Genomic DNA, 57671 nt, shown 5'->3' on the forward strand with positions numbered 1-57671 from the left:
AATTTGGATTCTTTTCAAAGTCCTCAGTATTTTCTTTGTTGGATGCGTACGTTAATGCATCGATATTCGTAATACTGACATTCTTATTTTTTAGCAATAACCGAATAAAATGCGAACCGATAAATCCGCACCCTCCGGTAATTAATAGGTTTTCAGTCATTCTTTGCCCTCTCTTTCTTTATATCCTGATAAACGAGAGAATTGGCTTTGAATAACGCTTCATGTGTCCCGGCATCAATCCACCAATGTTGAAGAAAATCATAAGTTAATTTGTTTTTCTCTATATATATGTTATTAACATCCGTTATTTCTAATTCCCCCCGTTTGGAGGGAACAATTTTCTCAATATAGTCAAATACCTTTTCATCATACATATACACACCAATTATACAATAATCAGTTACTGGTGATGATGGTTTTTCGACAATGGAAGTGATAATTTTCTCTCCCTTATTTAAGGTTGCTATTCCGTATCGGTGTGGATCCGGAACTTCTTTAAGCAATACTTTTGCTCCGTCTTTTTGATATTTAAATGATTGAATATAAGGTTTTAACGAATCTTTATAAATATTATCACCTAGTAATACAATAAATCTTTCTTTTTCAACAAAATCTTTTGCCAAATAGACTCCATCTGCAATGCCGTTAGCACTTTGTTGAACTTTATACGTAAGTTTAACACCGTATTCTTCACCAAAACCTAAAATATTGATAAAACTGTCTAGTTCTTTTGGATTTGTAACGATCAAAATATTGGTAATTCCAGCTTCTTTTAACTTTTGAATCGGCCAATATATCATCGGATATGGGCCGACTGGAAGTAAATGTTTATTAATGATTTTTGTAAGTGGCGCAAGCCTTGTACCGTGCCCTCCTGCTAAAATTACTCCTTTCAAATCTTTACACCTCTTTAATGTTATCCAATTTTCGTAACAGTGACAGTCGTTGAATATTTTTGCTGTAAACTATCACTTAGATTCTCTGTACTTGCAAAAAAGATCGGTCGGAACCTTGGATCGTATAGGTCTTAATAAAATGGCCAACGAGTGTGATGAACTCGCTGACCGAATATTACTGATATAGTTAAATCCTCGAACAATTGCGTTATTTAAGTACTTTTTTTGAAAAGAAAACCTTTATTCTGTGATTGCACATCCTCTAGCCGCCATGATTCAAATGAATCAAATGCATTGATGATATCGTATTTGTGCCTGAAAAAACGAAGAAATTTATCTAAATTAAAAAACCATGCCGGATAGCTGGCTTCATATATTTGGGGGGGAACAACCTGAAGGGTAATACGGTCTTCAACATCAAAAAATGGAGTTCTATCAAATAGAACGAATTCAAAATTGTATTTCATCACTTGTTCTAAAAATTTGTATGGCTCCTCAAGATATTGAATAACACCTGAAAATAGGATTACATGGGGATTTTCCGTTTGCACGCATTCGTCTATACTATGATAAAATTTCAAGGAATTTTCTTCGAACAACTGTTTTCCACAATCTACAAAATGTTTTTGCTCAACGATACTCCAGCTTAGCTCATCTAAATGCATGAGAGAATTTCGGCACGCATAATATGAAGAACCTAAAGAACCACCGAAATCAAGGATGCGAAGTTTATTATTGTTATAAGAAGCGATATTCAATAAACAGCGAATTAAGGGTCGCGCATATTCGCATTCATTAAACAGTATGGAGTCTCTCTCACATAGTGCTTCTCCCGACTTCACTTTTAATGCTGCTTCTTTTACTTTATTCAAAATTTCCGGTGTATCATAACTTGTTGATATTTTCCGTACTTCCTGCCACGAACTGTAATTTCCAGAAAAACCGTATATTTTATCTGCCATGCCGCTAACCTCCATTAAACAAGGTATGATTTTTTGATACGGACCCCCTCTCATATACTGCTTCTCCTGACTTAACCTTTAATGATACCTCCTTTTAGATTACCCAATACATTAAATCCCCTGATTTCCCATAGTCTTTGCTGACTTATCATTCCTTAAGTATTTTATGTTGAAAATGTTTTGCTGTTCCAATATTCTTGGGACTACTGAAAAAAGGGATATAATCTTAATCTGGCGTGATAAGGTTGTATATTTTAAAATCACAGCAAAATACCATTCTACTTTCATACCATATACATATATAAATATGTGGGGTGATAATATGGCGGAGTTTTCCGATAAAAATATTCTCATCACAGGCGGAATTGGTTTTATTGGCAGCAATCTTGCAATAAGACTTATTGATGAAGGTTCACGGGTTACTTTAATGGATTCTCTAATACCAGGATTGGGGGGGAATTTATTTAATATTGAATCTATACGCGATAAAGTAAAAATTGAGACTTCTGACATGTGTGATGGGTCCAGTTTATCCAAGATAGTACGTAATAAGGATTATATTTTTAATCTTGCCGGGCAGGTTGGCCATAGATACAGCATGACAAATCCGCTGCTGGATATGGAGATCAATGTAAGGGGACATCTGATGCTCATGGAAGCATGCAGGCAATACAATCCGGATGCAGTAATTTTATATACCAGCACACGCCAATTTTATGGACCACCACAATATCTTCCCGTGGATGAAAGACACCCTCTTAATCCTACGGATATTAATGGAATCAATAAATTGGCGGCAGAACAATACCATTCTCTTTATGCAAAGGCATATGGTTTAAAAACAGTTTCTCTTCGATTGACAAATACCTTTGGTCCCCGGCAGTTTATAAAAAGTGGGCAGCAAGGCGTTATTGGTTGGTTTATCAATCGCGCAATAAACCGTGAGATCATTCAATTATTCGGCAGCGGAGAACAACTTCGCGATTTTAACTACGTAGATGATGTTGTTGAAGCGTTAATTTTAGCGTCACAAACGAAAGCGTGTTATGGAAATGTTTATAATCTTAGCGGTGAAAAGGCCAGTTTAAAAAAGGTAGCACAGATTTTGGCTGGACTTTGCAATGATTTAAAAATGGAGACTGTACCTTTTCCTAAAGAGTACAAGGAAATTGATATTGGCAATTTTTACGCTGAATCTGCCCGATTTCATCAGGATAGCGGGTGGGTTCCCCAAGTGAGTTTGTATGATGGATTAGTACGGACTATAGAGTATTTTAAAAAATATAAAGATTACTATTTGTAGGAGAAGTCAAGGCTTACGAGAAAGCGTGGATGATGTCCTTAAGTGCTGCAAGCGAGGTGAAATCATGAAAATCCAATTTTTTAATTTACAGAAAATAAATTTAGAAATTGAAGATGAGATTAATCGGGCTGTGCAAACCGTTATTCATCGTGGAGAATTTATTTTAGGTCAGGCAGTAAAGAAATTCGAAGAAGAATTAGCATGCTATCTGGTTGGCTATGATCAAGGCTATGTTACAGGATGTAATTCAGGCACAGATGCGTTGATATTATCTTTGCTTGCAGCCGGTATTAGTGCGGGAGATGAGGTCATAACCGTTTCTCATACTGCAATCCCAACTGTTGCCGCAATTTGTGCGATAGGAGCAAAGCCTGTTTTTGTTGATATTGATTCCGAAACTTGGGTAATGGATATTTCTAAAGTAGCATACTCGATTACGACTCAAACCAAGGCAATTGTTCCTGTTCATCTCTATGGAAATATGGTAAATATATACGAACTAAAGAGCTTGTTACGGGATATTAAAAGGGAAGAAATTATAATCGTTGAAGATGTTGCGCAAGCTCACGGATCAAGGTTAAATGGCATTCATGCAGGAACAATCGGCGATTACGGTGCATTCAGTTTTTATCCAACGAAAAACATCGGTGCTCTAGGCGATTCAGGCGCTGTCTTTTGCAGAAGCGAGGACAATGCCAGCCGTTTAAAAATCCTTCGAAATTACGGCCAGAAGGACAGGTATCACCTGCAATTAAATCATGGCATTAATAGTCGTCTTGATGAAATCCAAGCTGAGATATTAAATATCAAATTAACTTATTTAGACAAATGGAATGAGAGAAAATCAAGAATCATGGATATTTATCGTACTGAGTTCGCTGATTTACCGCTATTTTTCCAAAAACGTTGCGTAGGATGCAAGGCTGCCTGGCATTTATGTGTAATAGCACTTCAAGATCGTTTGACCCGTGATAGATTAGTCGAATACTTACGTTCAAATGGAATTGGCACCCTGATTCATTATCCGGTACCTGTTCATAAACAAACGACGTTTTCTTCAAATCCAGTTAAACAATTATCCGTAACTGAAGATGTGGCCGATCGAATATTGTCATTACCAATGAATCCGGCATTGACTTATAAAGAACAAGAATATGTGATTAAAACGGTTCGCTTGTTTTTTTCACTAGCTTAAAAATAAATAAACTTTGAAGGGAAAGAAACTTGGTGCATTATTTTTGTACGCTCTTTAATTCGAACTATTTGACTCGCGGCCTAACCATGTATGATTCGTTACGTCAGACGGAAGAATGTTTCACACTTTTTATATTTTGCTTTGATGATTTGGCTTACGAAATGCTTAGAAGCTTAAATCTTAGTAATATAGTGTTAATTACACTGAATGAATTTGAAACCGATGAATTGAAAAAAGTAAAGAAACTTCGCTTGGAAACAGAATATTACTGGACTTGTACCCCTCACGTGATTCGTCATGTACTGGACAATTACGATGTGAAAGAGGTTACTTATCTTGATGCAGATTTGTATTTTTTTACTAAGCCATCAATTCTGTTAGACGAATTTCATCAAAGCAATTGCTCGGTAATGATCACCGAACATAGATATACTCCCGAATATGATCAAAGGCATAAATTCGGTATATATTGTGTTCAATTTATGACATTCAAATCGGATGATCGTGGCCTAAAAGTTCTGCAATGGTGGGGAGATCGTTGTCTGGAATGGTGTTATAACAGAGTCGAAAACGGAAAATTTGGCGATCAAAAATATCTTGACAAATGGCCGGAGTTATTTACAGGGATCCATGTTTTACAGCATTTAGGCGGCGGTGTTGCTTGCTGGAATGTACAACAGTACGAGGTTACAGATGGTCCTCAAGTCTGTGGAGTGCCGATTGTGTTTTATCATTTTCATCAATTGAGTTGGAACACCGCATATCAGTTTGATTATGGCGTCTATCGGCTTTCGGAAGAGGTCATATCGCTTATCTACGGTCCGTATATACGAGCTTTACGTGAGCAAATAGACACCATTGTTCAGTTGTACGATTAATTCAAAAGCAACTATCCTAAGGATAATTCGAAGTATGACATTACCGGAGCTCTTAAGTAGTCAACACTGATTCTTTCGAATCGTGTGAATTGGCCATTTCGCACGAGTGAGTCAAAAATGGTGAAAATCAACATTGTTCTTTAACAGAGCTTATTCAAAAGAAAATCATAGACAAAGGCTGGGGTGAGAAAATGTCAGGGAGAAAATATGGTTTCTTTGGAGACTATGGATCATGGCGGGAAGCAGTGGAGGATTCCACAGGGTATGACAATCCGGTTATTCTAGAAAAAGTAAAAAATGCAATCCTAAAGGTGAAATCAGGGGAGGCCGTCTACGAGAGGGATTCCGTATTATTTGATAAAATTGAATATTCTTATCCTTTGTTGACTTACTTGCTATACATTGCATCGGCAAATGGAAATAAACTGAACGTGATGGATTTCGGTGGATCATTGGGATCTTCTTATTTTCAATGTCGAAATTTTATGAATCACTTTAGTCAATTGAAATGGAACATCGTCGAACAAGAACATTTTGTTGACTGTGGCCGGGAACTGTTTCAAGATGATGTTCTGAAGTTTTATGATCGGATCGAGGAGTGCTGCAACATAGAAAGTCCGGATGTGATTCTATTGTCCGGAGTTCTTCAATGCTTGGAAAGCCCATATGAGGTTTTGTCTGAAATGATGGATTATGGATTTAAGTATATGGTTTTTGACCGCATGTTTTTTATTGATCAGCCGGATCGGATTACCGTACAGATTGTCCCCCCCGAAATCTTCGAAGCCAGCTATCCTATCTGGTTTTTTAACTACAATCGGTTCCACAGCTTTATTAATGGCCGATACGAGCTGATAGACGAAACGGATTCATTCGAAAAGATTCAATTGGAGGATGGTGTGCAATCCAAAAGTAAAGCAATGCTACTTCGCAAACTTTCATAGTTTTACCTGGCCTAAACAAATTGAAGCACAAGAATGGTTATAGGAAGAACTTATAGGAAATAAGGGTATACAGTGGGCAGGAAGGGTTGGAAAGCGGAGTTTCTAGTAAAGATGCTTCGCTTTTTTCGTTATGATTACCCACAAGAATGGGCCACACGGTATTATAATTATATTTTCACATGTTCCTGATAGTGAAGAATTCATGCGAAATGCTACTCAATTCACGAAGAAGATTGGTGGAGCTGAATCAAATGTGGCCATTGGCCTTGCAAGATTAGGTCATCATGCTGGTTGGATTAGTAAACAAGGTGATGATGAGTTCGGAAAAGTAATTTTTGCGTTCTTAAAAGGTGAAAATGTTGATGTGAGTAAAGTAGCTTTTGATCAGGAAGCACCTACGGGTATTTATTTTAAAGAACCACGTAGACAAAATAATATGCGAGTGTATTAATATCGAAAAGGTTTAGCGCCTAGTAAGTTAGCACCTAGTGACCTTGATAACGAATATCTTTCAGAAGCGAAATACTTACATATTACAGGTATCACGCCAGCGTTAAGTGAAAGCTGTAAAGAAACAATCTTTGAAGCTATTAAACTTGCAAAAACAATGGAAGAACAATTGTGTTTGATCCAAACCTTCGTACAAAGCTTTGGGACGTGGAAACAGCAAGTGCTGCTGAGTCTGATATCATTTTACCTGGAGTTGCTGAGGGTGAATTTTTATTCGGTGAAAGCGATCCTCACAAACTTGGACAATTATTTTTAAATCATGGATCATCAGTCGTTGTGATGAAAATGGGTGCTGAAGGTGCTTATTATTTTACGAAAAAAGAGAGCGCTTTAATCCTTGGATTTCCTGTCAAACAGGTAGTCGATCCAGTTGGTGCAGGTGACGGATTTGCCGCTGGCTTCCTATTAGGTTTACTTGATGGATTGGAATTGAGCAAAGCGGTAGAACGTGCAAATGCACTTGGAGCGCTTGTCACAATGGTGAATGGTGATGTTGATGGATTACCATGGTTGCACCAATTAAACCTGAAGTTGCCCCGATTATGGCTGCACTAATAGCAATTTCCATTTGTCCCTCTCCCTATTATTTATACTCTTTATAATTATAAATTTAATTGCCTAGATACCAATATCTCATCATGAAACTATCCAAAATGTTTGGTGGGGAGTGCTGGTTCATTTTTAAATATTTGATATTTTAGAACATAAACTACCCCTACGTCCTTTCTTCCTTTCTATCCCGGATCAAGCATCACTTTGCCAACCTCAGAATGAATTCATATTGACTTGTACTTCCCTTAATATTGATACCTTTTCAACACTAAGAAGCCCTAGCCAAGGAATGAGCAAAGGTTAAAAGTGGACTATGAACTACACACGCTAATGTAAACAAATAGATCCAGGCTTGGGGGATCACGAAAAAAAGACGCCTAGATACTGCTGCCAAGCGCCATCTTGCGTATTATATAAGTAATTAATATTAACTCTTTTTTATTTATGCGTTCGTTTAAGTACACTTTTACGAACTTTTTTTGATTGTTACTTCTTTAAAATAGACTCTGTTAAACAATGCTTTTGATTCTTCTTCTCACCTATTTAAGGGCTATTCTCCATGCAAGGTTCGGGTAGTATTTTTCAAAAAATCCTGCATGCTCTTAGCGTATAATATCCACGTTTTGTCGGCGAGACCCCTATATAAAGTGGTTTTTTTGAATTTTTTTTGCAAGGTGGTATAAGTTTAACGTCTACACATGACAAACGCTCAGTCATTCAAAGGCTTGTTGAATAACTATAGAAAGAATGTCCTATTAAAGATCTCTGTCCATGCAAATAACAAAATGGGAAACCCATACACTCATGTTTATGGCTTCCTAAACTAAAAAAGAGGTGAATCATTTTGTCTTTTCCAAACATCCCTAATATTACACCAACCATTTCGATTACGACTGCTCAGACTGTACCGCTACTTTTGTCTTCCATTGCTCTTGAAGAATTAGCCCTCGCTCACATCATCAATGCTGAGGCAGAGAAGCTTCAATTTGTTCTAGGAACATTACCAACAGGAACCACACTTTCTCCTGCAGTGGTTTCGTTACCCAATCTTCTTGCTGTTGACTCGAGTGTTCAAAGAACCCTTCGTGACGTCATCAAAAAGGAAATGTTGTTGGAATTCAAGTTTGAAAACGTTCTGGATTTAATCGCAACTCTTCCTCCTCCGCCCACAGTAACGATTACCTTGGAGGCTGATCCAACCACGATATGTATACCTTTTGGAGTGTCGCCATCGCCAGTGCCTATTACCTCGACTCTTACTGGTCAAGTGTTGGTGAATGGAAGTCCCCCTCCAGCAGGTACACAGGTTTTCTTTACAGTAGATAATCCTGCTCTTGGTACCGTAGCTCCTAATCCTGCTCTTACAGATGCATCTGGCAACTTTACTGCGACTTTCACATCTACCGATGGATCTGGGACAGTCATGATTACAGCTTCTGCTTTGGGAGCAAGCAGCAATACCGTTACTATTACTATTGTTAACTGTGTAACTATTACCTTGGAGGCTGATCCAATCACGATATGTACTCCTCCTGCATTGGGTACAGTACCAGTGGCTAATTTCTCGATTCTTACTGGTCAAGTGTTGGTGAATGGAAGTCCCCCTCCAGCAGGTACACCGGTTTCCTTTACAGTAGATGTTCCTGGCCTTGGTAATGTAGCCCCTAATCCTGCTTTTACAGATGCATCTGGCAACTTTACTGCGACTTTCACATCTACCGACGGACCTGGGACAGTCATGATTACAGCTTCTGCTTTGGGAGCAAGCAGCAATACCGTCACAATTACTATTGTTGACTGCGACTCGTAACTATTATTTTATCTACTGCTGAATATGTAGTGAATGATTCCATAAGAGAATTTAATACTACTACTTTTTCTAGATGGGTATTGGTTGATGATAGAAACAAAAAACGAGCTAATATTAGCTCGTTTTTTATACATACATGGGAGAAAATGTTGTTCATTTTTATTTATATACTCAATAGGTTCCTATTTTATCATAAAGGAAAGATGTATATGTTATACATGTGAGGTTTACATAAAAGTGATTTTTTAGGAAGTAGCTAAAAAAGCCAAACCCATGTGTATCAGGGGTTTGGTTCTTAGTCGTTTTTTATCGTTTATTCAGGATTCTATACAACCTTGATGTAGCAAGGGTTTGCTAGATGATCAATAAAAAGCCCTAGATTAACCACTAGAGCTTTTTCTATTTCATCTTTATTTATCTAATTATGAAAGCTGTAGGTTCGTAAAAGTACAATTTTACGAACGCTAGTAAGTAATTAAAGACATAAAAAACTTCTCTTGCTACATTTCTAGAATCTGTAGATCTGTAGTCCATGTATCTAATACTCTACAAAAATCCCTTTAGAACAAACTCTGAAGTGATTTTTATGTTCATATAATCTAGATTATTAGAAGTTGAGGGTATTAAACTAATAGCCTCGTCAACTGATGAATATAATAATCGTGAATTTCATTAAAAAGTGGAAAATAATTTTATTTTTTGAAAGGGGATTTTTTATGAGTTCGGAAAAACGAAAAAGATTATGTCAGGAATTTGCAAGAATCTTAAGTGGAGAGGGAATGATTACTCCAGAAGGAGTATGCTTGGTACAAAAGTTTCGTAATATTAGATTTACTATACTTGACCGTAGAACGCAATCTCCACTAGTCAATCCGCAATTTTTCACGTTTGAAAATGTTGATAGTAGGGGGAATGCGTAAATTTAGGGGAAACAGTTCTTTTACAAGAAGAAGTTAATCCGTTATTAACTGAATTTCGAAAAAGGGACATTTTAGTTACATCTATATAATCACTGGTTATTTGAAGAACCTCGGGCAATGTATATGCACTTTGAATCGGTTGACCACCACTGGATTTTGCTAAAAAAGTAAGAGATGCATTTAAATTATTAAAAGTGTAGTCAGACTTCAGAGAAAAGCTTTACATCAAGGGGATTTTCAATCCCTCTGATGTAAAGCTTTTTGTATATCAAGTATCTTATTTATTCCCTGGAGCAAGTTGATCTTTAATACTATGTCTATGCCCATCATCTTCCGTTGTGTAAAAATCGTAATAATGAACGTGCATTCCATTACCAACAGGAATGGCTGGTCCCGAATATGCCTTATAATAATGGGTATGTCCATCCTCAAATAGCAAATATCCTTCTGTATAATGAATATGTTCTCCCTCTTGTGATGGAATGGGCGGGGATGTTACATCTAGACATTGATGGACATGGCCGTCCTCTACGGATGTATAATCAACGGATCCATGATTATGATGTGGTACAAACCAGATACAAAATCATTTTTTCTACCTTTTTCAATCTATTCACCCCTTGTACATAAATAAACATAATTTCTTTAAACTATATGCTTGGAACAATAAGGAGATTCGTAACAACAAATTTACACAGGATATTATAAATAACAATTAAAAAACTTCATAAAATTATAATTCTACGAAGTTTTTTAATTGTTACTTCTTTAAAGTAGACTCTGTTAAACAATGCTGTTGATTTTTCTTCTTCAACTTGTAGCTCTGAAATAAAGTTTGATTAAAAAAATTACGACCTATATGTATGGAAAAAGTGATAGTTAGGAGTGGTTGGAGGGGATTTAACCTTTAACTTAAAGGCATGGAACATTCCATGCCTTTATTTGTCTGGATCCTTTTTGATTTGTCCAAAATGAATTCGAATTAGGATACTTCTTCAGCTTTTGTAGATTTTCACTTTACAAGCGCCTGGTTGGCAACCTACATAGGATAGAGAAGATCCTATCACCTCATTTTTAATCAAAGAATCTTTGTTTGTTAATATTTAATTCCAGAATCCAAAGCAACATCTTTGTCGATTTCCAAACAGACAATTCCGGTTCCGGCAACATCGACGACGGTTCTGGCTAGTGCACCGGCGGCTAGTGCGACGACGACGGTTCTGGCTAGTGCACCGACGACTAGTGCGACGACGACGGTTCTGGCTAGTGCACCGACGACTAGTGCGACGACGACGGTTCTGGCTAGTGCACCGACGACTAGTGCGACGACGACGGTTCTGGCTAGTGCACCGACGACTAGTACGACGACGACGGTTCTGGCTAGTGCACCGGCGGCTAGTGCGACGACGATTATCACATGTATTGCGCCTATTTGTATTTCTTCTTCTAGAACGGCAGTTTGATCGTGGACCCTGGAACATGAAGTCACTTAAACCCATTGAATTAGCCCTGTTTACCGCTCTTTGTATATCATTTGACATACTCATTACCTCCATTTCATAGTAAATGAAACAAAACATATTAATGCGTTTCTTTTCCCTCTATAAACTATGTGGTTTGTACGAGAGAGGTACTAGACAAACGCCTCACTGACAAAAATATCCTTTACAGCCCTTTTGGCATAGAGTATAGGAAAAAGAAAGGGGAAGGATGCCTGTGGATCATGCTAAGAAACTACCTGAATATAAGTTTTTTATTCATCCTTTGGATTTTTCTGAGCTACGCAGGGATATTTGGTGTGATGATCCAATTACTGCAACGCTAAACGTAAACAAAAAAAGGTATGACATCGATCTAGCTTACCGTGGCTCTCATATTCGTGGTTTTCGCAAAAAGTCGTATCATATAGCTTTTCACAAACCAAATACTTTTCGAAACGCAAAAGAATGGCATTTAAACGCAGAATATAAGGATCCATCATTCATAAGAAATAAATTATCCTTAGATTTTTTTAAGGAAATTGGATGTTTATCCCCGAAATCCCGGTTTGTTTTCTTAATGATAAATGGGAAAAATGAGGGCCTTTATCTAGAATTAGAATCCGTCGATGAGTATTTTTTAGAGAATCAAAAACTGCCAAAAGGAGCTATATTTTATGCTGTGGATGGTGACGCTAACTTCTCGTTAATGAGTGAACTTGATCAAGATATAAAGAAATCGCTTGAGTTTGGATATGAGAGAAAATGTGGGACAGCTCAGGATGAGAATGCCTTACAGGAATTAATCATAAAAATCAATACGATCCCAAGAGTAGACTTTGAAAAGGAGATTGTAAATTATATAAACGTTGAAAAGTATATTTGCTGGCTCGCAGGTGTTATTTTCACGCAAAATTACGATGGATTCGTTCATAACTATGCGTTATATCGGAATGGAGAAACGGGACTTTTTGAAGTCATTCCCTGGGATTATGACGCTACATGGGGAAGGGATATAAATGGAGAAGTCATGGACGAAGACTATGTGAGAATTGAGGGATTTAATACGTTAACGGCACGGATTCTTGATGTGAAAACATTTCGAAACCAATACAAAAAAAGATTAGAAGATATCTTAAGTAACCAGTTTACTTTAGAATTTATGAAACCTAAAATCCAGGAAACTTTTGAGCTCATAAGGCCCTATGTTCTAAAAGACCCCTATGTAAAGGAACAGATCCATCTATTTGATAAAGAACCAGATTTTATATGCCAATATATTGAAGCGAGGGCAAAGTATATTAGCAGCCAATTATATACATTAGATTAATTGTACAATAGGCGATACCCCACCACAGAATGAAATAAGAAAAAACAAGCCGAGATTACAGTGCGGATTATGGAGTCAGAAATTTACCGGGGTGAGGTCTTTCTTCATGATATATCGTACCTGATGGATGAAGAGGATTAATCATTTCAATGAGCTATCGAAAAAGAGCATTTATGTTTGACTAAGTTGAAATAACACAATAAATTTTAGTTTAGATTCAAAAAAAATGAAGTTATGAAAAGATACCTTACTAAAAAGAGGCCATTCATTTGTCATGAACTATGAAAGACACTAAAAGTTTTCAATACGTTATTTGTTTCTTCTTCCGTAATGCCGATATAGCGTAAGGTAACGGAAGGGTGCGAATGATGCAGGATACGTTGCAGCATGGCAATATCCTTCGTGGCTTTGTAAAACCAATAGCCAAACGTTTTCCGTAAGGTATGGTTGCCGACATGTTCTACCTCAGCGAAGCCTGCCGCCTTATTTAACTGCCGGTAGGCCTGAGTAGGGGTACCCTTTCTGACGGGATAAATAGGGGATCGGGACGTTTTTGGCATAGTCATAGACCTCCCGAAAGCAATTCGCGATATACATGTCGCGGATTTTTTGCGTTTTGCCTTTTTTAACTCCACTATGAGAGGAGCCTACTGTAGGACTAAGTGCTTCATAGTTGTAAACGACCCAGAATGGGTTATATAACGGAGTGCATCTAGTGGGTATTGTGCTTTTCTTGGCTAATTCAGTGCTTTCTACCGCTATATTGATAAAAAAGAAAATCCCATATAAAAAGTGTCCGCCCTAAAAGAGGTGCATTTATACCGTTCAGAACGTCCATAAAAGTACATAGAAGTTCGCAAAGTTCATCAATACTTTAACGAAAAACGGTAGTTTTAAGGACAAATTACAACGTTCGTAAAATTGTATTTTTACAAACGGATGACTATTTTCCTATATAAGTGGTTTTTTTGAATTTTTTTTGCAAGGTGGTATAAGTTTAACGTTTACACATGACAAACGCTCAGTCATTCAAAGGTTTGTTGAATACCTATAGATAGAATGTCTAGATAGTTATTTGTCTTTTCCAAACATCCCTAATATTACACCAACCATTTCGATTACGGCTGCTCAGACTGTACCGTTACTTTTGGCTTCCATTGCTCTTGAAGAATTAGCCCTCGCTCACATCATCAATGCTGAGGCAGAGAAGCTTCAATTTGTTTTAGGAACATTACCAACAGGAACCACACTTTCTCTTGCAGTGGTTTCGTTACCCAATCTTCTTGCTGTTGATGCAAGTGTTCAAAGAACGCTTCGTGATGTGATCAAGAAAGAAATGCTGCTGGAGTTCAAGTTTGAAAACGTTCTGGATTTGTTAACAACTATTCCCCCAACTCCTCCTCCACCCACAGCGACTATTACCTTGAATGTTGATCCATCTACAACAATATGTGCTTTTGGAACAGGATCTAATACTGCAACTCTTACTGGTCAAGTGTTGGTGAATGGTAGTCCCTCTCCAGTAGGTACACAAGTGAATTTTTCAGTAAGTAATCCCGCTCTTGGCTCTATAGCTCCTGCTTCTACTACAACTAATGCTTCGGGTAACTTTGTCATCAACCCTATTTTTACAGCTACTGACGGACCTGGGACAGTAACTATTACCGCTACGCTTCCTGCTTTTCCTGGAGTAACTGCAAGTGTCACTATTATTATTGTTAACTGTCAAACAACACTTTGTGATTGTGAAGTAACGCAAGGTGGGGCATCGGGAGTCGATTTTGATATACCAGAGGTTCAGGCTTAGCAACCACAACAGTTATGTTTAACGGAGACCTTCAAGACCCACCAGGATCAGTTAACTATTACGGTCTTATATGTTCGTGTTAAACACCAACTAATAACCCTTTACGGTGGATCATTTATGGTCCCTGCATTTACTTTCACGGCAACTACCTTTACCGTTCCTAGTTGTCTGGGTAGCACTGTGTCAATAACGGGTCAAGGAACTACCGACAACCCTGGTTTGTTTGGTGCTACTCCTGCGTACACCCTCAATGTCGACAATATAATGAATAACAAGAGCATTACTGTAATAATAATCGGAAACGGCAACATATTCATGTCGACAACACCACTTGGAAATGGTCAAATAGCTCTCTCCGATTGTCCTTAAACTGATTCTGGAACGTAAGTGATTTACTAAAACATAAAAGGTGAGTATTATGTCAATTGAAAAGACGATTTTTCCTACTACACAATAGGAAATTCAAGTGATTTCAGAACCATTAAATAGCGAAAAAGGGTGGGAACCTAATGTGTAAAAATGATCATAAAGATAAATACAAGGAAGACAAAAAGAAGAAATATAAGAAGGATCATAAGGATGATAAAAAGCATGATGATTTTAACCATATATTAGAAGATATTCAAGTCCAACTCCAACTCCAAGAACAACAACAGAAGGAACTTCAGGTTCAACTTCAGAATCAGTTAATTAAACAACAAGATGAGACTTTAAATAAAATCTTACACAAAATAACGAAGATTTCACAACCACTAGAAAATATTCAAGTCCAACTTCAACTCCAAGAACAACAACAGAAGGAACTTCAGGTCCAACTCCAACTCCAAGAACAACAACAGAAGGAACTTCAGATTCAACTTCAGAATCAGTTAATTAAACAACAAGATGAGACTTCAAATAAAATCTTACACGAAATAACGAAGATTTCACAACCACTAGTAAATATTCAAGTCCAACTCCAACTCCAAGAACAACAACAGAAGGAACTTCAGGTCCAACTTCAGAATCAGTTAATTAAACAACAAGATGAGACTTCAAATAAAATCTTACACGAACTAACGAAGAGTTCACAACCACTAGAAAATATTCAAGTCCAACTCCAACTCCAAGAACAACAACAGAAGGAACTTCAGGTCCAACTTCAGAATCAGTTAATTAAACAACAAGATGAGGCTTCAAATAAAATCTTACACGAAATAACGAAGAGTTCACAACCACTAGAAAATATTCAAGTCCAACTCCAACTCCAAGAACAACAACAGAAGGAACTTCAGGTTCAACTTCAGAATCAGTTAATTAAACAGCAGGATCAGACTTCAAATAAAATCTTACACGAACTAACGAAGATTTCACAACCACAACCACTTCTATTAAAATCGCCTTTTAGCATAATCGATACACTTGATTTAGATGTAGAAAAAAAGGCGCAGATTGCAATGTTTGTAGCTAATAGCGGTAGTAGTAATAAAAATGAAGATGAAACTAAATAAAGAAGAAGAGGCTGTGAAAGCCCCTTCTTCTTTATTTGAAAACTAGTATATTAGCCGCCCAATACTCTTATCATACATCCAATTAGGGACATTTTTTTGATAAATTGACCTGTCTTGTTGCATCATATATACCTCCCCGTGCGCTATCTCCAAGGATATCTAGATAAAGAAAATCTAGTTCAAAATTATCAACCTGTATTTAACCCATATAAGAAATACGAGGTAAATCTAGTGGTCTTGGGCTACCCTCATTGTTCATCATTTCATCTAATCTCGTCTCCAGATTAGGTTTTGATACAACTTATGCATAGCTAATAAAGAGGGAACAAAAAATTGGCGTATTTTCAGCATGGGGAAGTTTTCTGCTTTAAACACGGTGAACAAGGATATTAATAACAAGAAACGCGATAAGGATATGGACTGCTTTTGCTGTTCTTTTATTTGCTTTTGAATGTACGGTCATGATAATTATCATACAATCGGTAACCGGATTAATGAACTCCCTTCGATACTACAAAGAATTTAGTATGAAGTATTTAAGCAAAGAGGTTGGGAAACACACCCACCAGCAGTTAATGTTCCAAATTTACATCTTTTGCATATAATTGTTTAGATACATTTTACAGGGGAGTGTCTTAAATTAAGAGGAATCATTCTTGCAGGAGGAACAGGGAACAAGGCTAAAACACTTGAATACCGTCGTAGATAATCTATTTCGAGAGTCACTAACACCATTTGAAGGCTCATTAAACTCTGCAGTTAAGCCTAATTATGTAACTGGACGGCGAAAGAGAAGAAAAGGGGATATACGCAATGAAAGTAGTTATTCTAGCGGGAGGATTCGGAACGAGAATAAGTGAAGAATCCCGCTTAATACCAAAGCCATTAATTCAAATCGGAGAATATCCGCTTCTTTGGCATATTATGAAAAGCTATTCCAAGTATGGATATAATGAATTTATTATTTGCTTAGGATATAAGGGATACAAGATTAAAGACTATTTTTTAAATTACTTTCTGTACAAATCCGATATTACCGTAGATTTTTGTAAAAGCAATCAACAAACAATCCATCATCACAACGCCGAACCATGGAAAATCACTCTTGCGGAAACTGGTTTGGAATCGATGACTGGAGGCCGTCTAAAGAGAATTCGAAAGTATATAGGAAATAATCCTTTTATGCTTACTTATGGAGACGGAGTCTCAGACATCAATATAGATCAGTTGGTGAATTTTCACAAAAAACACGGTAAAATAGCTACTGTTACCGCAATCCAGCCAGCCGGCAGGTTCGGCTCCTTAACATTGGGAGAGGAACAAAGAGTTGAGGCTTTTCATGAAAAAATTAGAGGGGATGAAGGTTGGATAAATGCCGGTTTCTTTATCTTGCAGCCCGAAGTTTTTGATTACATTGAGGGAGATTCTACGATTTTTGAACAGGGACCATTAGAGGACCTAGCAAATGCAGGACAATTGATGGCTTACAAGCATACCGGCTTTTGGCAACCGATGGATACATTGCGTGACAAAAAAAGTTTGGAAGAATTATGGAAATCAAAAAAGGCTCCGTGGAAAATTTGGTAATAGTTAATTGTAATTAAAACGAAATTGTCTATGTTTCATTGAATTTACATTTGAGCTAGTACATTACTTAATTCATAAAGGTATTTTATTAAGGTAATGGAAAAGCCTATATTCGGTTTTTTGTCAGTCTTATTTTTATAGAATAAGAAACTCTATCCTCATTACTGAAACTTGTACCGATTAACCACATCCCAATATTTAATTTGAATAATAACCTATCATTTAATTAAAAGGCCAATAAGGTGATTACCCAAAACTATTCCCGTTTTTTTGTTGAAATGGCCAACGGCAGTGTCGGTTACCACTATTATTATTATTATTACCGTTGGCCTCATTATAATTTAGGCAACTTTAATCAGTCGCACAGTATTGTTCAATTTGTTTTAAACATAGGGATCTGAGATTTTTATTTTGTTGATATGCGTGTGTAAACTCGATGATGCGGTCAAGCGCTTGATCAAGATTCCATTTGGGCTCCCAACCTAATTCGCTCTTTGCCTTTGAACAATCTACCTTTAAATAGTGTGTTTCATGTCTTTGGGCATCCAGCTCGATTTCGTACGAGGCATTTCCCCCCCACTTGTCACACAACTTTTGTACTATCCACTCAACCGGTTTCGCATCGGAATCATTTGGCCCAAAGTTCCAGCTTTGTGAAAAATACTTTCCATCTTCACACAGTTTTTGGGCTAGCAGGAGATATCCTCCCAAAGGCTCAAGCACGTGTTGCCATGGACGAATGGCGCCTGGATTTCGAATTTTCAGCTTTGAATCTTCCATTAGCGACCTGATGAAATCAGGAATCAAACGATCAGATGCCCAATCCCCACCACCGATTACATTTCCTGACCGTACCGAAGCGATGGCAACACCATGAACATCATACTCGTCAGGGTTAAAAAAAGAATTTCGGTAACACATAGTGACCAGTTCGGAGCATGCTTTGCTGTTGGCGTAGGGATCGTATCCTCCCAATTCATCCACCTCGCGGTATCCCCATATCCACTCTTTGTTTTCGTAACATTTGTCACTCGTAACATTAATGACGGCTTTGATGGGTATATTATTTTGGACAGCCACACGGACGGCTTCCAGAAGATTTACGGTGCCCATGACATTGATTTCATATGTTTCAGCGGGAATCTGATAGGATGCCCTTACAATGGGCTGGGCGGCCATATGAATGACAATATCCGGTTGTGTAGTCATAATAGCTTCCTGCAAGTCTTCTTTTGACCTTATATCTCCTAGTATTGAGTGCGCCAATTTATCGATTTCGCATAATTCAAATAAGCTGGGATTCGTAGGAGGCTTCCGGGTAAATCCGGTAACCTTTGCGCCAAGTGACTGCAGCCAAAGGCACAGCCAGGATCCTTTAAAGCCAGTAGATCCTGTAATTAAAACTTTTTTATTCTTCCAAAAGGTCTTATCAATCATAACAAATTTCTCCTTTGCCATTCAGAATTGATTGGGTAAGTTACGCCCCCAAAAATTCACCTCTCGAGCGGGTTGTTGGCTGCAGGCCCTACCAATCGGGAATTGGATACAATCACTTTTGAGATAAAACATTATATGAAAGGGCATCTATACTTATCCAACTTATTGAAAATAATCACGAAAGTCGAGATTTTGACACAATGGAAGATTTCTATTAATACCTCTTGGGAGTAAAGCTAATTGGTAGATAGCTGTAGTTAATTTGTCCCAGTGACTCATTTTAGTATTCCCTCAATCTCTCTTCGAATTTCATCAGAGACTCTGCCCCAACTCCAATATTGTTTGATTGGCCAGGGCTTGTAATTAAATTCCTTGGGATGAAAAAAATCATATTCATAATGGTTGATTTCATCAATAAAAGCCCCGAACGGTACAAACTCCGATGTGCGCGGATGTTTCAAATCAAGATAAAACTGTTCGGGAGTTTGAGCAAACCGAAGCTTTATGAAATTCGCAAATAACTGAGTTGCTTGCCTGGTGAAATAAAATCCAGGAGCAACCATATAGCTAAACGGTGTTTCTTTTCCTATAACATAGTCCGAGCCTTGTTTCCAAACAGTTCCATCTCCTACCTCGGACCAGGGCTGGCGCAACCATTTAATTTTGTCGCCCAACATCCATAAGGAAGGGGAAAAGTCTTCAAAAAATACTTGGTCAGAATCGACAACCACCACCGCGTCTGCATCCGTAAATTGATCCCAACTTAATTTGATGCCCATTTGCCACCAATAGCCGACCCCATTGGGATAGAGACCATTATCTGGAGGCTGCTCAAGCTCTATATATTTTACAGGGATATTTCCGGGAGGAGGATTATAGTTGTGGCCTCGAGTCGATACGATTACAATTTGCCGAAATCCTTGAGCGAACTTGTTTACCGATCGAATGGAAAAATTCAGCCATTCCTCGTCCCCTGGATAAGTTTTATAAAACAGGTCAACCTTTGCAGTCACTAAATCACTCCCTCTTCTACGCTTTTGCTGAGTTTTAAGTGAGATCCATGTATTACCATTTGTCGGATCACACGGCCTTTGTTTAATCACAGTGTTTTTTCGTAAATATTATGGCAGCTTTATCGGGTCAACTTGAGATCTAAATTTTGCAAAATAAAATGCATCTTTGAACATAAGCAACACCCCTCAATCTTTTATGGGCTCAAGCCGAATTTTCTGAAAAAAATCAGGCAGCGGAACAAAGGAACTGACCTGTAGTATTAAATGTTTATTTTCACTCACCTTTTCAGAACAGGTAATGATGGACCTTTTTTTTGTAATCACATGTTCATCTTTTTTAAATTATCCCAAAATTATATGCACCATATAATTTAAGTAGACCACCCATTCCTAGACGGACAGCTCAAAATATTCATTTTATTTGATAAGTGAATAATTTGCTTTGTACATCTTTCCAAGGGTGTTTGGGAGGATGCTCAATTTTGTCTACTTTGAATATAATCAATATATTTGCCGATATATTCCTGGAAAGTTAACTTTTGATGGCCAATTGTGAAGCATCTGTCACTTGGTTTTATCGTGGTTAGTCCTAAATGCTTTATTACGCTTGGATAGATGGGATGAATATGGTCATTAAAGATGTCATAGACATAATGGAGCAGTTCTCCGCTGGGTATTCCCAATGTTTCAAGAATTCTCATGGATAAATACTGAATAAGCGGATATTGGGGATGATTTATTGTGCAGAATATATGATAGATTTTATAGGTATGTTCGATGTAATCCACAATTGGAATATCTATGGATGCTTCCCGTCTTCTCAATTCATTGATGGAATCTAGCAACAGCGATTGAATTTCGTTGAAAGAGTAGAAATCGTCATCCGATATTAAGTTAAGTACTTGTTGTTTATTGAGCCCCTGCTGTAATAAACGAATGACATTCTTATCACAATATGGAAATCCATCCGTTGCTGTTTCAAGTTGGGGATAATAAGGAACAAAATAAGCATTGCCTATACTTATGCGTTTACATTTGTCAGGAAGCTTAGATAATATATAGTTTGTGGACAAATACTCGCCAAATGAATTACCTACATTTTGATAAATGAATAAATCACATTGGTTTAAATAATGCTGTTCTATCCCTGTTTCCATATTACATTCATGTACTGGTGGTATTTCAATCATTTGATAAATCTGGTTAAAAGTAGTTGATGATGTTAAATACTTTCGAATGGGCCATACATGACAGTTCCCATATACAATACAATATTTCACTATATTTCCCTCCACTTAAAATGCTTGTACACTTTATTTTATGAAGAAAATAATTCATTTGTGATTAGATTAATAGCATTATCAAAATAATGTGATTTTTCCCTACTCTTCACGCATACCAGGCTAGTCTCTTCGGAATTAAGAAAGCGAATATTATCTATGGTCAGGAATCGAACCCTACAAAGTGGTTGTGCAAAAAGAACCTCCTTGCCAATCACACCGCTTAACATTAGTAATTTGGGTGGGGGAAAACTTCACGAGGAGGTTCGCTGGCAATTTGGTATACCGCCTAATAATAATGCGATAATCATGGATTGAACACATTTTAAATTCACTATTGCCTTGTATCCTGATGAACATACCAATCTATGGTCTTTTTCAATCCTTCTTCTAAACTTACCTTTGCTTCAAATCCAAAACAATCCTTCGCTCTCTGTACATCAATTGATTGATAGGCTTGATTATGATGATAAATCTTTTGTGTTGAATGAAGAGGATGTAATATCAAGGATAAACAATGTAGCTGAAATCTTACTACGATTAAATCATTAACATTCCTTATGGTGCTTACGGGTTTTTTTACAAACAAGATAACCAATAATTAATAATTATAGTAAGCTTAATTTTGTTATATCCATCATTTTTCAAGGGATGCTTAAACGAATAATAACTATGGGATGATAACTCTATTATTAGGTTTAGCATCCTTTATTTTTGGGCCACAGTATATAATTATTCCTATCGTATCTTTGTTATTGGGTTTTATTACTTACCGGACCTTTGATTTTGAAAAAGAGGATAATCCTTGGACTTTTACATTGGACTATTATTTGCTTTTACAGGATTAATATTGAACTTTTTACATTATGTACACGTATTGAACTGATGTTATGGTTCATTTCAGCAAAAAAAGAAGAAAAGGAACAAGAACGCAGAAATAACGAAAGAATTTCTATTGTCGTAAGATGCGTTAAATTAAAATTGAAGTGAGTTACTTCGGTAACTCCTTTTTTCTTGTTGGTGCGTAGCTGAAGATCGGAGCTGTCTTTAAGGTAGCTTTTTCTTTATGCAACTAAAGGGGCAGGTTGGTTGAAGAAGGAATATTAGTGAAAATTACAGAATAATCCATTTATCAATGTTCTTGAAAATGCACCGATGGAAATTTTTTTTGGTCACTTTAAAGATTTAGCAGAATATAAAACATGTACTAAATTAACGGATGTGAAGGAAGGAGTTGATGACAATGAGTGTCGGTATCCATGGGATCTATAGAAAAATGGCCCCTGTAGAATGCCGGGACCATCCATTAAAGCATCCAACCAGGACGCTCTTTTTTTTTGATTTTTTGCACTTTCAAACTTCTTACCAACGTTTGTATATTTGTTTATATATCTATAAGACTGCATAAGGATTTGAATTGTATACATGGTGATGTGAAGGTAATAAGATGATGTATACCGAATAAAATCAGTAAGAGGGTTTAGGAGGGGATTACATGACAACATACTTAGAACAATTCGCACGGAATCGGAGAAGAAAAGACAAGACAGAAGTATTAACCGCACGCCTTCCAGAAAGCTTGTACTATGATTTTAAAGGTTATTGCACCGAACTCGGTCTATCTATCAGTGAAGCTGTTTGTCTACTAGTAGAACGTGAAATGAGTGAGAAAGTGAGTGTATCAGAAGAACTAGCAACTTCAGATGAATACAAAATGAATGATGATGTAGTCGAAATGGATACGGAAGTAGTCAAAGTGGTCGCAAGAAGAAATTCAAATTCAAATACAAATAGATTCATAACGACACAATGGCAGGTAAATGGACAGCTTCCATGTCCATATTGTGGTCGATGGCTGGTGTCTACTAATTTTTCTAGACATGCAAAACTACACTCAACGACTACGCTGGAAATTTTCACGAATGAGAAGTATAGGGAGAAAATCACTTCAATGATTAAGGCGAAACAAGAAGAACTAAATTAGCAACCATTGTCATTAGTTGAACTAACTTGCCCTGTTACAGTGAATTCGTACCATTAAGCAGTTCATTGATCTTAACATTTGCAGAGTGCAATTTGATATTTTTTATTGTCTTAAATAGTTCAAATCGTGACATGCAAATAAAGGTACGGGCATTACCATCACAGATCTTAGAAATGAAGCTGAAATTATCTTTGTTTAGTTAGATAATTTGTTTTTAGAATACCATTAGTAGGAGAATTTATAATGAAGCCATATAAAACATGTCAGAGTTGTGGAATGCCGCTATTAAAAAAATTCAGTCACAACCGAGTACTAATATTTTAAAAGTACTCGGTTAGACTAATGTTTCTTACCGGTAATAGAACCGTTCGAAAAAGTACAAGTGTGGAAGCACTTTACGGACTTATTTATTATCCATAAACTTAGAGGCTATAAACGAGGAAAGGTTAAAACCAATCTGGTTCGTTATTTCACAGGAACCTTAAAAAAATTCATGGATCAAACTTATTCGGCAATCGGTATAATAAGTAAGGTGGTAGTTTTAAAGCTTATTCGACTTCCTAGACCCCTTAAAATACTTGTGTTTCTAGCTTTTGCCTAGAACTGTTTCTTTTTCATACAACAGGGAAGATCTCTAATTCAAGCTGTTGAGCCATGATGTAACGTCTATAGCCATCTGTCAGCATGTTTGTCTCTCGGTTAATAGTAAGGGGTTCATCTAAATGGCCGGTCTGTCTAACATAGTTGACCACTTGCTGCGTTTTTTCAGGATTAGAGTACGAGTTTAAAAACGCTTCTGGAACCACGGATTTCTTTCAGTGCTATAAATCCTCGGTTCTTGTTGGAGCTTTTGGTGTTTCTGCTGCTTAAATCTTTATGGAGTGGGTTGTTTCTCTTTTTTCTGAGAGAATAGATACTTGAAAACAGATCAATCCGAGTGGACAATCCTCCACTGGTACATCCAACTGATCCTGCTTGCAATTGAATAAGTTAGGCAATTAACAACGGCCTTCTTATATTAGTCCGCATGTTACGAACTTGCCGTTGGTGAACAGTTATAGCTAACTTTGTAAATAAAAAGCCCCCTAAAACAGGAGGGTTTTTACCTTGCATTTTAAATTATCCTTTAATTAAAAATCGATTAAATATCTTTCCTATACCGTAAATAACTAACATTCCAATAGGCACTAAAAATGCTATTTCTAATAATGAATAAACCAAGTACTTTGAACCTTTAAAAATAGAAAAATTGGTAGCCCCTAAAGCCAGAACGAAAGCAATAATAAAAGTAATGAAAACATTATAATTTTTCATTTTTTTCAATCCTTTTTTAATTAAATATAACCACGTGTTTTACAAAAGTCTGTGAAGAAATCATATTTACCTTTTAAACATTTAGGAGATAACGGGTATACCTCCTAAACAATACCAATTTTACAAGGAATAAAAATAAAGGCAATAGTAAAGTTTATTTTATAAACAGTAACACTGTCACTTTTTTATTTTGCTTTTCCTTCTGGAATCGCTTGTTTAAAAGCGTTCATGGCTGTATATGTAATGGTGTCTTGTTCGACTATGTGTGAAATAGATTTCGTAATAACGCAAGGTAACGATGGATGAGAATGATGCAGGATCCATTGCAACATGGCAATATCCTTTGTGGCTTTGTAAAATCAATAGCCAACGTTTTTCGTAGGATATATGGGGTGTTCTCTCTTTCTGGACGGGAATAAATAGGGATTCCCGGCGTTTTGGGAAAAATAGTGGACCTCCTGAAATCAATTCGCGATATACATGTCACGGATTTTTTGTGTTTTCCCTTCTATGACTCGGAGTATCTTGTTTTGTTTGTCTTTGAGGTCCAGTATCTGTTGTGTGGTAAGTTTGAGAAGGTCCCTGACACGCAGGGCGGTTTCGCAGCCTAAAAAAAACAGGATGTAATCTCGTTCGAACAATGGGCTTCAACGCCCATTTCATATCTTCTAACTGCTGCTGAACACGAATTGGCTGCAGATCTTTTGGTTAGTCATCTTGATCGACCTTTCTTTCTTCATTCTAAACCTGGCTCCTTACCCCTTTAAAACCTTGTTTGAATGTACGATTTTTTTCAAAGAGGAAATCATAAAAAGCCAATGAAATCATGTTTTGAAATTACGAAAATTATAATTATCATACTTTCAAAATCGAAAAGAAACATCCCCATGGTTAATAATTGGAACTTTATTATTTCGCAAATTAAATTCTATTCATGATAAGATAAAAAAATCAAATACTAGTAAGGAAGGGGGAGTCAGTCAATTCTGGCTCTTTCCTGCCTTTTTTGCACACCCGATATTTTGGAGGTTTTTTTTTGAATGTTATCGTAAATAAAGTTAAAAAAATGGGTTATAAGCATGTTTCTTTGTACGCCATCATAGCACTTTGTTTTGTCGCCTCTGTTTTCTTTGTTAATCACAATTATTCATTCTATGAACTTCCAATAGCCAAAGTCATCAAAACAAATTTGGAAAATACAACTGAATTGAATGATATGTATCAAAATGAAGATCGACTATTTACCCAGAGTATTATAGCCGAATTACAAAATGGAGAAGAAAAAGGACAGCTTATCCATTTAAAGAATGAATATTCCTCATCCGGAGCTTATGATCAAGAATATCGAGTTGGAAATGATTTATTTGTTTCGATTGATACGAAGACAGAAGAAAATTCAGAGTTAACTGGAACAATAAAAGACGTAAAGCGTGATAAATTTGTGTTGATTGTAGCATGGGTTTTTATCTTTACATTACTTATCGTTGGAAAAAAGCAAGGCCTGTTTTCAATTATAAGTTTGGCAGTCAATGCCATATTATTGTCATATGCATTAGATTTTTATTTGAATTCATCAGACATTGGTTTGGTATTGATATGCAGTATAAGTATCATTCTATTTACGGTCCTTTCCCTTTTACTCGTTAACGGTTTTAATGAAAAAACCTATGCAGCTATCATTGCGACACTGTTAGGGACTTTTTTTTCGCTGTTCATTACTTATCTTGTTATGTGGTTAACTTCCGAAAATGGCCTTCGATATGAAGAAATGCAATTTATCACTCGTCCTTATAAAATGGTGTTTATGGCAGGTTTATTTATCGGATCTTTAGGAGCCGTAATGGATATAGCCATTACCATGTCTTCTTCGATTTTTGGGTTGTATGAAAAGAATAACCACATATCAGTAAAAGCACTTAAAACTTCAGGATTAGAGATTGGAAAAGACATTATGGGAACCATGACAAATATTTTGTTTTTTGCCTATATAAGTGGCTCCATACCTATGATTATTTTGTATTTGAAAAATGCTTCTGCATTGGGATTTACCCTTTCCATGAACCTTACATTGGAATTGGCCCGTGCCCTAGCTGGTGGTATTGGAATCGTGTTAACTATTCCGATAGGTCTATATGTCTCTATTTTTTTCATTAATCGAAAGAGGGAAAGACAATGAATGTATTAGTGTTGCTAGCGTTTATACTATTAATATTGATGATCTTGATTGGCGGAAAAAAAGGGGCACGTTCATTTTTTGCTTTGTTCCTAAACTTTGGTGTGTTACTTTTTACCATCATTTTTATGACTAATCCAAATAATGATCCGTATATCGTAACATTGATTGCATGTACGGTGATTAGTTATATTAATTTATTTTTTATTAACGAAGTGAATAGTACAACAAAAACAGCATTCATTTCTACTATTATCACGATTGTTATTGTACTCTTTTTTATTGTTCTTGTGACGGAAAATGCGATGATACAAGGTTTCGGTGAAGAAGAAATAGAAGAGCTTAGCATGTTTTCCCTTTATATTGGAGTAGATTTTGTTAAAATTGGCGCTTCAGTAATTATTATGAGTACTATTGGCGCGATTATCGATACAGCCATGGCCATTTCATCTCCCATGCGAGAAATGTTTCTTCACCATCCATCCATTAGCAAGAAAGATTTATTCACATTTGGATTAAGTATTGGAAGGGATATCTTAGGAACATCTACGAATACACTATTTTTTGCTTTCTTTGGAGGCTATTTGGCATTGCTTATATGGTTTAAAGATTTATCCTATTCTGTTGGAGAAATCGTAAACTCAAAAATATTTAGTGCTGAAATGATCACTATATTTTGTGCTGGAACAGGTGTAGCCCTGATAATTCCTATTACTGCTTTGATTACTGCTTATTTTTTAGTGAAAACAAGAGAAAATAAAGAGAAAGTTATATAGGTTTCATGGCAAAAGGGCTTATAAATACTCATTTGTATAAGAGGAATAAGTCTTTGAGTTGTTCCCTAATAGCATTGCAATGAGTATCCATCTGCTCTGTTTAATCCTTTTTACAGTTTCATTGGAGGGAGGTAAGATTAGTATTGCATTGCCTTCAATAAGGGCCATTATATGATTACAGATAGAGAAAAAGGCTGCCAATTGGCAGCCTTTTGAATGTATGATTCTTTATATTATCATACATTCAATCTAAAGTGAGAAAGTACCCTTAATTAACTAACGGGGCAGGATAGTTGAGGAAGAATTTCTAAATTATTGGAGAAATTGTTATAAAAGCTTAAATGAGAGGCATAGATCATGGGTAATTATCCAAGAACAGGACTAAGATTGAGAAGTGAAGCAGGTGTACATCCAGTAGTAAGAAGTGTTTCCATCAAATTTTGCAAGTGGCTAAGAACACAAATGGAGTTCCCTGTTCGAGGCGTCATCTATCTCAAAAAAGACTTTCAAATCAAGAATCGTACGACAAAACAAATGGTTACAGCAACCTTTTTGGCTCCTTATGAAAAGGATGTTGAACCTTATATCCGTATTGCCACAGGAGATTACGATGAGTTAATTAAAGATAGAGGAAAATCTGATGCTTTATATACGATGTTGGATACTAGTGTATTTACTTTTGGAGCATTATCAACCAGGCTCCCTGTAAATGTTTGCTGCATCATATTCGCTAATCGAGAAATCATAACCATCAAGTTAAATAAGGATTGAGCTGAAGCTAACAATCTTACTCTTGCACCAGATAATCTGACTGCATATGCAAGTGTTTCGATAGAATGGATAATAAATATAAATAGAGATATAAGAATTAATTTTTCTGTTAAGAATTCCAAAACAAATTACCTACTTTAATACTTTCCTTCCCATACTACCACATATTTTTCCAATTTGTGTTATGGAACTATCCTGCCCCTATAGTTGAACAAGAAACACTCCATAACTTTTAAGTTTTGGGTAAGTTTTCTTCCAAAAAAAAAAGACTGACAATAGTCAGTCTAAGGTGACGTCAGGTGCTTCCTCACGTCTTATTTATATATTATGCAAGTGTTTGGACAAGCGTTACCCTATCTATTAAGTTATGACACTATCCGAAATCAAAAAAGCCGATTTCTAAGTTAAGGAATCGACCTGAATTAAATTTATTAAACTAACGCACCCGTTAGTTGCATAAGATTCCGATTTAAAAATCTAAAATAGAGTTAATGGTTTCTACATACATATCAACCATTTTATACCCTTCTTCTGCTTCTTTCTCACTTATCTTTCTTTCTTCCAACCATTGCTGATAATGAATAATTTCGTGTGCACTAGAGTCTGTTGAAAACCAATATATAGTCATTATTGGTTCATCAACATTAGGAACAATTATAGGTATTTTTTTAGTTCCTACTTTTATTGCAATTTTTTCAAGGGCTATTGTTCATTTATATGAAGAAAGAGGTTCTATACCATCTTTGATAAAAAAGGGGTTAACTTTCGAATACATTAAGCGTGGGATAAAACACATTCATTAACCAAAGTTTTCTTACTTAAAGGATTTTAGATTGAAGGATACTCCCATAAGGTTGTTCTTAATTAATATGGTAATAACTGCAATCTATACAATTGGAGTGTTATCTGCGTTATATGCTGCTTTAATAGCTCCAGAAAGGGCAACAACTGCTATTATGGCATCGGGTCTTATAAATGGAATAGCTACAATTTTACTTATAATTTTTATTGACCCTAAAATATCTATTCTTGCTGATGACGTAATAAATCAAAAGGGAAGTTACCTTAATCTCAAGGGTGTATCTCTTATGATGGTTACTTCTCGTTTATTAGGAACGATTCTAGCCCAAGTATTTTTTATTCCAGGGGCAGGATATATTGCGTGGTTTACTAAATTTATTGTCTAATAAATATCTGATTTCTTAATGAACTAACAGGTGCTTTAGCTGAAAATCGGAGCTGTCTTTAAGGCAGCTTTTTCTTATGCAACTAATGGGGCAGTTTAGTTGAAGAAGGATTTTCATTCTCCTTTGCAGAAGGTAAGTCATGTATGTACATTTCCTTATGAAAGAAGGTTGTATTATGGAGTCTTATCCTTCTGAAATTGATTTCATTTCTCTATTTGAATGTCTTCCAGTAAAGAAAGATGATGATGAACTGTTCGAATATAATGAATCAACCTTCAGGTTCAAGGTTAATAAGTATAAATATGAGGTTATCGTTTGCCCGTTTTATAATCAACTTGGGTTATTAGTACAAGAAGGAAGTATGGTTATTGGAAGATATAACTTTCAAACGGTAAGTAAAATCGAAATACTTACCGATAAAAAGGATGAATCTTCTATACGGTTATTTTTAGATGGTGATAGAGAAAGGTTTTTAATGATTGTAGAAATTACCTTGAAACCGAACTTTAAGATTGAAATAAAAGAAACGTTTGCTTGATTACATTTAAGAACTGGCTGCCCAAACCGGGTAGCCTTTTTATAGAACTAAAGGAGCAGCATTCCTGTAATGAATGTTCTTAATGAACAAACGGGGCAGTTTAGTTGAATAAGAAATAGATAATAGACCAAAAGCGATCCTTCAATCTAAGAATCGCTTTTTTGCGTGATAATTTTAAGGATACTGTATACTTTTTAGCTCTTCTTACGTTATAAAGACGAGAGGAGGAAAATTATTGAAGAGTCGGTTCTCGAATGACCAATTAATTAAAGTAATGAATGAGCTATATTATTATGTAAAAAAGCAAGGTGCTGATTCGGAGACAGCAAAAGATATTGTCCAAGAATCAGTTTATAAGTTGATGATACATATTGAGTCAATTGATACCGACAAACATAAAGCATGGCTTTTTAGGGTAGCGATAAATTTGTATTACGATTACTGTCGAAAAAATAAAAAATCACAATTCCAACTATTAGACGAAAATCTTGTATCTAATTCAAAATTGATTGAGGATTTAATGATTACAAAAGAAAATCAAAACCAAATAAAAAATACTCTTGAACGCCTACCATTGATATTTAAGCAATTACTCCTTCTTAAATACGATTTGGAATGGTCTTATCAACAGATTGCAGAATATCTAGAAATGAAACCAAGTGGTGTGAAAACATATTTAGCCCGTGCAAGAGCAAAATTTAAAGAATTATATTGGAGGGAAGAAAATGAAAGATCAAAATGAAGAAAACTTGAAATCAATTTTTGATGAAAACTCTTTAGATAAAACATTGAAAAAAGCAAAACGTATTACTTTCTTGAGGACACTTCTAATATCTGCAATTGTATGTATTCTTATAGTTTTTGGTGTTTATAGAGCTAATACTTGGTGGATAAATAAAAAAGGTAGTGAAATAGCTTCTAATCTAATTATAAGAGATGCAGTAATGAAAGCTCCTAATACAATAATATACACGGAAACGATAGATATAGGGTTATTTAAAGGAACAATTAAACGGGAAGTATATAAAGTTATTAAAAATAAAGTAATTCCTTGGGATTCCCAAGAGGTGAATTATGGATTAAAGGGATTTTATTCAACATCGTTTTCATCTTACAGTACAAAGATTGATGATACCACTCAACTAAACTTTCCAAGTGGACAAAGAGAAATGTTATATTATGTTCCGCAATTCAAATACAAAACATATTCTAATGATTTATTAAAACTCAAAGAATACCCAAACGATAAATATATCGAAATGGCAATCTCCTTTGACAAGAGTTATTCATTAAATGAAGTTAAAAAAATGATGCCTAATTCAATCAAACCAACGTGGTTTTGGGTAAATAACTACTCGAAAAAATCCGATTTTAGAGATGAACCTGAATCAGGACAATGGTTATTCGGAATATCAGACCCATCTTCAAAGTTAGGACAAGCATTAAGTACATCTAATGTGAAAAGTGAATCAGACTTCTTAAACCGTTTAAAGAAATCTAATAAGAATGACTACCAATTCATAAGTAAACGCCAAAAAGATGGTTTGATTATAGGTGCAGTTGTTACTGGAACAAAAGAAAATTTACTATTATTGCAAGGACAACCTTATGTAAAGGCATCAAGTATAGGTGCCATTGTAGAAAAATATTAATATAAACAATCAGAAATCGGTGATTTTTATGTAGTTCTTAATGAACTAACGGGTGCGTTAGCTGAAGATCGGAGCTGTCTTTAAGGCAGCTTTTTCTTTATGCAACTAACGGGGCAGGATAGTTCCATAAGAAAATTAAAGTGAACGGGTTAAATTATCAAAAATATAAACAATCAATTATTATAGTAATGTTAATAAAATTTGAAAGGAAATACTCATCAAATGAAAATTGCTCTATTCCTTTTTATAGGTTTTTTAGTATACCTGTTGCTAACAGAGTTGTATAATTCTCATTTCGCTACTTCTGGTTTAAGCTCTGCGGTAATATTTTTCATATCAATAGTTGTAATCTACTTTCTAAAATCATTACAAAACTTCGCATTAAAGGGAGAATGTGAACATCCCTCATTGAAAGTTGAAGCTGATTTTAGTGCGGACCCTATATGGTGCAATGTTTGTGGTTTTAACTTAGACATTGATGACTTCCCTCTATCTGAAGAACTAAAAGAGGAACTATTTAACTGGGTTCAAAATTATAAAGAAATACCTATTGATGAGCATAATAAAATAGGTATCGACTTAACTGCAAAAGTTAAGGGTGAAATAGGGAGAGATTACCCCATCATATTTATTGAACAGTAGTAAATAACCAATATTATTTTTCTTCTTAAGCTAACGGGTGCTTTACTTCATTACCAGGAGCTGATCAGCAGCTCCTTTTCTTAGGACACTAACGGGGCAGGATAGTTGATTAAAGAAATGTACATTGGCATATTTTCCTTACATAAGTAGGGAAGTATTTCTGTTAGGATATTTATCGGAACGTAATTATATATTGAATATAGGAACGAGGATAATGTATGAAAGAAAAAAAAGAAGTTTTGCCATTAAGGAAATCTTATTGGAGTATTTTATCACTGGTTTGTGTTTTATTAGGAATTCTATTATGGTTTATCTTCTTTTTGGTTCCTAGTCAAAATATAGGTCTTGACCAAGGATTTCCTATTTGGGCTTGGACTTTTATTATGAATCCAATTGGTCTCATCTTGGCTGGGATAGGTTCAAAATACAATAATAAATTTTCCTTGTTTGGGATTGCAGGGAATCTATTTATGACATTTAGTATATTTTTCGCTTGGTATATTGGTTATCTAGTTGAATGGCTGTCCTCCATAATTCATTAAAACTTTTCTAATATCTGCTGAACGCTTACTTTTTATAATTTAGGTTGTTGAACAACAAGAGCTTTACGGAGCTGATAATCAGCTTCTATTCTTATTGATCTAAAGAGGCAGAATAATTGAGGAAGGATTTTAGGGAATTCGAACATAATTGGAGTAATTATGAAAGATAAAGAGGATATAAAAGATGAAAAAAGAAAAAAAGGATGGAAAAGAAGGTTTTTGCAAAGGAATAATGATTGAGATTCGTGATTCAATCTTATCTGAATTGGTTTTTAACATCTTAACTCTTATTCCAAGAATGATAGTTCGTTTAGTAAAGAGTTTATTTTGACTGATTGAGTCGGAAGTAATTCTTAATTAACTAACGGGTGCTTACTTCAATAAGGGAGGTTGCTGAAGTAACCTTTTTTTATGGCACTAACAGGGCAGGATAGTTTAAGAGGACATAACTCAAATTGTAAACTGGAATTAAGATTTAAACCCAAAATTCATCCTGGAGGAAACAATGATAACAAAGTTTGAAAATCGGTATTTTTACATTATTAGCCCCTATGATGATAATTTTATTAAGTGGAATACAGTAAAAGGAATTCTCAGCGAAGATATAAATGATGATTACAACGTAATTTCCGATTTAATGGCTATGGACGTTAGAGAAAAATTTGGGGAAGAATATGAGGTTTGGGATATTACAAAAGAGGAATTTGAACAAAGAATAAAGCCTGAAATGAAATAAAGTTCCTTAACCTAATTGCACTAACAGGTGCGTTAGCTGAAGATCGGAGCTGTCTTTAAGGTAGCTTTTTGTATGAAAACACAATAGTAAAAAAGCCATGCTAAAATAAACCCTCCAAATTCTCATTTTTTTTGATGGGCGTAAATGTGCTATGTCGTTATTTAACTGGTTATGCAGGTTGTTGTTCAGATGGAGCGATTGTATAGCCTTTCTTTTTTAGGTATTCGATCATTTTTAATTCTTTGTTATTTTGTTTTTCTTCAAGGTAATTTGAGCCTAGTTCATGATAAGGTTCTCCTGTTTTTAAGATGTTGTAAGTAATCGTTAATAGTAAATGGGCAGAAGCGATTCGTCCCTTCATTTTTCCTTGCCGTTTGGTAATCCTTTTTCGATGTGAAGCAATTCGATTATTTTGCCTTGATGTCGCTAATACACATTCTACGGCCATCGTTTTTAAAGCTTTATTTCCTTGTGTGGTTTTACTCGTTTTTTTTTACCTGCACTTTCGTAATTTCCAGGACTCACACCAGCCCAAGAGGCAAGATGTTTAGCTGACTTAAATACGGACATATCAACACCCATCTCCGCAATAAAAGTAGCTGCCGCAGCTTTGTTCACACCAGGTATACCATCCAATAATTCTACTTCCTTACGATAAGGGGACAGGAGTTGATCAATTTGTTTTTCTAATTCTTCTATGGTTTCTTCTAAATAACCCATATGCTCCCAATGGTAACGCAACATATCACGATGATGACGGCGAATACGACCATTAATTGCATTGGCAATGTCAGTAATACTTGCTTTTGTTCGCCAATCCACCATTTTTCGAAGACCATCGGTCTCTATTCTTTCACCATTTAGAATCGCTTCAAGGATACGGCGTCCCGATACACCAAAAATGTCTGATAGAACGGATGTTAGCTTGATATTAGCATCTTGAAGAATTTTGTGAATGCGATTCTGCTCTGAGGTGCGATGATGAATCAATTTTTTTCGATAACGAGTAAGATCTCGTAAATCACGAATATCCTCTGGTGGGACAAAATTGCTTTCAATAAGTCCGCATCTTAGAAGCTTGGCAAGCCATTCGGCATCTTTCACATCAGTTTTACGCCCTGGAACATTTTTGACATGCCTGGCATTGGCAAGAACAAGGTGAAAAGATCCTTCGAGTATATTCCATATTGGTTTCCAGTAGACTCCGGTACTTTCCATCACAACATCGGATACCTGAAGGGTAGCTAGCCAATCACTTAAAGCCAACAGTCCCGTTGTTGTAGTTGAAAAAGTTTCAATAGAGGTTTTTGGCTTTTTTTCTAATGGACCCAATAATACGCAGGCTACTACTGTTTCTTGGTGTACATCTAGGCCAGCACACCGTTCAATCATTGCTTCCATAGGAGAATCACCTCAATAAAAGATTAACAATACATATGACAGGAGATTTGTTGCAAAAATTTTTGTATACGTACTAGCAGTACACTAAATGGTTCTTCAATACTGTCACAACCAGTTTCTTATACAGGGTATCTTCCTTAAGATCCACCAAAAAAGGTTCAGCCTGGTTGTATTGTTATCACCATTATTGTCAACGGTTTAATGGGTTAGACTTTATTTTGGGGTAATTAGCAGGGTTTCGTGATAGATGGTGGCGGCGAGGATCGCCGCCATAGAAGTTTCTTATGGAACTATCGGGGCAGGATAGTTCAACAAGGATAATGGTTGTTTGTGGTAAAATTTAAAAGGACTGGTTGCTTAATTTGGGGCAGTTTGGTTGAGTAAGGGCTCAGATGGTTTTTTCTAATTGCTGTTTTCTAATTGCTGTTTCTTGTTTATTTGGTATGAGAAGAGTTTGATCCATTAATTGAAACAGTGGAAGAAAACAATCCTGAAGAAACTAAACGAATAGAAGAAATGTTTGACGGTACCCCTAAGTGAAAGTTAATGGATAACATTGTGATATGTAGCAAATATATTGGGAATTATTGGTTAGTTATAATTCTTTACTAATCGTTCTAAAAAGGGTATTATTTAATCATGGTTTGAAATTCATGTGTTTATTTTAGAACGTTCATTCTATAATAGATTATGACGTTTGTTTTTGTTAGTATTGGTTCATGGATTTTTTTAAGGAGAAATAAAATGGCTAGAAGTAAAGAGTTTGACGAAAAAGCAGTATTAAGAAAAGCAATGGAGCTTTTCTGGGAACAGGGTTATGAAAAAACATCCATGCAAGATTTGGTGGATCATATGGGGATACACCGCAGGAGTATATATGATACATTTGGTGACAAGCGTTCATTGTTTTTAGCTTCCCTTAATCACTATGAAGAGCTCATCGTCAATGAGATGGAAAGCATAATTAGTAGCACTTCATCCATTAAACAGACGATACGTGATGTTTTTATTTTCGTACTGAATTCCATTGAACAATACCCAAAAGGTTGTCTATCAGTAAATGCAGCCATAGAATTATCTTTGCTGGACAAAGAAATTGGACGCATAGTTACAAAAATGTTTAACCGTACTGAAGATATGTTTAATAACCTTATAAAACGGGGCCAAACTAGTGGAGAGCTATCAAAAGAAATCGATTCTGATAACACATCTCGTTTCTTACACAACAATTTGGTAGGTATAAGGGTACTAATAAAAACTAATTACAATAAAAAAGAATTAGAAGGCATCATCACTCTAGCACTTTCAGTGTTGGACTAGCTTTCTTTTTTTACCCTTTTTAGAACGTTCATTCTAAAAATAACATGAAACAAACCATCATAATGCATACTTATAAAACCGTTTTTAAATTTCTAAGGAGGAACACAATAATGACTAACTTTAAAATACCAACAGAATCAGAATTTATTGAAGCAGATGGAACTCGTTACGCATATAGAAAATTTGGTACACAAGATGGTATACCAGTAGTATTTCTTGTTCACTTTAGAGGAACGATGGAAAACTGGGATCCAAACATGCTTGAACCTATTGCAAATACACGCCCAGTAATCTTATTTGACAATAAAGGGGTTGGTGAGACCGATGGACTAACGCCTACTACAATTGCTGATATGGCAAAAGATACAGCAACATTTATAAAAACTCTTGGATTAGAACAAGTTGACATTCTTGGTTTTTCCATTGGTGGCATGGTTGCACAAGAGCTAGCTTTACAAGAGGGAGATTTAGTAAGAAAAATTATTATGGCAGGTACTTCGCCTGAATCTGGTATTAATCCAAATCCAGAGATTTTTGAAAGAATGAATCGTCACGGCGGAACGGAAGAAGATGGAATAAATGATTTTATGTTCTTTTTCTACGGACAAACCGAAACAAGTAAATCTGCAGGAATGGCTTCACTACAAAGAATTTTTAATCAGAAAAAAGTAAACAGTTCAGAACAAGTAAAAGAGGCACAATTACAAGCCATTGCAAAATGGGCTAAACAAAAATCTAATCATGATTATGAATGGTTACAAAACATCAAACACCCTGTACTTGTTACTAATGGTGTTAATGATGTGATGGTACCGACTAAAAACAGTTATATCTTAACAGAGAAATTACCCAAAGCACAGCTGATTATATATCCTGATTCTGGTCACGGGCATCTGTTTCAATTTCCAGAACTATTTGCAGAACACGTAAATTCATTTCTTGATTCTAATTCTTATTAAAAAGGAGTACTCATATGAGCAGATTATTTGAAAAAGTTCGTATCGGAAACATTGACTTAAAAAATCGTATAGGTATGGCTCCGATGACTAGAAGTAGAGCTTTACCAGATGGTACGCCGAGCGATTTAGTAGCAGAGTACTATGGTCAGCGTGCTTCAGTCGGTTTAATTATAAGTGAAGGAACCCAACCTTCAGATGATGGGCAAGGTTACACTAATACACCTGGTATTTATACAGAAAATCATATTAAAGGGTGGAAAAAAGTAACTACTAAAGTTCATAGTGAAGGCGGTCATATTTTTGTTCAGCTTATGCATGTGGGACGTGTATCACACCCTGATAACACACCTCACCACCGCCAAGCAGTTGCACCGTCAGCTATTGCACCTGGAGTAGAAATTTTCACGGCAGAAGGAATGAAAGAAATTCCAACACCAAGAGAATTGAGTGAGCTTGAGATAAAAGATGTTATCAATGAGTTTCGTTTAGCAGCACGTTCAGCAATTGAAGCTGGTGCAGACGGAGTTGAAATTCACGGAGCGAATGGTTATCTGATCCAACAATTCCTTAGTGAAAACTCCAATCATCGTCAAGATGCATACGGTGGTACGATTGAGGGTCGTTCTCGATTCGCTATTGAAGTAGCTAAAGCAGTTGTTGATGAAATAGGAGCAGAAAGAACGGGCATCCGTTTTTCTCCTCAAGGAACACTGCAAGGCATTGATGAGGGGGAAAATAGCCTTGAGATGTATCGCTATTTAATAAGTGAATTAAATAAGCTTAACCTTGCATATCTGCATTTAATGCACTTTGGAAACGAGCAATTCCTAAAAGATGTGCGTCAACTTTGGGATCAATCACTTCTTGTTAACCGTCCAGGTCGTCCTCTAGATCAACTTTCGTCTGATGTAGATAATAATCTTGCAGATGTTGTCACAGTAGGCACTTGGGTACTAGCTAATCCAGACTTTGTAGAACGGATTCAATCAGGTGCTCCCCTAAACGAACCTGATAAAAACACGCTCTATGCAGGAGGAAAAGAAGGTTATACAGATTATCCTTTCTTAAAATAGTTTATTTAATATGAATATCCCATCTAGGGATATTCATAATCTTTTTTCTTAGGTTCGTTATGAAAAGATACATGTACGTTAAATAAAAATGTGGAGGATTGTAATGAAAGCTTTAGCAATTGAAAACTACGGTAAAAAACCAAATTTTTTAGACTTCCCTATGCCCAAAATAAATAATGACGAGGTCTTAGTTGAGATATATGCGGCAAGTATAAATCCTCTTGATACAAAAATTCGAAAAGGTGAATTAAAATTATTATTGAAATACAAGATGCCGTTAATTTTAGGAAACGATTTTTCTGGAAAAATTGTTGAAGTAGGTACTAGTGTCACGAAGTTTAAAGTCGGTGATGAGGTATATGGTCGACCTAGAGCAAATAAAATGGGAACTTTTACTGAATATCTCTCTGTTAACCAAGAAGATATTGCATTAAAACCTAAAAATTTAAGTTTTGAAGAAGCCGCCTCCATCCCTCTAGTCGGATTGACATCCTACCAAGCTTTACATGATATTCTGCGAATTGAAAAAGGACATAAAATATTAATACATGCAGGATCAGGGGGAGTAGGAACATTTGCTATCCAACTTGCAAAACATATGGGTGCTTTTGTCGCAACTACAGCTAGTGATGGTAGTGATTTAGTAAAATCTCTGGGCGCTGACGAAGTTATTAATTACAAGACAGAAAAGTTCGAACATTCGATTCGTGACTACAACGCAGTTCTTGATACCATTGGGGGGGCGACGTTAGAGAGATCATTTGTAACATTAAAAAAAGGAGGAAAGATTGTTTCTATATCTGGAATCCCGAATGGTCGCTTTGCTAAAGAAAACGGATTTAGCTCATTTAAAAAAACCTTATTTTCAATTGCAAGTTATAAACTTATGAAGCTAGAAAAAAAACATAATGTCCAATACACGTTTCTTTTTATGAAGCATAGTGGAGAGCAGTTGAAAACTTTAACAGAAATGTTAGAGTCAGAAGTGATTAAGCCTACACTTGATAAAGTTTTTATTTTCGAAGATGCCCAAACAGTATTGGAGTATGCAGAGGCGGGAAGAGCGAAAGGAAAAATAATACTTAAATTAAAATAATTAGTCTTATCTAACAAACCTTTCCTTAGGTAGAAAGTGTTTGTTTTTTTAACTTATCGAGGTTGCTGGTGCGTTAGCATTCCTGTAGAGCGTTAAATATCGGCTTTGAAAAAAACAGAGCCCCTCAGTATGATGAGAGTACACACAAACCAAAACTCATCTTAAGGAGGAAGCTCTACTATGAATTTTAAAATGCAAAACAAACAAAATCAACTAATTGAAAGAATCACGAATCGTCATCTTGTTGTAGGAATTGATATTGCACAACAATTTCATGTTGCTCGAGCTGTTAACTATCGAGGAATTGTGGTCGGTCATCCTCTAACCTTTGAAAATAACGATGAGGGGTTTACTAAATTTCTAAGTTGGATCAAAGAACTTAAACGAATAAACCGTTTAGACACTGCCATCGTAGGCATGGAACCTAACGGTCATTACTGGTTGAATCTATCAAAATGGTTATTTGAACAAAACGTTGAAGTTGTTACCGTAAATCCGCACCTTGTTAAAAGGAATAAAGAGAACCGAGATAATACCCAATCTAAGAGCGATAAAAAGGACGCTCTCGTCATCGCTGATGTAGTGAAAAATGGCTATTATACATTGATTCATCATAGCCCAGAATCCATAGAAAAACTTCGAGTGCTTATGTCTAACAGGGACATGATCGTTAAACGGCTTGTCAGCTCAATCAACCAAATAAATCGCTGGGTAGATATCGTCTTTCCTGAACTACGACAAGTCTTCAAAGATGTAACAGCTAAGGGAGCTATCGCAACCCTTCGCTTATTTCCCACTCCAGTCGAACTACGTTCGTTACAGCCTCAAGATATCATTATGGGATGGAAATCAGTGATGAAAAGACATGCAGGTGTTCCAAAGGCTCATTCACTGATCGACTTAGCGAACAAATCGGTTGGTACAAAAAAAGCTCTTGATGCTTATAAACTTCATTTGAAGCAATTGCTTGAGGAATACGATCTTGCGACCGTCCAACTTGAAGCAGTTGAACAGGAAGTCACAAACATACTCATGAAAATTCCTTATGCTGAAAAAATACTAGCGATTAAAGGAATTAGCACGATTACACTGGCTGGTATTCTTGGAGAATCGGGTGATTTAAGTGGTTTCGCTCATGGCAATGCTTTATTACGTCACGCAGGACTGCACCTTTCCGAGGCAAGCTCTGGAAAATGGAAAGGTCAAATTGTTTTATCCAAACGTGGTAGGTCCCGACTTAGACGTTTCCTATTTCTTGCGACGATGAGTCTGATTATGAATAACCCAGAGTTCCAAGCCATTCACGCCACAAATGTTAAGGTGAAAAAAACAAAGAAAATGAAGTCTGTCATGAAGTTATGCGGTAAACTCGCCAGAGTTTTAGTGGGAATGGCCAGAAGTGGATCTGACTATTCCCCAGAAAAAGTTTACCCGATCACTCCAGAAGCAGCATGAAACTTACCTTTTGATATTGTCATTCACGAGCATTGGCTTATTCGTAGGAATTCAAAGAAAGCACGAGTACTGGATGTAATGAACAAAAGGGCAATGACCCGTTCCGTTAGCAAAACCGGCCTCCACCCCTTGATAGGCATGACGAAGGAATGAAAGGGCATAGGATTATGACCCGTTGAGACATGGGAGGGAAAGCCTCCAAGGGCAGCGTGGAAATTGCGTGCAGTATATGTAATAATATGGGGTTTTCAATAGATCCCCTATTTCAATCTGCCCTCATCTTATCAAAACGGTCCTATCTCTTTCGTTCATCTAAACCAACCTATACCATGTGGTTTGAAATCCTGCGAATAAGCGAGTATTCGTGAGCATTATCTATTAAACTGAGGGAGTTCATTAAGGAACATAAAAATGTTCAATCTTTTTTATAAAAGAATAATCCAATTAAATAGTATAAGGGCATGTTTTGATTAATATTTTTCAAAACATGCCCTTTCTATTTATTCATTTATCAAGGTTGCTTGTATTAAAAAAATACCCTCGTGTCGTTTTGAAATAAAGTTGCGACGTTTTAAAAAAATAAAGAAAAGACACCATAAGGTGCTTTTTTTCCTCTCTAGAAGCCTCAACTCGAAAATAACGAACCGACAACCAAAGACAACGTTTGCTTGTAAACGGCATGTGCGGACTGCACATCTCCAAAATGTCCGCACATGTAAAGATGGATAACACCGTGGAGCGACGCCCAGAAGATACGGACGACGGTTTCCGTGTCATACTGACCGGTAATCAGTCCCTGCTCTTGCGCATTACCAATTACCGTCAACAATTGCCGCATAGCTGTTACGGTGCCGTGTATGCTCTCCTCGTCTGGTTTGAAATCCGCGAAGGCTCCTCCGAACATCAGCTTGTAATAACCGGAGTAACGCTGTCCGAATTGCCAGAAGGTTTCGCCTAAATTAAACAGCTGCTGCATCGGATCGTCAGCGCGCGGCGTTCCCTCGAATTCGTTGGCGAGAAGCTTGCAGCCGTCGAGATAAAGCTGCTGAGCCAGTCCATCTTTATTGACAAACAGGTTGTATATGATTTTGGTAGAGCAATTCATCTTCTGCGCAACTTTACGCACCGTCACAGCTTCAGGACCCTCATCGTACAAAATCGTTGCCGCAGCATCGACGACGAGCTTTCGAAGATTTTCAATATTTTTCAAGCGAGCCTCCTGATACGTTTCCAGCTTTTGCGTATTTGCATCGAAGGAATTATTTTGGTCTGTCATCGCTATCACCCTCAATTAATACATTTTTGATAAGAAACAATGTTTCCAGCTCTTAACAGGAATTTTAATATAATTGTCGGACCGTTGTCAATGTTGCGAGGGATGCCAAAAACCAACGATTCAAAAAACGATGTTGACTTTCTTAAAAAGCTTAGTTACAATGATTTCAAATAGAAACAGTGTTACCGGAACACATCACAATTCTTGACTCTTATGAGAGTCAGGAATTATTTTTAAGGACAAAGTAACACTGTTTCCTAATTATAAAAAAGTAGATAGGAGAGTTGCACAATGAACATAAAAGGAAATTGGGCGCTTGTCACGGGAGCTTCATCCGGCATCGGAGAGCAATTCGCCCGACAATTGGCCAAAGAGGGTGGCGACCTTGTACTCGTAGCCCGATCGAAAAACAAGCTGGAGAACCTGGCATCGGAGCTTAGAAAGAAGCACGGCGTCAAGGTCGAGGTGATTCCTACCGATCTTGGCAAAGAGGGCGCGCCAGGCGAGTTATATCGGCAATGTCAACTTCTGAATTTAGAGATCGAACTGCTGGTTAACAACGCAGGCTTTGCCACGCACGGTTTGTTTGAACAAGTGTCAGGCGTGCGCCAGCATGAGGAAGTCATGCTCAATGTTGCCGCTGTTGTAGATATGACGCACTTGTTCTTGCCGGATATGTTGTGTAGAAACTCCGGGGCCGTTATCAATGTCGCATCGACCGCCGGATTTCAGCCCCTTCCCTATATGGCCGTATACGGAGCAACGAAAGCCTTCGTCTTGTCGTTTACCCAAGCCTTGTGGTGGGAAAACCGCAACAGTGGCGTCCAATTTCTCACGCTTTGTCCCGGAGCGACGGACACCGGCTTCTTCAACATCGTAGGCTCGGAAGAAGCCGCCGTCGGTAAGAAAGACACACCGGAGCGAGTCGTGGAAGTTGCGCTTCGGGCATTGAAGGACGGGAAGCTGTATGTCGTTCCAGGTACACAGAATTATGTAGGTACGCAGATCGGACGATTCATGACGAGGAAACAGGGACTTCGTCTCGTTGGCGGCATGCTTCGTCCACGCGACGGCTCCGCCAACAATAAGAAGCCGGCCGGTCCGTCCGATCTTGCAGGATGGATGATCCAGTAGGCGCGCTGATGGCTAATTCGGCAAATATTTCAGCTAATGCTTCTGTCCATCAACCCATCCGGGACCGAACACACGCCGGTGAAGCACAGGCTTGTTTCAGAGATCAGCCCGGCCGGGAAAGTCATGGAGAGCTGGCACATTCAATTCGAGAAGGCAGAATAAACTTTAGATACACTGAAATTGATTAAAATATTTTATAAAAATCAAACTGGAATATTCTGGATAGGGATCTATTTTGATCAATCTTTTTTCAAAATAGATTCTTTTTATTTATCGTAAAATGTGGGTTTGCGAGATATTTTTGATTAAACTTTATTTAAAAGCTACACCTCGAAAGAGGGTGGAGTTTGATTGAATTACTAGTAGGATAAAGAGGTGGAAGTACATGGAGTAACCAATTGTACTAACGGGGCAGGTTAGTCGAATTATATGTTGTGATGGAAAAAAATAGATTTTTTTAGGGGGATTAAAATGGTTACATGCTATCTGAAATATGTTATTGACCCTTATAAATTAAATGAGTTCGAGGAATACGGTAAGATGTGGATTCGATTAGTTAATAAATTAGGCGGTACACATCAGGGTTATTTCCTTCCACATGAGGGTGCTAATAATATTGCTTATGCATTATTCACTTTTCCAAGTTTAGCAGCATATGAAGAGTACCGAGTAAAAATGGCATTGGATGCAGAATGTCAAGAAGCATATAAATTTGCAGAAGAGACTAAGTGTATTTTAAGTTATGAGAGAAGCTTTATGCGTCCTATATTCGAATGAACATACATTAAAGTAAAAAAAAATCTATATATACCTTGTTAAGCTAACAGGTGCTTTACTTCAATAAGGGAGGTTGCTGCGGCAACCTTTTTTTTACGGAACTAACGGGGCAGGTTAGCTTAATAAGAACAGGACAATCAATATACTATGTAGAATATAATTAAGATGACATTGTTTAAAGATTTAGAAAAAACAGTATGTAAAAATTAGGAGTGTTTGTTATGGTTCATGCAAAAGATGTTTTATCGGATCAGTTGTTGGCAAATGCTAATGACCCAAGTTGGTACCTACCATTTTCAGATTCAGTAGAAAGATTGTCTGAGGAACATGCATTTTGGAAGCCAAACGAAGAAAGTAATAGTATTGCTGAAATTGTGCAGCATCTACTATATTGGAATCAAACATGGCAAACAAGGTACCAAAAATCTCACGTTGATGCTGTGCCTTCAATAGGAAATAATAATAACAGCTTTATTATTCCTGAAAATCATACTTTTGCTGACTTAAAAAAACAACTATTAGAGGTGCTTTTACGTTGGCAAGAGTTATTATCTGAAGAAAAAGTTGAGAGAGAAGTTAATGGTTATCCTGGACACGTGAAATGGTGGGCAATACTCGGAAATGTGTCAACTCATAACGCATATCACATTGGTCAGATCATTTATATCCGGAAGTTGCAAAATAGCTGGAAAATAGATGCAGGAGTAGATAAATAAATAAAAGTTGCACTAGTGCCTACTTGAACTAACGGGTGCGTTAGCTGAAGATCGGAGCTGTCTTTAAGGCAGCTTTTTCTTTATTAAACTATCGGAGCAGGTTAGAACAATAAGTCCTAGGGTATAATTCTGCTAATAGTTGAGTTTTCGGGGGTAAGTCAATGAATAATCAAGATTATTTTAATGATGAAAACTATACTGGTAATCACCTTCATGTAGATAATTGGAAATATGAGTTCACTCCATATATAGAAGCAATTGCTTGGGTAAGAAAGACAGTTCAATGGACTTGTTTTTTAATGATTTCGCAGATGATAAGGAGTTTCAAGCGTTATTTAGTGATAAAGAATACTATTATAATGAACTTATGGGTGTATTTCTTGGTAATGTTAAAACTAATCAGGAAGTATACGAAATGTTTCGTAATTGGGTTGATGGAGTGCTATACCCATTTAGGAAGAGAGCTAAATAGAAAAGAAAGGATTTTTTCTCTCTTAATGGTTAGTTCTATTTATCATTGTATAAATGTAACCTCTTTACTAATTTCCATATTTTACACCTCCTATTTGGACGTGAATGCGTTTACATTTAAGTTTGCAATGATAACGTTGTAAAATTTCCTGTTTAAATAATCAACTATATTCACCTCTTAATTTACTAAACATATTGGTGTATAATAAATAAATCCATATAAAGACGGAGATGAATGCTTTGGTTACAATTACTGATATCGCGAAGCTTGCCGGAGTTGCTAAGAGTACAGTTTCACGTTATCTAAATAATGGTTCTGTTAGTGAGGCAACGAAAAATAAAATCGAACGTGTGATAAATGAAACCAGCTATGCTCCTAATGCCTTCGCTCAAAGTTTAAAAGCAAAGAAAACTAATATAATCGGTACCATCGTACCGAGACTTGATTCGTATGCTTCTTCTCATACGTTAATTGGCATTGATGAACAATTAAGAGAACTAAATTATCAAATGCTGATCTCAAATACCGGTCAGGATTTAGATCGGGAAATTGAAAATATTTACACACTGGCTAAGCAAAAGGTTGCGGGAATGATTTTGCTTCCATCCCAAGTTACAGACGCCCATTTAGAGGCCTTCAAAGAGCTGCACTTGCCCGTTTTACTGGTTGGTCAGCAGCATGAAACAATTCACAGCATCATACACAATGATTATGAAGCAGCATATGATCTCGGAAAACATGTGCTGGAAAAAGGTCACCGTAAGATTGCTTTTTTGGGCGTAACAGGAAAAGATATTGCTGTAGGAGTCATGCGAAAAAAAGGATTTCAGCGGGCGATAGATGAAAAATCAGACTGTGAAGTAAGGTATTATGAAACAAGCTTCAGCATAACAGATGCATTAATCAATGTCCCCTCTATTATTGAGGAATTCACTCCCTCTATTATCGTATGTGCAACTGATAATATAGCGATTGGTGCTTTGAAAGCAGCTTATTTAAGAGGTTTAAAAATCCCAGAAGACTTGTCGATCACTGGATTTGGAGGTTATGAAGTAACAGAGATGATACACCCAGGCATAACTACAGCGAAATTTTACTACAAAGAAGCAGGACAAATGGCAGCTAAAAGTATCGTAAAGCTTGTTAACGGGGAAGAATTACCAAAATTATCTCTATCAAAATATAAAATTATTGAAAGAGAAAGCGTTGACAATCGTTTACTACACCGATTATAATCAAAATGAAATCTGTTACCAAATATTTCCCCTCTAAAATGTAACCGGTTTCTGTGAATCAACTTGTTGATATTATATTTTTTTGGTTTATGCTGGAACCGGTTCCGTTGCTTAATATATTCATATATTTTTTTGAATTCAAACGGAACCGGTTCCAAGTCAGCGTCTATAAACGTTTAAAAGGAGGATCATTATGAATTATAAAGAAGTATCCCAGGAAATATTGGAGGCAATCGGCGGGAAAGAAAATGTGGCAGCTGCAGCACACTGTGCGACTCGGCTCCGCTTAGCTTTACATGATGAAGATAAAGTCGATCAAGCAAAACTAGATGAGATGGATGCAGTAAAGGGAACATATTCAACTGGAGGGCAATACCAGATTATTATCGGTGCGGGAACTGTTAATGAAGTATACAAAGAGTTTTCAAAGCTAACTGGACTTACTGAAATGTCGACGAAAGATGTAAAAGATGCTGGTTCGAAGAAAATGAATCCGCTTCAGCGCTTTGTAAAAATGCTTTCTGATATTTTTGTTCCTATTATTCCTGCAATTGTTGCCGGCGGTCTATTGATGGGGATTAACAACTTGCTCACAGCACCTGACTTATTTATCGCAGGGCAATCCATTGTCGAAGCTAACCCGGGATTCGCAGATTTAGCAGCTCTAATTAATACATTTGCCAACGCAGCATTCGTATTCCTTCCAATCTTAATCGGTTTCTCTGCCACACAGCGGTTTGGCGGAAATCCTTATCTGGGTGCTACACTTGGAATGCTAATGGTTCACCCTGACTTATTGAATGGTTGGGGATACGGAGGAGCCTTAGTAAGCGGTGAAATTCAGGTCTGGAATATTCTCGGATTTGAAATTGAAAAAATCGGATATCAAGGCACTGTGTTGCCGGTACTTGTTGCTTCCTTTATTTTAGCAAAAATAGAAACGTATTTGCGAAAAGTCATTCCTTCCGCACTAGACAATATTCTAACACCATTATTGACAATTTTTATTACTGGTATCTTAACGTTCACAGTAGTAGGACCGATAACTCGTGCTACAGGGAACTTATTAACAGACGGTCTCATCTTCTTATATGATGGAACTGGTTTTATCGGAGGAGCTATATTTGGACTTCTTTACGCACCAATCGTTATCACAGGTATGCATCATAGCTTTATTGCTGTAGAAACACAATTGCTTTCTGATATTTCAAAAACTGGGGGCTCTTTTATTTTCGCAATTGCAGCAATGTCCAATATTGCTCAAGGTGCAGCAACCCTTGCAGTTACTTTCATTACGAAAGATAAAAAAACAAAAGGTACGGCATCTGCAGCGGGTATTTCGGCTCTTTTAGGGATTTCAGAACCTGCAATGTTCGGTGTTAACTTAAAACTGAAGTATCCATTTATTGGAGCAATTATAGGTTCAGGAGTGGCTTCTGCTTTCGTCACCTTCTTCAAAGTAAAGGCGATTGCACTTGGCGCTGCAGGTTTACCAGGGATTATTTCCATCAAAACAGATACAATTATCTTTTATATAATTGGTATGGCCATTTCCTTTGCTGTTGCCTTTATCGCAACATTCAGTTTAGCAAATCGGACAGATAAAAAAGTTGCTGCCCTTTCTCGAAAAGAAGCAGCCTAATTTATTAATATGAAAAGGGCTGTTCGAAACAAGGAACAGCCCTATGATTTTTTAAAGGAGTCTGATCACATGGGATGGACAAAAGAACAGCGTTATCGCCGCGTTGAAGATGTTAATCAGGTAGAGCTACAAAATTTGCAAACAAGAGTAAATGAATGCACATGGCGACAAACCTTTCATATACAGCCTTTATCCGGCCTACTTAATGACCCTAATGGCTTCTCTTTTTATCATGGCGAGTACCATTTATTCTACCAATGGTTTCCACTTGGTCCTGTACATGGGTTGAAGTATTGGTATCATACGAAATCAAAAGATCTTGTTTCTTGGGAAAATGCCGGCATCGGGATCGCACCGGATGATTATTATGACAGCCATGGAGCCTATTCCGGAAGTGCTATTGAATATGAAGGAAAACTATATTTATTTTATACCGGCAACACCCGTGATGAGAATTGGCAAAGACATCCCTATCAATGTATCGCCATCATGGAGAAAACGGGACAAATTGAAAAATTGACCCATCCATTCATTCGGGACGTACCAGAAGGATATACTAATCATTTCCGCGACCCGAAAGTTTGGAGAGAAAATGATACCTTTTATGCAGTAATCGGTGCACAGCGGAAAGACAAAACAGGATGTGTCGTCCTTTATCGTTCCTCCAATCTAGTAAACTGGACATTTGAAGGAGAGTTACATACTGACCTTGGAACTCTTGGATATATGTGGGAATGTCCAGATTATTTTGAACTGCAAAACTATGGTGTACTGATGTTTTCTCCACAAGGTTTGGAGCCCAAGGGAGACCTTTACCACAATATTTATCAATCCGGTTATGTTATTGGCAGCAAGCTAGATACAATAACCCACTCATTATCACATGGCTCTTTTCAGGAGCTTGACAGAGGCTTTGATTTTTATGCGCCGCAAACAATGGTTAATCCTGACGGAAGGCGTATCCTTGTCGGATGGATGGGCTTGCCTGAAATCGACCTACCCACAGACAAAAATGGCTGGGCGCATTGTTTAACACTGCCAAGAGAATTATCTGTTCGAAACGGCAAACTGATTCAGCGGCCAGTGCAGGAACTTCAAGCGCTACGCAGGCAGGAAACTGAAGTAAAAGGTGTTTTGAAGAACACCAAGAACATGTATGAAGAATTCAAAGGAGTATCCTATGAAATGGTATGTGAATTTGAAAACAACGATGCCGTTGAATTTGGTATTGAATTCAGGGCCGGTGATGATGAAAAAACGGTCATTAAATATGATACTGTAGAGAAAAAAGTCATTCTTGACCGCTCTTCTTCAGGTGAGACCGTTGGAGAAGCTTATGGAACAATCCGAAAATGCTTTGTGAATACCAAAAAAATTAAGTTTCATTTATTTGTAGATACCTCTTCTGTTGAGATTTTCATTAATGACGGTGAAGAAGTATTCACGAGCCGGATCTTCCCTCGTGAAAACAGAAATGAAATTCGTTTCTTTGCATTATCTGGAAGCACCACTTTTCAAGCAAAAAAATGGAGTTATGTATGAAAGCGAGAGGTAAGGTATGAGAAATTTATATGCAATCGGTGAAGTATTAATTGATTTTATCCCCCTTCAAAAAGGAATCGCACTAAAAGATGTAATGGAATTCGAGCGTGCTCCAGGAGGCGCTCCAGCGAATGTTGCTGTATCAGTTGCCAGAAATGGCGGCAATGCGTCGATAATTACTAAGCTCGGAATGGATTCATTTGGGGACTTTCTTTTAGAACAATTGCAGCAAGCCGGCGTGAAAATAGATAAAATTACGAGAACGAATGAAGCCAACACAGGCCTTGCTTTTGTATCTTTGCTTGAAAATGGTGAACGTGATTTCTCTTTCTACCGCAATCCTTCTGCAGATTTGCTGCTTCATGAGACTGAAATTAACGATAGCTGGTTTGCAAACGGCGACCTCCTCCACTTCTGTTCAGTCGATTTAGTGGAAAGTCCTATGAAGCATGCGCATGTGAAAGCCATTACTTCTGTAAAAGCAAAAGGCGGAATCATCAGCTTTGACCCAAATGTCCGCCTTCCGCTTTGGACTGATCCTGAAGAATGCCGGAAAACGATTTTAGAGTTTGTTCCAATGGTTCATATTGTGAAAATTTCTGATGAAGAGCTTGAGTTTATTACCGGGATTACTGACAAAGAAAAAGCAGTTTCTTCGTTATTTACTGGTGCTGTTAAAGCAGTAATTTATACAAAAGGAGCTCAAGGTGCCGAATTATATGTAAGAGGTAAAAAATACGAATCAACCGGGTATCGCGTCGGCGTACAGGATACAACAGGGGCTGGGGATGCATTTATCGGAGGCTTGCTATATCAGTTATTAGAAAAAGACGTTCGGCAAGGAAATCTGGAAGAAGTTCTTGAACTTCATCACCAAGAAATCCTAAGCTTTGCAAACGCTAGTGGCGCTCTTACTACGACTGGAAAAGGAGCAATCTCTTCCATTCCAGCCAAAGAAGCGATTTATCAACTGCAGCAAATCTATCAATAATGGCGCCTGCCCTAAACGGAAAAGTACCGACCGATTGGCTTGCTAAGTTGATAAGGACGAATTAAAAGTTTTTTCAATTTGCATATTTGTATTTCTCTTTATTTTCGGTGGTTTGTTTCTCTTTAAAAAATATGGACTTTAACATTAAGTGGAACACCACAGTTTCGTTCACACCAGATAAAAACAAAAACTAAGGTGGAGTTTAATGTATGATACATGGATTTATAGTCATTTCATAAATACAGGGTTCTTCCTTGTTTTAGTACTTTGTGTAGCGATAATAATATCAGCCACCTTTATTCATTTTGTAACCAAATAAAAAATAACTAAATCTTTTTTTTGAGCTTTTCCTGATGAGAATTTTCACAATTTGTATGTTTTATCATTATCACTGGAATTTTATTTACAACTATATGGTTATACCTCAACTAACTGAAGTAACATCACAGTTTGTGTCAACTCTAAAATAAGTCTTATAGAACTAACGGGTGCGTTAGCTGAAGATCAGAGCTGTCTTAAGGCAGCTTTTTCGTCTTTAACTGACAGGTGTTATTGTTTAATGAAAAATCTACTAATCTAGTATAATAGTTCTTCTTTTGTCTTTACTGTCTATTAATATGGTATAGATTGGAGAGAAACAGGTATGATCTTAACTGATGTATGGGGTTTATATAAGGCAGATAAGCAAATCCAAGGTTATTCTCCACAAACATTAAAGGCCTATTACGTCCAATTTAACTTGTTGGTGAATAGTTTTGGAAATATATCCATTCAAGAACTTTCAACTAATTCTCTTAAAGTTTATCTGGGGAAAGCAGCTGAAAAGCTTAAGCCATCCAGTAAAAAGATTTGCTACTCTTTACCCTTACTAGTCGGATCAGGCATCTGCCCATTGGATTGTCGATATTTATTGTATTCCCCTGTTGATTGAGTCCTTGGATTCAGCTTCCACCATGGGGAACGTGTAAGCACATCTTCTAACTCACTACTTTTTAACGGAGCTACTGGTCTAAGATACGGTACACCAAAGGAATGAAGCGTACATAAGTGGATAATTATTGTGATGGTCCCAAGCATAATTCCAAGCATCCCTAGTGTCCCGGCAAACAGAATCATTGGAAAACGAAGCATACGAATCGCGATTGCTGCCGGATACCGTGGAATCGTAAAAGAGGCGACGCCTGTAATCGCAACGACTATAACCATTGGTGCAGAGACAATTCCCGCGGAAACAGCAGCTTCACCTATGACAAGAGCCCCGACAATGCTTACTGCACCCCCGATCTGTTTCGGAAGTCGTAACCCTGCTTCACGCAACGCTTCAAACATGACTTCCATGATTAAAACTTCAACGAGAGCAGGAAATGGAACATGCTCTCGCGAGGCAGCCATACTAATTAAAAGGTTCGTCGGAATCATCTCATGGTGAAAGGTGATTAACGCCACATACAAGGCAGGAAGGAACAGTGAAATCACAAGGAAAAGGTAACGAAGCCATCGAATAGCCGTCCCAATCAAGAATCGTTCATAATAATCCTCACTTGATTGAAGTAAAGAATAAAAAGTCGAAGGCACAACGATAGAAAAAGGAGTTCCATCTACTAAGATGGCCACACGTCCTTCAAGAAGGTTTGAGGTAACTACATCAGGGCGTTCCGTCGCTAAAACCTGTGGGAAAGGGGATTTTGGGTTGTCTTCAATAAGCTCCTGTATCATTCCGCTTTCCAATATTCCGTCAATTTCAATTCGGCTTAGCCGGTTTTGGGTTTCTTCTATTAAAGTCCTATCTGCAATTCCTTCCATATACGTGATAACAACCTTTGTTTTGGTGTAACGACCTATCTCAATTGATTGCATTTTTAGTTCGGGACTTCTTATTTTTCTTCGAAGTAAGGAAGTGTTTACCCGTAAGGTTTCCACAAATGCTTCACGTGGTCCCCTGACAACCATTTCAGCTGAGGGTTCCTCAACTGAACGTTTCTCCCATTTTGAGAGGCCTAACGAAAACCCCGTTTTTCTCTTATCTACCAGTATCACTGGATTTCCCGAGGAGATTTCCTGTATACACTCAGAAAATGTTTTGATTTCTTTCACATTGGAAACAGATATTTTCTTTTCGATCAGACTATTAACGTTGTAGAATTCCTCCTCAGTGTTCTGCATAAGTGGAGAAAGTACGTTGTCATCTATTTCTTCAATGTTTGACAAACCTTCAATGTAAAGTAGAATGGATTTATCTTTTCCACCTATGAAAAAAGGACGAAAGATAACATCAGAGCAATCTTTATATATAGAGCGGAACTTGTTTTCGTTATTAGTCAAGTTATCAAATAGCGGATCTGGTTCTTGCTTGAATTGTCCCACTGTTGGAGATATTTTCGCCATTTTAGATTTCAAAGATTTCCGCCACAAATGATTCATCATGGTCATCCTTTCCCATCCCAATAAAAAACACCATTTATTATAGTTTTGTTTTATGTGAGTATATTTATACCAAAACGGAGTAAATCCAAATAGAGAAGTCGTTAATTAAATGGCTTTATTCGATGGGGATAAAACCTATTTTTCTGAATTATTATGCTGGTATGTTACCCCAGCTTTCTCCTTAGATATATCCGCCTAGGAAGAACCATTTATTAATGAAATGGGTTCTTTTTTGTAACTAACTAAATGGGCTGGGTTGGAAATTAACTATGTTCGTAAAAGTACACTTTTACGAACTTTTTTTGATTGTTACTTCTTTTAAATATACTCTGTTAAACAATGCTGTTGATTTTTCTTTTTCAACTAAAATAATCATTCAAAGGTCAAATCTTTTTTTGCTGTATCAAAAAGAAGTTCTGATTATAAAAAAAGCAGTAGTAGTATAACTGCCGTTTCAATTCTCCATCAAATTCATCTACTACTAGTAGATGAATTTGATGGGAGTGAAGTGTAAATGAATTCAAGAAGCAAACTTGATGTTTCGTTCCTAACATGGAATCTTTATTTAGGTGCGGATCTGACACCGATTTTAACCGCAACGCCAGCACAAATTCCCCAGCGGGTAACAGAAGTGTTTCGACAATTTCTTGCGACCAATTTTCCTGTTCGTGCGAAGGCAATTGCTAGAGCTATCGCTTTGGAAAAACCTGATCTTATCGGTTTGCAAGAAGCTGAGCTATGGCAACTTATTATCCCTACTTTCGGAATTGTTACCTACGACTTTATAGAATTATTATTGAAAGAGTTAGAGGAAATGGGGTTGAACTACGAAGTTGCAGCTCAGAACCGAAATCTATCGGTGGAACTTCCTGATAGCAATGGAAATTTAGTTCGATTTTTGGATAGGGATGTAATATTGATTCGAAAAGAAAGAAATTTGAAGGTAATTAGACGCCAAGAAGCTAATTTCCAAACAAATCTAATTGTACCCGTAGGAGGACAACCCTTAACAGTACTTCGAGGATGGTCCTCTGTAGATGTTAAGATAGATGGACAAGTTTTCAGGATGATCAACACACATTTGGATCCAACTGTTGAAGCAATACGGAATGCTCAAGCAAATGAAATTCTGCAGGGACCTGCAAATACACGGTTACCCGTGGTTATTACGGGAGATTTAAACTCCATCCCTAATAGCACCACTAATAATTTGTTTATTAATGCAGGCTTTCATGATGTATGGAGTAAAGTTGGTAAAGGACCAGGGTTTACCTGTTGTCAAGCTCCTGATTTATTAAATGCAGTTTCTATGTTGAACCAAAGAATAGATTATATTTTATTTAAAAACGGCTGGGAACCAATAGAAGCAGAATTAGTAGGAGAATCGCAGAAAGACCGAACAGAAACAGGGCTTTGGCCATCCGATCACGCAGGAGTATCAGCAAGGTTAAATTTAGAGGATCATCATGACCATCACCATGATGAAAGCAGTGATGAAATCAGCAGTTAACAATTGAATAAGAATGAAAAGACCGTTACTTTTAAAGAGACGGTCTTTTTTAGGGGGCAAAGTGTGACGTGATTTCTGAAAATATACTAATGGTGTGGGACAGAGACCCATTGTTGGCTTACCTTTATTAAATAAAAGGTACGTTAGTTTTTAAGAAGAAGTAAAAAAGTCGATTCCTTAACGTAGAGGAGATCGACTTTTCAGGTGGTAGCGTATAAAACTTCCGAAATAGACGGTATAGCATTGTTGCTACCGTTCGTAAAAGTAGACTTTCCCGAACGGTACAATTTCCTTACAAAACAGCCGGTTTTCATGTTCGTTTAAGTATAAAAAACAGTTTTCGAACGTTCTCTAACTTCTACACACTTTTACGAACGTCCCAAACGGAATAAATGTAAGGGTGTAGCCTTGAAATAAAGTTTGATTAAAAAAACTCTATAAACCTTGATAAAAGAACAAATAGAAAAAGCGTGTTTTGAAAAAAAGATTTAGTTTGTCCCTTTCGAAAAATTACTTGTCCACATAATTTAAACTAGGTAAAAATTAATTTTTTACTTAAAATATGTTTTTGAAGGGGAAATGGTATTTGCAAAAGGAAAATAAATTAATTTACACAGGTGTGCCGGGCTTCAGTCCACTCAGCACGGGGCAGGACTTACTCTACATCGGTGACGGAAACGACAACACCGTAAAGACATTCGACCCAGTAACGGGGCAGTTCCTCGGCGCCTTTGTCGTACCAGGCAGCGGCGGCTTGAACGGTCCTCGAGGACTACTCTTCGACCATGAGGAGAATCTACTTGTAGCCAACCAGAACGTTCGCAGGAATAACGGCAACGTGTTGAAGTACAGCGGACAAAGTGGGCAGTTTCTGGGCGAACTCGTCAGTTCAAAAGAAAAAGACGACGCTCCGTTCGCGCCGCGCGGCATCATCCTCTCTGATGACAACGTCCTGTTTGTGGCGGACTTTATGGACCACGGGAACAAGCCAGGAGAACTGCGGGCGTTTGATGGAACCACGGGGGTGTTTCTCGGTAGTCTTGACCACCCTGGCTTCAGCGAACAGGCCTTCTATACCCGCGGTGTAGTGATCGGTCCCGATAGCTTGCTGTATGTTTCCGTCTTCGACATTTCCGATCCGAATAGCGGCTGGGTGCTGCGCTTCGACCCGAATACAGGGGCTTTCCTCGGAGTATTTATAGAGAGCAACAGCACCAACAACCTCCACCGTCCTGAAGGCTTGGTATTCAATCCCGACGGCAGTAAAATCTACATCACCAGTTTCCGTGGATCCGTGAATGACACGGACAAAATTCTCGTCTTCCACGGAGAAACGGGCGCGTATCTTGACGAGGACAAGATTGACCTCTATACCGTGGGAGAGCCTCGTGCATTTGCTCAGGCAATCTTGTTCGGACCAAGCGGAAAACTGTTTGTTCCCATTACGGGTGGAGATGTAGCTACAACAGGTTCGGTGCGAAGCTACAACGTTGAAAGCAAGATGTTCGATGAACTAGTAAGTCCTACTTCCGCAGGGGGACCGCTAGGTGAGCCTTGGTACCTGACGTTTGGCAATACGAACCCTGCAACGATGGCTTATCATAACGATGTAATAATAGGTTAACAAGGATTTGATGACGGCATCTGATAGAAAAAACGGTTCTGGTGCAAATATGACCTGTTAGAAACATAGAATCTCAATATCCTTTTTATCTATGAATTATGAGGCTACTCCAAATAATTTATGTATGAATTCAATCTCGCCTTGGACAGACTTCACCCCTTGTTGAAGTTGTCCTTTTTTCAGCATATGTATCACCTCCACTCCACAGATGATTTGTTTGGCTGTTCGAAACGTTTTTAATCCTTGCATAGAACGGACTCGCTTCTTTATAAAGCGATGATCTTGCTCCACTATGTTATTCAAGTACTTCTGTTGTCTAAGTTGCATACCATCAGGTATGCTTTTCTCTTTTTTCAACTCTTCAATTGCTATAGGATAAGCCGGGTTCTTATCGACCGTCATGACACGAGGCTTAGAAACATGAAAAGACCGCAAAGCTTTCTTGAAGAAGCGCTTTGCAGCCTTTTTGTCTATTGTTTTACTGAGATAAAAATCTATCGTGTTTCCTTTGGAATCCACTGCACGATACAGATACATCCATTGACCTTTTACTTTGATATACGTTTCATCGACTCTCCAGGAGTCATTTGTCGGCTTAAGATGACGCCGTACCCTTTCATCTAATTCCGGTCCATATTGATGAACCCAACGCATAACCGTTGTGTGAGCCATCGATAAGCCGCGTTCTTCCATCATCTCCACTAAATTACGAAAGCTCAAGTTGCCGCAGGTACCATCTCACTGTTAACAAAATCATGTCATGCTGATAATGTTTCCACTTGAATAAATTTTGATTTTCCATACTATGACGCACCTTTTTTAAGATTAATAGTATCGGTATGTCCAAGATTTAGAGATTAATTGCTATTATTGAAGTTTTTGCACCAGAACCCTTTTTGTTGACGTGACCCCTATTAATTCCTAATAAGACAAGTAAATATAGTTTGGATTCTCATATAGAGATACATTAGAGCTGCAATTCTACCTTTTTTGCTAGTAAGATCAATTTTTGACCGGAGACAATTAAGAAACTCGCGGTCACAATTACACTGTGAATCGACCTTAAGACAATCATCATGAGCTTTACAACAGGCATCAACATCGTTAATCGGGGCACCGGGTCCACTACAACCAGGTCCACACCATTTATAACCCGGAAAAATACAAAAACCTGATAGTTTTTTTCTTTTTTTTACTTTCAATGTATAAAATCCCCTCTTAAATTAATTTTTTATATATATATGAAAAAATTAATTTAAGGGATGTATTTAGATGCCTAACTTATGAAAAAGATTTAAACGGGTGGCATTCATTGAA

Annotated in this window: 51 protein-coding genes and 7 pseudogenes (1 of these 58 cut by a window edge); 39 read left to right on the plus strand and 19 right to left on the minus strand. The window is 37.1% G+C overall.

Annotated elements, in window-relative coordinates; all coding sequences use genetic code 11:
- The 3 genes from rfbB to QUF94_RS28370 all read right to left on the minus strand — a co-directional run.
- Window positions 1–160, minus strand: the 5' portion of a protein-coding gene (rfbB, locus tag QUF94_RS28360; protein ID WP_289318966.1) for a dTDP-glucose 4,6-dehydratase. The gene continues 824 nt to the left of window position 1, outside the view; only the first 160 of its 984 coding nucleotides appear in the window; its start codon is at window positions 158–160; its stop codon lies off the left edge, out of view.
- A complete protein-coding gene (locus QUF94_RS28365; RefSeq protein WP_289318967.1) occupies window positions 153–896 on the minus strand; it encodes a sugar phosphate nucleotidyltransferase in 744 nt (247 codons plus the stop codon). The genes rfbB and QUF94_RS28365 overlap by 8 nt, the downstream gene beginning before the upstream one ends.
- A 212-nt stretch (window positions 897–1108) precedes the next feature.
- A complete protein-coding gene (locus QUF94_RS28370) occupies window positions 1109–1858 on the minus strand; it encodes a TIGR04325 family methyltransferase (RefSeq protein ID WP_289318968.1) in 750 nt (249 codons plus the stop codon).
- Between the two features lie 166 nt (window positions 1859–2024).
- Here QUF94_RS28370 and QUF94_RS28375 point away from each other — a divergent pair, with 166 nt between their 5' ends.
- From QUF94_RS28375 to QUF94_RS28405, 7 genes and pseudogenes are all read left to right on the plus strand, one after another.
- Window positions 2025–3161, plus strand: a complete 1137-nt coding sequence (locus QUF94_RS28375) for an NAD-dependent epimerase/dehydratase family protein (protein ID WP_289318969.1) — start codon at window positions 2025–2027, stop codon at window positions 3159–3161.
- Between the two features lie 64 nt (window positions 3162–3225).
- Complete coding sequence (locus QUF94_RS28380) at window positions 3226–4356, plus strand: DegT/DnrJ/EryC1/StrS family aminotransferase (RefSeq protein WP_289318970.1); 1131 nt, start codon at window positions 3226–3228, stop codon at window positions 4354–4356.
- A gap of 86 nt (window positions 4357–4442) precedes the next feature.
- Complete coding sequence (locus QUF94_RS28385; RefSeq protein WP_289318971.1) at window positions 4443–5234, plus strand: hypothetical protein; 792 nt, start codon at window positions 4443–4445, stop codon at window positions 5232–5234.
- Window positions 5235–5425: 191 nt separating this feature from the next.
- The gene (locus QUF94_RS28390) at window positions 5426–6178 is read left to right on the plus strand and encodes a TIGR04325 family methyltransferase (RefSeq protein WP_289318972.1); all 753 of its coding nucleotides are present in this window, start codon (window positions 5426–5428) and stop codon (window positions 6176–6178) included.
- 130 nt (window positions 6179–6308) lie between these two features.
- Window positions 6309–7243 (plus strand): annotated as a pseudogene (locus QUF94_RS28395) (sugar kinase).
- Between the two features lie 841 nt (window positions 7244–8084).
- Window positions 8085–8393, plus strand: a pseudogene (locus QUF94_RS29190) (alpha-helical endospore appendage domain-containing protein); the annotation flags it as partial.
- A gap of 1373 nt (window positions 8394–9766) precedes the next feature.
- A pseudogene (locus QUF94_RS28405) lies at window positions 9767–10170 on the plus strand (DUF1259 domain-containing protein).
- A gap of 77 nt (window positions 10171–10247) precedes the next feature.
- Here QUF94_RS28405 and QUF94_RS28410 read toward each other — a convergent pair.
- Window positions 10248–10579, minus strand: a pseudogene (locus QUF94_RS28410) (YmaF family protein).
- A gap of 487 nt (window positions 10580–11066) precedes the next feature.
- A complete protein-coding gene (locus QUF94_RS28415) occupies window positions 11067–11387 on the minus strand; it encodes a hypothetical protein (RefSeq protein WP_289318973.1) in 321 nt (106 codons plus the stop codon).
- A gap of 299 nt (window positions 11388–11686) precedes the next feature.
- Between QUF94_RS28415 and QUF94_RS28420 the strand changes: the two genes are divergently transcribed.
- Entirely contained in the window at window positions 11687–12778 is a 1092-nt protein-coding gene (locus QUF94_RS28420) for a CotH kinase family protein (RefSeq protein WP_483313702.1), read from the plus strand.
- Between the two features lie 272 nt (window positions 12779–13050).
- On the opposite strand, the gene QUF94_RS28425 is transcribed toward QUF94_RS28420, so the two are convergent.
- A complete protein-coding gene (locus QUF94_RS28425; protein ID WP_289318975.1) occupies window positions 13051–13338 on the minus strand; it encodes a tyrosine-type recombinase/integrase in 288 nt (95 codons plus the stop codon).
- Between the two features lie 515 nt (window positions 13339–13853).
- On the opposite strand from QUF94_RS28425, the pseudogene QUF94_RS28430 reads away from it, so the two are divergent.
- The 3 genes and pseudogenes from QUF94_RS28430 to rfbF form a co-directional block, all read left to right on the plus strand.
- A pseudogene (locus QUF94_RS28430) lies at window positions 13854–14162 on the plus strand (alpha-helical endospore appendage domain-containing protein); the annotation flags it as partial.
- A gap of 932 nt (window positions 14163–15094) precedes the next feature.
- Window positions 15095–16075 carry a hypothetical protein gene (locus QUF94_RS28435; protein ID WP_289318976.1) on the plus strand — a complete coding sequence of 327 codons (981 nt, stop codon included), beginning with the start codon at window positions 15095–15097 and terminating at the stop codon, window positions 16073–16075.
- Window positions 16076–16888: 813 nt separating this feature from the next.
- The gene (gene rfbF, locus QUF94_RS28440) at window positions 16889–17662 is read left to right on the plus strand and encodes a glucose-1-phosphate cytidylyltransferase (RefSeq protein WP_289318977.1); all 774 of its coding nucleotides are present in this window, start codon (window positions 16889–16891) and stop codon (window positions 17660–17662) included.
- A gap of 351 nt (window positions 17663–18013) precedes the next feature.
- Here the strand turns inward: rfbF and rfbG are convergent, their stop codons facing one another.
- The 4 genes from rfbG to QUF94_RS28460 all read right to left on the minus strand — a co-directional run bounded on the left by rfbG (window position 18014) and on the right by QUF94_RS28460 (window position 21900).
- Entirely contained in the window at window positions 18014–19099 is a 1086-nt protein-coding gene (gene rfbG / locus QUF94_RS28445; RefSeq protein WP_289318978.1) for a CDP-glucose 4,6-dehydratase, read from the minus strand.
- 275 nt (window positions 19100–19374) lie between these two features.
- Window positions 19375–20112, minus strand: coding sequence for a hypothetical protein (locus QUF94_RS28450; protein ID WP_289318979.1), 738 nt, complete (start codon window positions 20110–20112; stop codon window positions 19375–19377).
- Between the two features lie 476 nt (window positions 20113–20588).
- Window positions 20589–21392, minus strand: a complete 804-nt coding sequence (locus tag QUF94_RS28455; protein WP_289318980.1) for a WcbI family polysaccharide biosynthesis putative acetyltransferase — start codon at window positions 21390–21392, stop codon at window positions 20589–20591.
- 334 nt (window positions 21393–21726) lie between these two features.
- Complete coding sequence (locus tag QUF94_RS28460; protein WP_289318981.1) at window positions 21727–21900, minus strand: hypothetical protein; 174 nt, start codon at window positions 21898–21900, stop codon at window positions 21727–21729.
- A 987-nt stretch (window positions 21901–22887) separates the two neighbouring features.
- Here QUF94_RS28460 and QUF94_RS28465 point away from each other — a divergent pair.
- Entirely contained in the window at window positions 22888–23376 is a 489-nt protein-coding gene (locus QUF94_RS28465) for a hypothetical protein (protein ID WP_289318982.1), read from the plus strand.
- 1119 nt (window positions 23377–24495) lie between these two features.
- Here QUF94_RS28465 and QUF94_RS28470 read toward each other — a convergent pair.
- Window positions 24496–24699, minus strand: a complete 204-nt coding sequence (locus QUF94_RS28470) for a hypothetical protein (protein WP_289318983.1) — start codon at window positions 24697–24699, stop codon at window positions 24496–24498.
- A gap of 1027 nt (window positions 24700–25726) precedes the next feature.
- Between QUF94_RS28470 and QUF94_RS28475 the strand changes: the two genes are divergently transcribed.
- The 3 genes from QUF94_RS28475 to QUF94_RS28485 all read left to right on the plus strand — a co-directional run bounded on the left by QUF94_RS28475 (window position 25727) and on the right by QUF94_RS28485 (window position 28410).
- Window positions 25727–26866, plus strand: coding sequence for a YibE/F family protein (locus QUF94_RS28475; RefSeq protein ID WP_483313703.1), 1140 nt, complete (start codon window positions 25727–25729; stop codon window positions 26864–26866).
- A complete protein-coding gene (locus tag QUF94_RS28480) occupies window positions 26863–27639 on the plus strand; it encodes a YibE/F family protein (protein WP_289318984.1) in 777 nt (258 codons plus the stop codon). Before QUF94_RS28475 ends, QUF94_RS28480 begins: the two co-directional genes overlap by 4 nt.
- 357 nt (window positions 27640–27996) lie before the next feature.
- Complete coding sequence (locus QUF94_RS28485; RefSeq protein ID WP_289319016.1) at window positions 27997–28410, plus strand: hypothetical protein; 414 nt, start codon at window positions 27997–27999, stop codon at window positions 28408–28410.
- On the opposite strand, the pseudogene QUF94_RS28490 reads toward QUF94_RS28485, so the two are convergent.
- Together QUF94_RS28490 and QUF94_RS28495 are read right to left on the minus strand one after the other, a co-directional pair.
- A pseudogene (locus tag QUF94_RS28490) lies at window positions 28305–28532 on the minus strand (lipid II flippase family protein); the annotation flags it as partial. The gene QUF94_RS28485 and the pseudogene QUF94_RS28490 sit on opposite strands and share 106 nt — an antisense overlap.
- Before the next feature lie 347 nt (window positions 28533–28879).
- The gene (locus QUF94_RS28495; RefSeq protein ID WP_289318985.1) at window positions 28880–29038 is read right to left on the minus strand and encodes a hypothetical protein; all 159 of its coding nucleotides are present in this window, start codon (window positions 29036–29038) and stop codon (window positions 28880–28882) included.
- Between QUF94_RS28495 and QUF94_RS28500 the strand changes: the two are divergent.
- The 8 genes and pseudogenes from QUF94_RS28500 to QUF94_RS28535 all read left to right on the plus strand — a co-directional run.
- Window positions 29004–29597: pseudogene (locus QUF94_RS28500) on the plus strand (lipid II flippase family protein); the annotation flags it as partial. The gene QUF94_RS28495 and the pseudogene QUF94_RS28500 sit on opposite strands and share 35 nt — an antisense overlap.
- Window positions 29598–29772: 175 nt before the next feature.
- The gene (locus tag QUF94_RS28505) at window positions 29773–30135 is read left to right on the plus strand and encodes a hypothetical protein (protein WP_289318909.1); all 363 of its coding nucleotides are present in this window, start codon (window positions 29773–29775) and stop codon (window positions 30133–30135) included.
- A gap of 235 nt (window positions 30136–30370) precedes the next feature.
- Window positions 30371–30877 carry an RNA polymerase sigma factor gene (locus QUF94_RS28510; RefSeq protein ID WP_252278719.1) on the plus strand — a complete coding sequence of 169 codons (507 nt, stop codon included), beginning with the start codon at window positions 30371–30373 and terminating at the stop codon, window positions 30875–30877.
- Window positions 30861–31787, plus strand: coding sequence for an anti sigma factor C-terminal domain-containing protein (locus tag QUF94_RS28515; protein ID WP_289318986.1), 927 nt, complete (start codon window positions 30861–30863; stop codon window positions 31785–31787). The genes QUF94_RS28510 and QUF94_RS28515 overlap by 17 nt, the downstream gene beginning before the upstream one ends.
- A 222-nt stretch (window positions 31788–32009) precedes the next feature.
- Window positions 32010–32429: a hypothetical protein gene (locus QUF94_RS29020; RefSeq protein ID WP_353957828.1), complete on the plus strand. Its 420-nt coding sequence runs from the start codon at window positions 32010–32012 to the stop codon at window positions 32427–32429.
- A 218-nt stretch (window positions 32430–32647) separates the two neighbouring features.
- Window positions 32648–32971 carry a hypothetical protein gene (locus tag QUF94_RS28525; RefSeq protein ID WP_289318987.1) on the plus strand — a complete coding sequence of 108 codons (324 nt, stop codon included), beginning with the start codon at window positions 32648–32650 and terminating at the stop codon, window positions 32969–32971.
- A gap of 184 nt (window positions 32972–33155) precedes the next feature.
- On the plus strand, window positions 33156–33302 hold the full coding sequence (locus QUF94_RS28530) for a hypothetical protein (RefSeq protein ID WP_289318988.1): 147 nt from the start codon (window positions 33156–33158) through the stop codon (window positions 33300–33302).
- A gap of 174 nt (window positions 33303–33476) precedes the next feature.
- Window positions 33477–33707, plus strand: coding sequence for a hypothetical protein (locus QUF94_RS28535; RefSeq protein ID WP_289318989.1), 231 nt, complete (start codon window positions 33477–33479; stop codon window positions 33705–33707).
- Window positions 33708–33876: 169 nt separating this feature from the next.
- Here QUF94_RS28535 and QUF94_RS28540 read toward each other — a convergent pair whose 3' ends face one another.
- A complete protein-coding gene (locus tag QUF94_RS28540; protein ID WP_289314828.1) occupies window positions 33877–34155 on the minus strand; it encodes a hypothetical protein in 279 nt (92 codons plus the stop codon).
- A gap of 5 nt (window positions 34156–34160) precedes the next feature.
- A complete protein-coding gene (locus tag QUF94_RS28545) occupies window positions 34161–35108 on the minus strand; it encodes an IS110 family RNA-guided transposase (protein WP_289314829.1) in 948 nt (315 codons plus the stop codon).
- Between the two features lie 744 nt (window positions 35109–35852).
- On the opposite strand from QUF94_RS28545, the gene QUF94_RS28550 reads away from it, so the two are divergent.
- From QUF94_RS28550 to QUF94_RS28570, 5 genes are all read left to right on the plus strand, one after another.
- A complete protein-coding gene (locus QUF94_RS28550) occupies window positions 35853–36428 on the plus strand; it encodes a TetR/AcrR family transcriptional regulator (protein ID WP_048678351.1) in 576 nt (191 codons plus the stop codon).
- A 110-nt stretch (window positions 36429–36538) separates the two neighbouring features.
- Window positions 36539–37387 (plus strand): alpha/beta fold hydrolase, encoded by an 849-nt coding sequence (locus QUF94_RS28555; protein WP_101226030.1) that lies wholly within the window; start codon window positions 36539–36541, stop codon window positions 37385–37387.
- A 14-nt stretch (window positions 37388–37401) separates the two neighbouring features.
- On the plus strand, window positions 37402–38460 hold the full coding sequence (locus QUF94_RS28560; RefSeq protein WP_289318990.1) for an alkene reductase: 1059 nt from the start codon (window positions 37402–37404) through the stop codon (window positions 38458–38460).
- A gap of 103 nt (window positions 38461–38563) precedes the next feature.
- Entirely contained in the window at window positions 38564–39556 is a 993-nt protein-coding gene (locus QUF94_RS28565; protein WP_289318991.1) for an NADP-dependent oxidoreductase, read from the plus strand.
- A 180-nt stretch (window positions 39557–39736) separates the two neighbouring features.
- On the plus strand, window positions 39737–41011 hold the full coding sequence (locus tag QUF94_RS28570; protein ID WP_289318992.1) for an IS110 family RNA-guided transposase: 1275 nt from the start codon (window positions 39737–39739) through the stop codon (window positions 41009–41011).
- 625 nt (window positions 41012–41636) lie between these two features.
- On the opposite strand, the gene QUF94_RS28575 is transcribed toward QUF94_RS28570, so the two are convergent.
- On the minus strand, window positions 41637–42287 hold the full coding sequence (locus QUF94_RS28575) for a TetR/AcrR family transcriptional regulator (RefSeq protein ID WP_289318993.1): 651 nt from the start codon (window positions 42285–42287) through the stop codon (window positions 41637–41639).
- Window positions 42288–42578: 291 nt separating this feature from the next.
- Here QUF94_RS28575 and QUF94_RS28580 point away from each other — a divergent pair, with 291 nt between their 5' ends.
- From QUF94_RS28580 to QUF94_RS28620, 9 genes are all read left to right on the plus strand, one after another.
- Window positions 42579–43421 carry an SDR family NAD(P)-dependent oxidoreductase gene (locus tag QUF94_RS28580; RefSeq protein ID WP_289318994.1) on the plus strand — a complete coding sequence of 281 codons (843 nt, stop codon included), beginning with the start codon at window positions 42579–42581 and terminating at the stop codon, window positions 43419–43421.
- 8 nt (window positions 43422–43429) lie between these two features.
- Complete coding sequence (locus QUF94_RS28585; protein ID WP_289318995.1) at window positions 43430–43609, plus strand: hypothetical protein; 180 nt, start codon at window positions 43430–43432, stop codon at window positions 43607–43609.
- Window positions 43610–43892: 283 nt separating this feature from the next.
- Complete coding sequence (locus QUF94_RS28590; protein ID WP_057277240.1) at window positions 43893–44198, plus strand: NIPSNAP family protein; 306 nt, start codon at window positions 43893–43895, stop codon at window positions 44196–44198.
- 221 nt (window positions 44199–44419) lie between these two features.
- Window positions 44420–44914, plus strand: a complete 495-nt coding sequence (locus tag QUF94_RS28595) for a DinB family protein (RefSeq protein ID WP_098937146.1) — start codon at window positions 44420–44422, stop codon at window positions 44912–44914.
- A 262-nt stretch (window positions 44915–45176) separates the two neighbouring features.
- Window positions 45177–45386 (plus strand): hypothetical protein, encoded by a 210-nt coding sequence (locus QUF94_RS28600; protein ID WP_289318996.1) that lies wholly within the window; start codon window positions 45177–45179, stop codon window positions 45384–45386.
- Window positions 45387–45625: 239 nt separating this feature from the next.
- Window positions 45626–46621: a LacI family DNA-binding transcriptional regulator gene (locus QUF94_RS28605; protein WP_222620052.1), complete on the plus strand. Its 996-nt coding sequence runs from the start codon at window positions 45626–45628 to the stop codon at window positions 46619–46621.
- Between the two features lie 193 nt (window positions 46622–46814).
- Window positions 46815–48263 (plus strand): sucrose-specific PTS transporter subunit IIBC, encoded by a 1449-nt coding sequence (locus QUF94_RS28610; RefSeq protein WP_230162691.1) that lies wholly within the window; start codon window positions 46815–46817, stop codon window positions 48261–48263.
- A gap of 69 nt (window positions 48264–48332) precedes the next feature.
- Window positions 48333–49805, plus strand: a complete 1473-nt coding sequence (locus QUF94_RS28615; RefSeq protein WP_289318997.1) for a sucrose-6-phosphate hydrolase — start codon at window positions 48333–48335, stop codon at window positions 49803–49805.
- Between the two features lie 16 nt (window positions 49806–49821).
- On the plus strand, window positions 49822–50796 hold the full coding sequence (locus tag QUF94_RS28620; RefSeq protein ID WP_289318998.1) for a carbohydrate kinase family protein: 975 nt from the start codon (window positions 49822–49824) through the stop codon (window positions 50794–50796).
- 852 nt (window positions 50797–51648) lie between these two features.
- Here QUF94_RS28620 and QUF94_RS28625 read toward each other — a convergent pair.
- The gene (locus QUF94_RS28625; RefSeq protein ID WP_289318999.1) at window positions 51649–53181 is read right to left on the minus strand and encodes a spore germination protein; all 1533 of its coding nucleotides are present in this window, start codon (window positions 53179–53181) and stop codon (window positions 51649–51651) included.
- A gap of 553 nt (window positions 53182–53734) precedes the next feature.
- Here QUF94_RS28625 and QUF94_RS28630 point away from each other — a divergent pair.
- Complete coding sequence (locus QUF94_RS28630) at window positions 53735–54730, plus strand: endonuclease/exonuclease/phosphatase family protein (protein WP_289319000.1); 996 nt, start codon at window positions 53735–53737, stop codon at window positions 54728–54730.
- Between the two features lie 586 nt (window positions 54731–55316).
- Window positions 55317–56354 carry an NHL repeat-containing protein gene (locus QUF94_RS28635; RefSeq protein WP_289319001.1) on the plus strand — a complete coding sequence of 346 codons (1038 nt, stop codon included), beginning with the start codon at window positions 55317–55319 and terminating at the stop codon, window positions 56352–56354.
- Between the two features lie 96 nt (window positions 56355–56450).
- On the opposite strand, the gene QUF94_RS28640 is transcribed toward QUF94_RS28635, so the two are convergent.
- Together QUF94_RS28640 and QUF94_RS28645 are read right to left on the minus strand one after the other, a co-directional pair.
- A protein-coding gene (locus QUF94_RS28640; protein ID WP_289319002.1) for an IS6 family transposase occupies window positions 56451–57156 on the minus strand; the annotation gives its coding sequence in 2 pieces (ribosomal slippage) (window positions 56451–57075 and window positions 57074–57156; 708 coding nt in all).
- Between the two features lie 112 nt (window positions 57157–57268).
- Complete coding sequence (locus QUF94_RS28645) at window positions 57269–57556, minus strand: phospholipase A2 family protein (protein WP_289319003.1); 288 nt, start codon at window positions 57554–57556, stop codon at window positions 57269–57271.
- Between the last annotated feature and the right edge of the window lie 115 nt (window positions 57557–57671).

Origin of the sequence: Peribacillus sp. NJ4 (assembly GCF_030348345.1) — a bacterium.
GTDB lineage: Bacteria > Bacillota > Bacilli > Bacillales > DSM-1321 > Peribacillus.

Bases quoted from the DNA above. Each gene is read 5' to 3' on its own strand.
- QUF94_RS28370 (WP_289318968.1), bottom strand. From the start codon at position 1,858: ATGGCAGATAAAATATACGGTTTTTCTGGAAATTACAGTTCGTGGCAG.
- QUF94_RS28375 (WP_289318969.1), top strand. From the start codon at position 2,025: ATGTTGAAAATGTTTTGCTGTTCCAATATTCTTGGGACTACTGAAAAA.
- QUF94_RS28380 (WP_289318970.1), top strand. From the start codon at position 3,226: ATGAAAATCCAATTTTTTAATTTACAGAAAATAAATTTAGAAATTGAA.
- QUF94_RS28385 (WP_289318971.1), top strand. From the start codon at position 4,443: ATGTATGATTCGTTACGTCAGACGGAAGAATGTTTCACACTTTTTATA.
- QUF94_RS28390 (WP_289318972.1), top strand. From the start codon at position 5,426: ATGTCAGGGAGAAAATATGGTTTCTTTGGAGACTATGGATCATGGCGG.
- QUF94_RS28425 (WP_289318975.1), bottom strand. From the start codon at position 13,338: ATGCCAAAAACGTCCCGATCCCCTATTTATCCCGTCAGAAAGGGTACC.
- QUF94_RS28435 (WP_289318976.1), top strand. From the start codon at position 15,095: ATGTGTAAAAATGATCATAAAGATAAATACAAGGAAGACAAAAAGAAG.
- rfbF (WP_289318977.1), top strand. From the start codon at position 16,889: ATGAAAGTAGTTATTCTAGCGGGAGGATTCGGAACGAGAATAAGTGAA.
- rfbG (WP_289318978.1), bottom strand. From the start codon at position 19,099: ATGATTGATAAGACCTTTTGGAAGAATAAAAAAGTTTTAATTACAGGA.
- QUF94_RS28465 (WP_289318982.1), top strand. From the start codon at position 22,888: ATGACAACATACTTAGAACAATTCGCACGGAATCGGAGAAGAAAAGAC.
- QUF94_RS28480 (WP_289318984.1), top strand. From the start codon at position 26,863: ATGAATGTATTAGTGTTGCTAGCGTTTATACTATTAATATTGATGATC.
- QUF94_RS28485 (WP_289319016.1), top strand. From the start codon at position 27,997: ATGGGTAATTATCCAAGAACAGGACTAAGATTGAGAAGTGAAGCAGGT.
- QUF94_RS28495 (WP_289318985.1), bottom strand. From the start codon at position 29,038: ATGACTATATATTGGTTTTCAACAGACTCTAGTGCACACGAAATTATT.
- QUF94_RS28505 (WP_289318909.1), top strand. From the start codon at position 29,773: ATGGAGTCTTATCCTTCTGAAATTGATTTCATTTCTCTATTTGAATGT.
- QUF94_RS28515 (WP_289318986.1), top strand. From the start codon at position 30,861: ATGAAAGATCAAAATGAAGAAAACTTGAAATCAATTTTTGATGAAAAC.
- QUF94_RS29020 (WP_353957828.1), top strand. From the start codon at position 32,010: ATGAAAATTGCTCTATTCCTTTTTATAGGTTTTTTAGTATACCTGTTG.
- QUF94_RS28525 (WP_289318987.1), top strand. From the start codon at position 32,648: ATGAAAGAAAAAAAAGAAGTTTTGCCATTAAGGAAATCTTATTGGAGT.
- QUF94_RS28530 (WP_289318988.1), top strand. From the start codon at position 33,156: ATGAAAAAAGAAAAAAAGGATGGAAAAGAAGGTTTTTGCAAAGGAATA.
- QUF94_RS28535 (WP_289318989.1), top strand. From the start codon at position 33,477: ATGATAACAAAGTTTGAAAATCGGTATTTTTACATTATTAGCCCCTAT.
- QUF94_RS28540 (WP_289314828.1), bottom strand. From the start codon at position 34,155: ATGGCCGTAGAATGTGTATTAGCGACATCAAGGCAAAATAATCGAATT.
- QUF94_RS28545 (WP_289314829.1), bottom strand. From the start codon at position 35,108: ATGGAAGCAATGATTGAACGGTGTGCTGGCCTAGATGTACACCAAGAA.
- QUF94_RS28550 (WP_048678351.1), top strand. From the start codon at position 35,853: ATGGCTAGAAGTAAAGAGTTTGACGAAAAAGCAGTATTAAGAAAAGCA.
- QUF94_RS28555 (WP_101226030.1), top strand. From the start codon at position 36,539: ATGACTAACTTTAAAATACCAACAGAATCAGAATTTATTGAAGCAGAT.
- QUF94_RS28560 (WP_289318990.1), top strand. From the start codon at position 37,402: ATGAGCAGATTATTTGAAAAAGTTCGTATCGGAAACATTGACTTAAAA.
- QUF94_RS28565 (WP_289318991.1), top strand. From the start codon at position 38,564: ATGAAAGCTTTAGCAATTGAAAACTACGGTAAAAAACCAAATTTTTTA.
- QUF94_RS28570 (WP_289318992.1), top strand. From the start codon at position 39,737: ATGAATTTTAAAATGCAAAACAAACAAAATCAACTAATTGAAAGAATC.
- QUF94_RS28575 (WP_289318993.1), bottom strand. From the start codon at position 42,287: ATGACAGACCAAAATAATTCCTTCGATGCAAATACGCAAAAGCTGGAA.
- QUF94_RS28580 (WP_289318994.1), top strand. From the start codon at position 42,579: ATGAACATAAAAGGAAATTGGGCGCTTGTCACGGGAGCTTCATCCGGC.
- QUF94_RS28585 (WP_289318995.1), top strand. From the start codon at position 43,430: ATGGCTAATTCGGCAAATATTTCAGCTAATGCTTCTGTCCATCAACCC.
- QUF94_RS28590 (WP_057277240.1), top strand. From the start codon at position 43,893: ATGGTTACATGCTATCTGAAATATGTTATTGACCCTTATAAATTAAAT.
- QUF94_RS28595 (WP_098937146.1), top strand. From the start codon at position 44,420: ATGGTTCATGCAAAAGATGTTTTATCGGATCAGTTGTTGGCAAATGCT.
- QUF94_RS28610 (WP_230162691.1), top strand. From the start codon at position 46,815: ATGAATTATAAAGAAGTATCCCAGGAAATATTGGAGGCAATCGGCGGG.
- QUF94_RS28615 (WP_289318997.1), top strand. From the start codon at position 48,333: ATGGGATGGACAAAAGAACAGCGTTATCGCCGCGTTGAAGATGTTAAT.
- QUF94_RS28620 (WP_289318998.1), top strand. From the start codon at position 49,822: ATGAGAAATTTATATGCAATCGGTGAAGTATTAATTGATTTTATCCCC.
- QUF94_RS28625 (WP_289318999.1), bottom strand. From the start codon at position 53,181: ATGGCGAAAATATCTCCAACAGTGGGACAATTCAAGCAAGAACCAGAT.
- QUF94_RS28630 (WP_289319000.1), top strand. From the start codon at position 53,735: ATGAATTCAAGAAGCAAACTTGATGTTTCGTTCCTAACATGGAATCTT.